Origin of the sequence: Ruegeria denitrificans (genome assembly GCF_001458295.1) — a bacterium.
GTDB lineage: Bacteria > Pseudomonadota > Alphaproteobacteria > Rhodobacterales > Rhodobacteraceae > Ruegeria > Ruegeria denitrificans.
This window is the reverse complement of the sequence record NZ_CYUD01000015.1, coordinates 54,979-107,131: the sequence shown is the minus strand read 5'-3', so window position 1 is coordinate 107,131 and position 52,153 is coordinate 54,979. Positions and strand designations below refer to the sequence as shown.

Genomic DNA, 52,153 nt, shown 5'->3' with positions numbered 1-52,153 from the left:
CAATCGTGCCGATGTTGACGTGCGGCTTATTACGCTCAAACTTTTCCTTTGCCATTCCTCAGGCGCCCTTTTGCGATTTGGGGGACCCTTGGTCCCGTGGTTACATCTCCGCGCGCGAGATATTTGGTTCAAAGGGGAAAATCAAGCACATCCTGCGTTAAAAGAAGGTTAAGACGCCGGATTTTGCGTGAGGTCGCTGGAATCGAGCGGTTGGATAAGGTCCGGGCGGCGATCAAACCAGCCATTGTCCTTGTGTTCTTCGGCCAGCCATTCCTCGACTCTGTCTGCGACTTTCAGAGCCAAACCGCTCATTTGTTCTTCCTTGGTGCGCGAATGCCCCGATCCGGCCAAGGCACTTTCCCCAGTCGTATCTTCGAGAACCTGGAACTGTTTACCCTTGGCAAGGAACTCTTTTTTGTTCACGTCATACACGTTGACCAACACGATCGCGGTGCTTTTGGGATTGTAGATCACCGGTATGCCCGGGGGGGCTAGCATATATCCTTCAAGGCTGATGCCGATGTCATATTCCTGCACTCCCTCATAGCGACCCAGCCGGATATCGACAGCATTCTGAATAGCCGCAGTCCATTCATCCGACGTAGCATCACGGCTGACCGGCCCCTGCACAGCCTTGTCGGCAAAGGCATAGTTGACCCGCAGTTTAAATTCGCCCAGCGATTCAGGTTCTTCATAAACCTGCGTTTGCGTGCAGGCGCCCATTAGGGCCAGTCCGGTGATCAAAGTCAGAATGCGCAGCATGATTTCGTCTCGATAGGCCTGTTTTTCTTTGGTCTAGCGCACCGATACGGTCTGTGCCAAGCAGTATCGGTGAAATTCTACCTGCACCTGCTGCGCAATCACTCGAATTTATAGTTGCGCGGGAAGCCATAGGGCGGCTTTTTCCCGACACTGGCGCGTTTGGCCAGCCATTGGGACATATCGGCCTCGTGCCGCGTTTTGTCACCGCCCATAGACCATTTCAGGCCCTCTTCCCAGTTGAACGTGGTCAGGTCGGACAGGCCGCCATCCAGCTCAAGCGTGCCCTGACGGCCACGTGCCATGTTGTACTTCTGAAGGCGCACGCCCTTGCCACGGGTCATCTCGGGCAATTCCTCAGAAGGGAAGACCAGGAATTTACCGTTCTGGGATACCACCGCCACGTGATCGCCATCGACCGGCTTGCAGATCATTGCGGTCTCATCGCCCTTAACGTTCAGCACCTGTTTGCCGTTGCGGGTCTGGGCCAGCACCTCATCCTCGGGCACCATAAAGCCGTTGCCCGCATCTGAGGCCACCAGCAGTTTGCGCCCCGGCTTGTGGATCAGGATGTCAATGATCTGTGCTTCGTTCGGCAAGTCGACCATCAGGCGCAGGGGTTCACCCATGCCTCGTCCGCCGGGCAGGTTGGCCGCGCTGACCGTGTAGAATCGCCCGTTCGACGCAAAAACGAGCAGTCGGTCAGTAGTTTCAGCGTGGAAAATGAAACGCGGGCCGTCGCCGTCCTTGAACTTCAGCTCTCGTTTCAGGTCGATATGGCCGGTCATGGCACGGATCCAGCCCATCTGAGAACAGACGACCGTAATCGGTTCTTTGTCGATCATCGCCTCAAGCGGGACCTCTTCGACCTGTCCAGCCTCAGCGAATTGCGTACGGCGGGCGCCGCCTTCGTAGTCCTTGCCGAAGGTCTTCTTGGTCTCTTTCAACTGCTCGGCAATCTTGGCCCATTGCAAGCCCGGATCAGCTAGCAGGTCTTCGAGGTTGGCGCGCTCCAACATCAACTCGTCACGCTCGCGGACCAGTTCCATCTCTTCCAGACGGCGCAGGCTGCGCAGGCGCATGTTGAGGATGGCGTCGACCTGAACCTCGGACAGTTCGCCCTCGCCCGGCTTGGGCGAGATATAGTCGGCCTCATCGGTCGCACGGACATGGGTAATACCCCAATCCTCGCGCATCAACGCGGCTTTGGGGTCGTCGTCGTAGCGGATGATGTCGATCACACGGTCGAGGTTCAGGAAGGCAACTATAAAGCCTTCCAAGACCTCCAACCGATGGTCGATCTTCGCCATGCGGTGACGCGACCGGCGCAGCAGCACCTCTTGCCGGTGATCGAGGAAGGCGCGCAGCACTTCCTTCATCGAGCAAACCTTGGGCGTCACCCCGTCGATCAGCACGTTCATGTTCAGACTGAACCGCACCTCAAGGTCCGAGTTGCGGTAGAGCATACCCATCAGCACTTCAGGGTCCACGTTCTTGGAACGCGGTTCAAGGATCAGGCGGATGTCATCGGCGGATTCGTCGCGCACATCGGCGAGGATAGGGATTTTCTTGGTCTGGATCAGCTCAGCGATCTTTTCGATCAGCTTGGATTTCTGAACCTGATACGGAATCTCGGTGACCACGATCTGCCACTGGCCGCGGCCCAGATCTTCGACTTCGAACTTGCAGCGCAGTCGGAAGGACCCACGCCCGGTGCGATAGGCCTGCGCGATGTTTTCGGCAGGCTCGACGATCACGCCACCGGTCGGAAAGTCCGGGCCAGGGACGTAGTTCAACAACGTGTCGTCGCGCGCATCCGGTACTTTGATCAGATGCAGACAGGCATCACACAGCTCGGCAATGTTGTGCGGCGGGATATTTGTCGCCATGCCCACCGCGATCCCGCTGGACCCATTGGCCAACAGGTTCGGAAACTGCGCGGGCAACACGACCGGTTCGGTCAGCGTGCCATCATAGTTGTCGCGGAAATCAACGGCGTCTTCGTTCAGACCTTCCAGCAGCGCTTCGGCCACGATGGTCATCCGCGCCTCGGTGTATCGCGAGGCCGCCGGGTTATCGCCGTCGATATTGCCAAAGTTCCCCTGCCCGTCGACCAGCGGGTAGCGGACGTTGAAATCCTGCGCCAGACGCGCCATCGCATCATAGATCGCAGCGTCGCCATGGGGGTGATAGTTACCCATCACGTCGCCCGAGATTTTCGCTGACTTTCGAAAGCCGCCCGTCGCACTGAGTCGCAGTTCGCGCATCGCGTACAGGATTCGCCGGTGAACCGGCTTCAGTCCGTCACGTGCATCAGGCAGCGCCCGGTGCATGATGGTGGACAGCGCATAGGTCAGATAGCGCTCGCCGATCGCGCGGCGCAGCGGTTCAGCTATCTCGCCCCCGTTGTCAGGGGCCTCCATGTTGGGGTCGTCGATCGTATCCGTCATACATGATGTGATACGCCGCAAGCGCGGCTGGGTAAAGCAAGCAACATGTATTTAGCTGGGGACAAGTGGCGCTTTTTGCAACAGGGGGAGGCAACCCCCCGATTTCCCCCGTTTTTCGACTCGTCCCCTGAAATATGTTAGTCTGACTGAATTAGACTGCTGCCTATTTCTTGTTTCTTGCGATTGACCCGGGGGATGCGCCATGACGCGCCTTATTGTTTTTACTTTCGCTGCACTTGGCTGGTGCTTTTACGTTATGAGCGACGGGCCGGATTTTGAGCCCCGTGGTCTGCGAGCCGAAAATCCAGTTCGTATCGCCTCCAACCCGACTCCTTCCGTCGCACCTGCCCGGGCCGAAGAGCTTGTGACCAATGTCGCAACCCGCGTGCAGGTTGCGCCCGTTCAGCCTGAACCCACTGTAGAGGAAGTGGTTGAAATCGTAGCGGAAGATGCAAGCCTTTCAACGTTCTCGGCTCTGTCGGTGTTCGAAGATCAAAGCGCAAATATCACGCTCGCCTCGCTTGAGGACGGCGTGGCAGGCCTGCGCCAGGTCACAGAAGACGTGCTGGAAGACGTGGCCGAAACACCGGCCATCACCGAACCCGAAAAGGACATACGCGAGATTTCGGGAACCCGTGTGAACATGCGCGATGGACCCGGTACGATTTATCCAATCGTCGGTAAGGCAACCATCGGCCAGAAGGTCGAGGTGCTGAGCGAATCCGGGACCGGTTGGTTGCGCCTGCGCGTGTTGCCACAGCAACAGATCGGATGGGTTTCGGCTTCACTGGTGCGAAAAACCTCGAACTGACGCAGTCGTGTCATTGTCCTGACCTGAACCTCGCCATAGCTATAGCTATAGCTATAGCTATAGATCAGGTTCAGATTCAGGAAGATCATGCAAAAGACTATTCTTATCACCGGTTGTTCCTCGGGCATTGGTCTGGATGCCGCACATGGCATGCGGGCCCGGGGCTGGCGGGTGTTTGCATCCTGTCGTCAGCAGCGCGATTGCGACCGGCTGCGCACCCAGGGGTTTGAAAGCCCCCGCATTGACTACACTGACGCAGACACCATTACCTCGGGGCTGGCCTCAGTGCTCGACGCCACAGGGGGCACGCTGGACGCTCTGTTCAACAATGGCGCACATGGCCTGCCCGGTGCAGTCGAGGATCTACCCACAGACGGCCTGCGCGAAATATTCGAGGCCAATTTCTTTGGCTGGCATGAGCTGACCCGGCAGGTGATTCCAGCCATGCGGGCCCAGGGGCACGGGCGAATCGTACAGAACTCATCGGTTTTGGGGCTGGTGGCCTATCCTTGGCGCGGCGCATATGTAGCCACGAAATACGCGGTTGAAGGATTAACTGACACGCTCCGCCTGGAACTGGCCGATACCGACATCAAAGTTATCCTGATCGAACCTGGCCCAATCACCTCGAAAATCCGTGAAAACTCCATTCCCTTTTTTGAAAAGTTCATCAACTGGCAGAACTCGGCCCTGCGCGAGCGGTACGAGTCTTCGCTATTGAAAAGACTGTACGAATCCTCGGGGCCAGACCGGTTCGAACTGCCCGCTTCAGCCGTGACCGACAAGCTGGCCCACGCGGTCGAATCGAAACGCCCACGTCCTCGGTACTATGTGACGACGCCGACCTATATCGCCGGATACCTGCGCCGCATTCTGCCGACCCGCACCATCGACCGCATCCTGACGGACGTCTGAGGCAATATTACCCGTTCGCTTTTCACTCTCACGGGGCTAGATGATAGCCCAAGGAAACAAAAAACGCGGACGGTGTACCCATGGACCTTTTGATGGTCGTTCTTCTGTTGGCCATGGCGGCTGTTGTCGTCGTGCTCGCTATTGGCATCTCGAATTTTGGCAAAAGCGGGAAGGCCGCCGCAATGAAAAGCAACAAGATGATGCGCCTGCGCATCCTGTTTCAGTTCATAGCCGTGGTGCTGATCGTGCTCTACGTTTGGCTTCGTGGACAAGGAGCCCAGTAAATGGTTGTTCTGAACAAGATCTACACCCGAACCGGCGATGACGGCAAAACCGCTTTGGGCAATGGCGAACGCGTTGCTAAATATTCCGGTCGCGTCGCCGCCTATGGCACCGTGGACGAGTTGAACGCTTTTGTCGGTGTGGCCAGAACCGAGGCAGAGGGCGATGTCGAAGCCGCCTTGTCTCGTATCCAGAATGACCTGTTCGATCTGGGTGCTGATTTCTGCCGCCCCGACATGGAAAAAGATGCCGAGGCCGACTATCCCCCGCTACGTGTCGTTCCCGCCCAGATCGACCGGCTGGAGGCGGAAATAGACGTTATGAACGAAACACTGGAACCGCTGCGCAGTTTCATTCTGCCGGGCGGGTCGCGGCTGGCTGCACATCTACATGTGTGCCGCACCGTTTCGCGCCGGGCCGAGCGGTTGGCAGTTGAGCTGACCAACATGGAGCCGGTGAATGAAGTTGCGGTGAAATACCTCAATCGCCTCAGCGACTGGTTCTTTGTCGCCGCGCGTTGCGCCAACGAAAACGGTACTCAGGATGTGCTGTGGGTGCCGGGAGCAAACCGCTAAGTCGCGGGTCGTAGCGTCAAAAAACACGAAACGCGACGTCCCAAACCCATGACGTGACGATTTTGCTCTGTTGCAGGGCGAATTCAGGCGCTATTCAATCCCCCGAGAGCATTGGTGGAGTCGCAAAGCGGCTTACCGTTTTTTGTGAGGAGCAAGCGCAAAATGAAGGTACTCGTGCCTGTCAAACGCGTGATTGACTATAATGTGAAGGTCCGGGTTAAAGCGGACGGTAGCGGTGTCGATCTCGCCAATGTCAAAATGTCGATGAACCCGTTCGACGAGATCGCGGTGGAAGAAGCGATCCGCCTGAAAGAATCGGGTAAGGCTGACGAAGTTGTTGCCGTTTCGATCGGCGTCAAGCAAAGCCAGGAAACCCTGCGCACCGCGTTGGCCATGGGCGCCGACCGCGCGATCCTGGTTGTTGCCGCCGACGACGTGCACACCGATATCGAGCCGCTGGCCGTTGCGAAGATCCTGGCCAAAGTGGTCGAGGAAGAGCAGCCAGGCATCGTACTGGCGGGTAAACAGGCCATCGACAACGACATGAACGCCACCGGCCAGATGTTGTCAGCCCTGCTGGGCTGGTCGCAAGGCACCTTCGCGTCCGAGCTGGACATCGAAGGCGACAGCGCCAAGATCACCCGCGAGGTGGACGGCGGTCTGCAGACTATCAGCGTCAAGATGCCAACAATCGTCACCGTCGACCTGCGCCTGAACGAGCCGCGCTATGCGTCGCTGCCCAACATCATGAAGGCCAAGAAAAAGCCGCTGGATGAGAAAACCGCCGCCGATTACGGCGTCGATGTCACGCCGCGCCTTGAGGTCGTCAAAACCGATGAGCCGCCGGCACGGGCCGCAGGCATCATCGTGGGCTCGGTCGACGAGCTGATCGGGAAACTCAAAGAAGCGGGGGCTGTGTAATGGCTGTTCTTCTTCTCGCCGAAGTTAACAATGGTGAGCTGTCGCTGGACGCCACCGCCAAGGCCGTCAACGCCGCAAAGGCACTGGGCGACATTACCGTTCTGGCCGCTGGCGGTTCCGCCGCTGCTGCTGGAGAAGCCGCTGCCAAGATCGACGGTGTGTCCAAGGTTCTGGTTGCCGAAGACGACTCGTTGGGCCACCGCCTGGCGGAATCGACCGCCGCGCTGATCGTGTCGCTGGCCGACGGGTATGAGCACATCGTGGCCCCTGCCACCACCGACGCCAAGAACGTGATGCCGCGTGTGGCAGCCCTTCTGGACGTGATGGTGATCTCGGATGCATCCGGCGTGGTTGACGGCTCGACCTTCGAGCGTCCGATCTATGCGGGCAACGCAATCCAGACCGTGAAATCGAGCGACGCCAAGAAGGTCGTCACCCTGCGGACCGCCAGCTTTGACGCGGCGGGCGAAGGCGGCGCGGCCCCGGTCGAGACCGTCTCGGTTCCGGGCTCCGAAGGCCTGTCGTCATGGGTTGAGGACAAAGTGGCCGAGAGCGACCGTCCGGAATTGACCTCGGCTGGTGTTGTTGTCTCGGGCGGCCGTGGTGTCGGCTCGGAAGAGGATTTCAAGCTGATCGAAGGTCTAGCGGACAAGCTGGGCGCGGCGGTTGGTGCCTCGCGCGCGGCTGTTGACTCGGGTTATGCGCCGAACGACTGGCAGGTGGGTCAGACCGGTAAGGTTGTCGCCCCCGATCTGTATGTCGCGGTCGGCATCTCGGGCGCGATCCAGCATCTGGCGGGCATGAAGGACTCGAAAGTCATCGTCGCGATCAACAAAGACGAAGAAGCACCGATCTTCCAGGTCGCCGACTTCGGACTGGTCGCAGACCTTTTCCAGGCCGTGCCAGAGCTGACTGAAAAACTCGGCTGATCCCAGTATAAGGATTTACGTCGAAAAATCTTGGAAGGCCCGCCATTGGCGGGCCTTTTTCAATGCAGGTTCCGAATTGGTCCAATCAACGCATCTGCAATGGATCTATGTGCCGCCGGGCCTATCATGTGTTCAGCCATCGGTTGTTGCAATGTGCCGAACAACATGTCCTCAAGCTCATCAGATTGCCCGGACACATAGGCCGTAGTTTTTACCCAATCCGCGCATAAGGGACGCACTGCCTCTAGCATTTCAGGTGTGACTACGACTGGCGTTCTTTCATCCAAGTGCTCGCATTCGTTTAGGGTCAGCACCTCCAGCCCCAACAATAGGACCGGTACTTCCAGCCTGCGCAGCAGATCGCTGATTTGCCGAACCCAGCTGCGGCGTAGCTCTTCAACCACAACCTCAATGCGTGCGTCCTGATACGCCTGTAAACACTGCATCAGATGGCCCACAAAATGAACGTCGGCAAAATCAACCTCGGGGTAGAGGTCAATCAGGTCCTGAGACGGCGCGAGTACCCGATCATTGCGCCGAGGGTGAACCCGATAGAAGTGATTCGACTGACTCAGAATCCCGGGCGCCTGCAAAACGCACAGCTGGGCCTGGTTCAGTAACGAGAAAAGACCCTTGTCGCTGCACAACGCCTCGACCCCGCAAAACAGACTCCCCAGATTTAGGCAACGCTGGCCCAGCCTGTCTTCGAGAATCGCTGCATAAGGACGATCAACAAATCGCCCATAGGTCTCATCCCCGCCGACACAGGCCATGTAAGCCGTGTCCAAAGACCTTTCAGGTCCCCGAAACCAAAGACGCGACTGGCCGTATTGACATACGGCATGCTCGGCCCGCGCCGAGCCTGTTTGATGATAGCTCATAACACTCACCCATTTTTCACCCGGTTGCCATCTTGCAGCCGCATGTCTTGAGAAATTCCTAATGTGCGCATTTGAAGCAAATTCGTTGGGTTCGATCCCCTTGCCGCCCCTACCGATCTGCCGGTACTGTCCCCTCAACCCCGAGACACAGAGGCATCAGAACATGGACGTAAAATCAGTCGGAGTGATCGGCGCAGGCCAGATGGGCAATGGTATCGCGCACGTCTTGGCCCTGGCGGAGTATGACGTTCTGCTGACTGACGTGAACCAGGATGCACTAGAGGCCGCTGTAGCCGCAATCGAAGGCAACATGACACGCCAGGCCTCGCGCGGGAAAATCACAGATGAGGCGATGCAGGCCGCGCTGAAGCGAATTAGTACTACGCTGTCACTGCCTGAACTGGGGCAGACGGATCTGGTGATCGAGGCCGCCACCGAACGCGAGGCGATCAAGCAGGCGATTTTCGAAGATCTGCAACCGCATCTGCAGCCGCATACGATTCTGACATCGAACACGTCGTCAATTTCGATCACCCGACTGGCCAGCCGCACAGATCGGCCCGAACGGTTCATGGGCTTTCACTTCATGAACCCCGTACCTGTGATGCAGCTGGTCGAGCTGATCCGCGGTATTGCCACGGACGAAGAGACCTTCGCCTCCTGCAAAACCGTGGTGGATCGCCTGGGCAAAACCGCTGCCAGCGCCGAGGACTTTCCCGCCTTCATCGTGAACCGAATTCTGATGCCGATGATCAACGAAGCAGTCTACACGCTGTACGAAGGCGTAGGGAACGTACAGTCCATCGACCAATCCATGAAGCTGGGCGCAAACCATCCGATGGGGCCGTTGGAATTGGCCGATTTCATCGGGCTGGACACGTGTCTGGCGATCATGAACGTACTGCATGACGGCTTGGCCGACACCAAGTATCGCCCATGCCCCTTGCTGACCAAATATGTCGAAGCCGGATGGTTGGGTCGCAAAACTGAACGCGGGTTTTATGATTACCGAGGCGAAGTTCCCGTTCCGACGCGTTAAGGCAGAGGGGGCCGGCCCCCTCACCCCCGAAGTATTTTAGGTCAGATGAAAAAGCGGATCAGCGTTTGAGCGTTTTGCCCAGCGACATCGTGTGCTCTCGGAGCCAGGCCATAAAGCCACGCGGGTCGCGTTCCAGCATTTGCATGTCATCGTCCGAGATCGGATCGCCGATGACCGGAGATTGCGGTTTGTTGCACGACCGCACGATCTCGTGCAGCAAAAGACCCTGCCGGAGAATCGCAGACAGTTTGTTCGCAATCTGATAGGCGCGCGAGTTGCTGCCCGGGAAATAGATCGGCACCACGCGGGCACCGGACCGGCGGATCATCTTCGCAGTGAACACATTCCATTCTCGCTCTTGTGCCGGGCCGAACCAATCGTCCGATGACATCACTACCCCGGACGGGAACAGAGCAACAACGCCGCCGTCTTTCAGGTGGTCCATCGACTTGCTGCGCATTTCGAGCATCTTGGTCTGCGCTTCGGGATCATGCGGGAACGGCACCGGGATCATGAACGATGTTGCTGCCTCGTCCAACCCGGTCAGAACAGATCGGGTCAGGATGCGGTAGTCGCTGCGCACCTGACCGATCAGTTCAGCCAGGATCATGCCATCGACCATCCCATGCGGGTGGTTCGCGACCACGACAACTGGGCCTTCTTTGGGAATACGTGCAAGTTGTTCTTGCGGAGTCGTCAGGGTGATGCCCATAGTTTTGAGTGCGCCGCCCCAGAACCGTTGTCCGCGATAATACTCGTTTTTCTTCTCGAACTTGTTGACCATACGCAAAATGGTCAGCTTGCCAGTGCACCATTCGATGGTGCGAATGGCAGTCGACGTCCAGACATCATCGAACGAGTTCGCATAGGTCAGGGTTCTACGATCGTAGATTTCGCCCTGGTCCTCGGTCTCATCTATCACCGGGCCTGTCTTGGTCTCGTGCGTCGTTTCCGCCAATTCCTGGTCTTCCCGTTCTTCGTCGCGTGGTGGATAAGGTCAGAAACCTTCCCCGAACTTGTCGTTCACCAAAGTTTCCAACGCATCAGCCAACGCCTCAGCATCCGGTCCGGACGTTTCGACGTCAATAGTCGTTCCGCGCGAGGCTGCCAACATCAAAAGGCCCATTATACTGTCACCCGATGCAGAAAAACCGTCTTTGGACACTTCCACCCGCGCATCGAAGCCCTCGACCACCTCAACCAGCTTGGCCGAGGCGCGGGCATGTAAACCTTTTTCGTTAATGATTTTTAGGCTTCGATTGGTCATTCTTAATCTGTCCGGTCTTCTTCTAATGTAATGTTTTGCGCATTGATATATTTGCGTCCAGCCTCCATCGCCTGCCGTACAGCATCCGCAATGGGCAGGTGGCGGGTTTTGGCCAATTTGATCAACATAGGCAGATTTGCACCGTAGAGGATACGTCGATCCTGCGGCGCGCACGCCCGCAGGCTTAGATTCGACGGGCTGCCCCCAAACAGATCAGTCACCACCACAACCCCGTCCCCGACATCGACACTGTCGGCGGCCTCACAGATTTCCGCCTGCTTTGCCGTACGGTCATGATCAGCCTCGATCGAAATTGCGATCAAGCCGGGCTGCTTTCCGACCACATGCTGCATTGCGGCCAGATATTCCTTGGCCAACCCACCATGCGCTACGAGTACGATCCCGATCAATCCGGCCTCACATTCAACGAACGACGTTCCATTTCGCGGTGCCTAATTGCCACTTGCTGCCCCTCCTCTGCAAGGGCCTTTGCAACCGCTTCGGCCATTGCCACCGATCTGTGTTGCCCTCCGGTACAGCCAAAGGCCACGGATAGGTGCGCTTTGCCTTCGGCTCGGAAGGTTGGAAGCAAAAGTTTCAGCAGGTCCACCACCCGGTTGAAAAACGGTGCGTAGTTCATATCGGACTGAACATAGCGCGCGACATCAAGGTTTCGACCATCTTCCGCGCGTAATTCCGGGCGCCAGTACGGATTGGCCAGAAACCGGCAATCAAACACCATGTCCAACCCGCGCGGCAGGCCGCGCTTATACGAGAAGGATTCGATCGACACGGCCAGATGCCGTCCGTCCTTGGGGGCAAACCAGCGCTCGACCTCTTCGCGTAGTTGGTGGATGTTCAGCGGAGTGGTGTCGATCAGCGTATCAGCAATTTCACGGATCGGAGCCAGCAGTTCCTTTTCTTGCCGCACACCGGTTTCCGGGCCAGCATCGGTGGCCACAGGGTGCCGGCGCCGGGTTTCCGAGAAACGCCGCAATAACACGTCATCGCTGCAATCAAGGTAAAGCGTCGTCAGGTCGACCTGCTCCATTCTCCGCAGCCCAACGGCCAATTCAATAAACCCGGTGGTCGAGAAATCGCGGTTTCGGGCGTCGATGCCCAGCGCCATGGGACGATCGCTTTGCGGACCGTCCAGTAGACGCATCAGCAAGCCCATAGGCAGGTTGTCGATGGCTTCAAAACCCAAATCTTCAAGAACACGGATCGCCGTGGAACGCCCCGCGCCCGAGGGGCCGGTTACCAGAACGATGCGCCGTTGAGAGGTCAAGTGCTGGGCCATTCCGGGTCCACGCGTCCCATTTTCAAAACTTGCAAGAGTGCTGCCGCCAAATTGGGGACACCTGCCGCCCGAAGCAAGGTAACAGTTTGCCTCAAGACCACAGCGGTTTCAGGCTCAGGTAAACGGGATGGTTTGCTTAGATCAAGATCTACCACATAGCGGATCGGAGTTGCCCCCGCAGCCTGTGCACGAAGCAAGCCGATGCCCCGTGCCTCGATCAACCCGCCCAGGTTAAGAGCGGCATCGGCCACAGCCTCTTCGCCCTGCATGGACAGGGCAACCCGGTCGTCAGCGACCAAAGTTGCGCCCAGCGCCATCATCTGCAAGGCCAGCGCAGATTTGCCCGACCCAGACTGCCCCAGGATCAACACGCCCTGCCCTTCGACCGCAACACATGTTGCGTGGAGGATAGCCTGGTCCTGTTGTTGGATGTCCAAGAGGGTCTGGCCGCCCATGCGCTTACACAGGCAGCCCCACGACAAAGCGCGCGCCTTGCGGGTCCGAGGTAATATCCGCTTCGGTCGGGCGAATATTCTCTGCCCAGATCACGCCCCCATGAGCTTCGACAATCTGCTTCGAGATCGCTAACCCCAGACCGGAGTTATTGCCAAAATGCTCATCCGGGCGTTGCGAATAGAACCGCTTGAAGATCTTTGTCAGCGCCTGTTCAGGAATGCCCGGACCAGTATCCTCGACCACGATCAACACCCGATTTTCGCGGTGCCGTACCCAGACACGAATGGCATCGCTGTCTTCGCAAAAGGAAATTGCGTTGGTGATCAGGTTAACGAAAACCTGCGCCAAACGCGCCTCGAGCCCGTTTATGATGATCGGCTGAGATGGCAGGTCTGTGATATAGTCGATGCCTTTCGTACGTGCCTCTTCGCCCAGGTATTGGCCGATATTGCTCAACAGTTTGAGCAAATCGAAGGGCAGCTCCTCTTCCTTGACCAGTTCGGCATCCAGACGCGACGCATTCGAGATATCGCTGACCAGACGGTCCAACCGCCGGACGTCATGTTCGATCACACCCAATAATTTATCGCGCTGATCGTCGCGCTTGACCACTCGCAGGGTTCCCACAGCGGATTGCAGGCTGGCCAGGGGGTTTTTGATCTCATGCGCCACATCAGCGGCGAATTGTTCATTGGCATCAATCCGGTTGTAAAGCGCCGTCACCATGCCGCGAAGTGCACGGCTGAGGCGTCCGATTTCATCCGGTCGCGCACTAAGGTCCGGAATACGGATACGGCCGGGATTGACCCCCGTCCCCCGGTCTTTACCCGACTCGGCTGCGGCAGCCAGATCCGCCAGCGGGTTGGCAATGATCGAAGCAAGAACAAGGCTGAGACCGATGGACACGAGCAGAGCCACGACGAACATCTGCAGGATACGCTCCTGAGCACGCCGGGCCAGCGCATCTATTTCACCAGCAGGGCCCGCCATTGCGACAGCGCCCACCGGTGCCCCGCCCTGCAGGATCGGTGCAGCCGCGACAATGACCGTTTGACCCGCGTCATCTTTCACCGCTTCGAGCTGCTTCTGCCCTTCCAGCGACTTCGGAATGATTTCCTGCACCCGCTGTGCCAATGTTGGTGCCTCATCGGGGTCAGTGCGGGTGAACACCCGGGAAAGTCCGGTCCACACGGCGCTCAGCGCGTCACTGATCAAGGTGCTTCCGGTCTGTACGTCGGCTTCGGTCTTCAGCAGCGCATATGTTTGCGGCGAAGCCGATACCCCACGTGTCCAACCGATAAGTGTTCCCTGGGCGTCATAAACAAAGACCTCGCCGCCGTCAGGCAGGCTGAGCCCCGCCAGCGTATCCTTGACGTCCAGTTCGGCTGCATCCTGTGCGGTGCCGGATTGGTTCTGACGCAGTTGAGCTTCGAACACGTTGCTGACAAGCTGCGCGTCTCCGATCAGGTTACGCGCGGTCTGCTGAACCTGCTCCTCGCGGGAATCATCAAGATACAACAACCCCGTGACCAGAATCACAAGGGCAATCAGGTTGAAGGTGATGATCCGACGTGCGAGGGGCGACCCCCGCAACGAGAACATGTTGCGACGTCGGCGCGACGCCCGAAGCTCGGCTGACTCCGAATCTTGCGGGATGACCCAGTCATCCCCCAGAACGACGTCGCCGTCGCGCAATTGGCTGGCTTGTTCCGTATCGCGCACGAGACCCGGTTACCCCTTCTCAGTGACCACGATTATTCTTCGTTATATCTGTAGCCGATGCCATACAGTGTTTCGATGGCCGAAAACTCAGAATCTGCGGTGCGCATTTTCTTGCGCAGGCGCTTGATGTGGCTGTCGATAGTCCGGTCGTCGACATAGACCTGATCGTCATAGGCAACATCCATCAACTGATCGCGGCTTTTGACAAAGCCTGGACGTTGTGCCAGCGCCTGAAGTAGCAAGAACTCGGTCACGGTCAGCGAGACATCTGAACCTTTCCAGCTGACCGCATGGCGCAGGGGGTCCATCCGCAGTTCGCCACGTTCCATCACCTTGGTCTCACCCGTATTGGCGTCGGCCACATCCCCCGTGGTCGCCTCTTGCCGACGCAGCAGCGCGCGGATGCGCTCGACCAGCAAACGCTGGGAAAAGGGTTTTTTGACATAGTCGTCCGCGCCCATACGCAGGCCCAGAACCTCGTCGATCTCATCATCTTTGGAGGTGAGAAAGATCACCGGCATCTGGGTTTTCTGCCGCAGCCGTTGCAACAGATCCATACCGTCCATACGTGGCATCTTTATATCCAGAACGGCCATGTCGGGCAGTTTCTTGTTGAAAGCGTCCAGCGCTGCCTGCCCGTCGTTATAGGTTTCGACCTCGAACCCTTCGGCTTCGAGTGTCATGGAAACGGACGTCAGAATGTTTCTGTCGTCGTCAACCAGTGCAATTTTTGACATCGGGTTCACCCCTATTCCTGCTCACCTACGCAATAATACGCTTTTTTGTAAGTCATTGTTGGCGGTTTTGATGCGCCGAATCAATCCGTAACTGCGAATCATGCCATTCTTGCGGCATCTGTGCGGCAAAAATGCCTTGCAACCCGCAAATTACTGCCCAGATTTCCATCAGGAAATTCTTGGTGGCGCTAAACTTTAACTTGGTGGCGCTAACTGCGCCAAACCGTCCTGTTCATGCCCCAAATGACCGTGATAAGACGCGCCCAGCCGCCGGGGTTGCCCGGCACACTGCCCCAAGAGCGCATCCGGCCCGATTGCCGATGTGCCGCCACAGGAGAAGACACACATGACATCTGGACGGGTTAACCCGCAATTCCGCCTCGAAGATCAGGGCATCGAGGGTCTGGGCAATGTCTATTACAACTTCATGGAACCAGCGCTGATCGAAGAAGCGCTGAAGCGCGGCGAAGGCACACTTGGCAATGGCGGGGCCTTTCTGGTCACCACCGGCAAGTTCACCGGTCGCTCGCCCAAGGACAAACACGTCGTTAAAACTGAAAGCGTCGCTGACACCATCTGGTGGGAAAACAACGCCGAGATGACCCCGAAAGGGTTCGACGCGCTTTATGAAGATATGCTGGCCCACATGAAGGGTCGCGACTATTTCGTCCAGGATCTCGTCGGCGGGGCGGATCTGGCCTATTCGATCAACGTGCGCATGGTCACTGAACTGGCTTGGCACAACCTATTCATCCGCCACCTGCTGCGCCGCCCGGATCGCGAGGATCTGGACGAGTTCACTGCAGATTTCACCATCATCAACTGCCCCAGCTTCCAGGCCGACCCAAAAAAGCATGGTTGCAAGTCCGAGACAGTGATCGCGCTGAACTTCGACCGCAAGATGATCCTGATCGGTGGCACAGAATACGCAGGCGAGAACAAGAAATCCGTCTTCACCCTGCTTAACTACATGCTGCCTGAAAAAGGCGTTATGCCGATGCATTGCTCGGCCAACCACGCGGTCGGCAACCCCGTCGACACCGCCGTGTTCTTTGGCCTGTCCGGAACAGGAAAAACGACCCTGTCCGCCGACCCAGAACGTACCTTGATCGGTGACGACGAGCACGGCTGGTCGGATCGCGGCACCTTCAACTTCGAAGGCGGCTGCTATGCCAAGACCATTAATCTGAATCCTGAGGCCGAGCCGGAAATCTATGCGACGACCACCAAATTCGGCACGGTCATCGAGAACATGGTTTTCGACCCCGAAACCAAGGAACTGGATTTCGACGACGATTCGCTGACCGCAAACATGCGCTGCGCCTATCCGCTCGAATACATCTCGAACGCATCCAGCAGCGCCCTGGGGGGTCACCCCAAGAACATCATCATGCTGACCTGCGATGCGTTCGGTGTTCTGCCTCCTATCGCGCGGCTGACCCCGGCGCAGGCGATGTATCACTTCCTGTCGGGATTCACCTCAAAGGTGGCCGGAACCGAACGGGGTGTCACCGAGCCTCAGCCGACCTTTTCAACCTGCTTCGGCGCACCTTTCATGCCGCGTCGCCCGGAGGTTTACGGTAACCTACTGCGCGAAAAGATTGCTCAGCATGGCGCGACCTGCTGGCTGGTGAACACCGGTTGGACCGGCGGCGCCTATGGCGTGGGATCGCGGATGCCGATCAGGGCCACCCGCGCACTGCTGACCGCAGCGCTGGACGGTTCGCTGCGTGATGCCGAGTTCCGCAAGGATGCCAATTTCGGCTTTGACGTGCCCGTGACCGTACCTGGCGTTGCCGAGGTTCTGCTGGATCCGCGCCGTACATGGGACGATCAGGCCGCATTCGACAAACAGGCCGAGAAGCTTGTGAAAATGTTTGCCGAAAACTTTGAGCAATACTTGCCCTTCATCGACGACGACATCAAAGCCGTTGCAATCGGGTAAAGCGACAAGGGGGCGGTATCGCCCCCCTTTTTTTGTCAAAGGGACTCACGAAAAATTATTCGCCTCACAGTTGCAAAATGCTGACACCGCATACAAATGCGTTGCTCGGAATGCCTGCCTGAGCTAATTTTGGGACCATTGTAAGAAATAAGCCCGGCGCTTACGCACCGGGCGGAAAGTGAAAAGACCTTTGGGTAGCCCGAGCACACTCACACGTCAGCACGTCGAGCAACCTGAAAACGCGACTAGTGTAGGCTATAGGGGATGAGTGTCAATATGAGACATGCTGAAATTGTTTAAGAATTCAGTATTTCGCATTGTGTCGCAGAGCAGCGGCAGCCGACACGTAGAATGACAGGTAGAACATGACCGAAATCTCAAAACTGACCGAACTGCGTAAACTGATGCAGAGCATGGAACGGACGCTGGGTCTGGAACAGCTGTCTCCGGTTGAGCGCGATATTTATTATGCCGCCGAAGAACTGTCCAAATCCGATGACGAAGTACGCACTTTCGGGTTGATCGAACATACGCTTGTTCAAAGCGTTTCGCGTCCGACATTCTTTCGCGCGTTGAAATCGCTGGTGCAGAAAGGGTATTTGTCGCAAAGCGGTACCGCCAACCGGGGCCGGTATATCGTACATGCACCCAGGTAATGCCGCATTCCTGCGCGCAGGTGGCTGATCAACGTGCGCAGGTGGGCTACTGACACGTTCTACGCCTCTTTGGCTTATGTCGTTGCATCCTACCTCACTTTCGAGGTTCTGATGCCACTTCAGAACGTGTTTTTTCCGGAATATCCCAGTCGGGCCAGTCTTTTGTTTCTTCCGCATGGGGTGCGGGTTCTGTCGGCATGGCTATTGGGATGGCGGGCGATTTTCGCCCTTTTGCCAGGTGTCTTTCTGGTTTTCGCCTTTCTCGGCGGCAGCGACGTGTTTCTGCCAAGCAGACTAATAGCAATGGTCATTGCCGTAACCACCGTCCCGGCCGTGTTTTATCTGTTCAAATGGGCGGGCTGGGACTTGTTTCCGCGACCCGATAGAAAGCCATGCTGGTCCTGCGTCATGGGTGTTGGGATCGTAACGTCTTTCCTTGTCTCGGGATTAACCAATCTGGCATTCGGCAGTGCGCGGGTCGAGTATGTTGCCTTTCTGATCGGCGATATCTCGGGCCTGTTTTTCCTGATGCTAGGACTGTATTTTGCCTTTCGGTTTGCGGACAGGCGCCGTTAACCCAGCAACCCTCGACGCAGTAAATTCACTCCTGCGACTAGCAGAACCAGCAACGTCACCTTGCGAAACAACGCCTGATCGATGCGCGACTGCAATTGCAATCCGGCCCACATCCCGAACATTGCCGGTGCAATCAGAGCAGCCGAGAAAGGCACCGTCTCAGCCCGAAGGATGCCCGACCCTAAATGTGCAAGCATCAGCGCCACTGCCCCTAATCCATAGATCACCCCCTGCACGCGCATCTGCACTGCCTTTGGCGTGTTCAGCGCGGTCAAATAGGCGACGGTCGGCGGCCCCCAGATACCGGACATGCCCCCGACAAACCCAGCAATCGCGCCTATGCCCATCTCGACACGTGCCGATGGTTCGCTGAGGGTCAACTGCATTCCCAATACCTGAAACAGCGCGAAGACCGTGACAGGAAAACCGATCATCAACAGAAACGTGGACGCGGGCACGGTGCTGACAACCTGCGCGCCCAGCAACAGGAACACAAAACCGACCATCAGGAAGATACGAAACTGCTTGATCGCGGACACGGCCGCAGGCACGCCCTCTCGCAGCGCCTGGACGCCATTGGTCGCCAGCGTTGGCAGGATCAGCCCGGCGATCGCCAGATCGGGCGGCAGGAACATACTCAGCCCCGACACCAGAATCATTGGCATTGCAAATCCAACCATGCCTTTGACCCAGCCCGCCAAAAAGGCGACGGCAGCGGCAAACAACAGATCTTGCGGACTGAGTAAAGAAAACAACGTCATGCGCCCCTGATAACACTCTTGGCGAGCGCTGCACTGCAAAATCGTTCAAGTAATTTTCGAACTTTTTCACCGCATATTTCGTATTTTTGTTGCGCTGCACGTGCAGCATGGTATGACCGGACAACACCAGAGAAGGACGTGATTCATGGCCCATGACGGACAGGATATGACCCAGATGACGACATCCGCGATTTTGCCGGACCTTCTGACGCTAACCCGCGCGGCCTTGCCTGCGGTGGAAACCGTATTCGAACGCGCCCGCACATCGGTTCGTGAGATGGTCACCGATGACGGCCGCGTCTCTGGCGCGCTGATCGAGGCGCACCAGACGGCTGCCCATGGCCTTTCGTGGCTGGCGACGTACAACCAATCACTGCAACAAATGCAACGCTGGGCCGAGGCCCTGGACGCAGACGGCAAATTTGGTGAGATGGAGCAGTTGCTGCATCAGATCGCCTTTGGTGAGTACCTGCATCAGGTCGCCGGTGGCATCCCGATGAACCAGGGTGAGGTCGTGCGTCTGCAAGATATGGGGCTTGGCTGGGACGCCCTGTCCGGGTTCCAATGCACCGAAGTACAGACGCTGATGGCACAGGCCAACACACAGGCCGCCCGTACACAACTGGTTGGCCTGATGGGTGATCAGGCCGGTTCAACCATGTTCGGCGCCTCAGGTCTGGATGAAGAACTGGAAATGATCCGTGACCAATTCCGCCGCTATGCGCAGGAAAAAGTCGAACCGAACGCCCATGATTGGCATCTCAAGGACGAGCTGATCCCGATTGAAATCATCGAGGAACTGGCCGAGATGGGTGTTTTCGGCCTGACCATCCCTGAGGAATTTGGCGGGTTCGGCCTGTCCAAAGCCTCGATGTGCGTGGTGTCCGAGGAGCTTTCGCGCGGCTATATCGGCGTCGGCTCGCTGGGCACCCGGTCCGAGATCGCGGCCGAGCTGATTATCGCAGGCGGCACCGGCGAGCAAAAAGCCAACTGGCTGCCGAAGCTGGCCAGCGCCGAAATTCTGCCCACCGCCGTATTCACCGAGCCGAACACCGGATCGGACCTTGGCAGCCTGCGCACCCGGGCCGTCAAGGATGAGAACGGCGACTACAAGATCACCGGTAACAAGACCTGGATTACCCACGCTGCCCGGACCCATGTGATGACCCTTTTGGCGCGGACAAACCCGGACAGCGCTGATCACCGCGGCCTGTCCATGTTCCTAGCCGAGAAAACACCGGGCACGGACGAAAACCCCTTCCCCACACCCGGCATGACCGGTGGCGAGATCGAGGTTCTGGGATATCGCGGCATGAAAGAATACGAGCTAGGCTTTGACGGCTTTCATGTGAAGGGTGAAAACCTGCTGGGCGGCGAAGAAGGTAAAGGCTTCAAGCAGCTGATGGAAACCTTCGAGTCGGCCCGTATCCAGACCGCTGCCCGCGCCATCGGCGTGGCGCAAAGCGCGCTGGATATCGCCATGCAATATGCACAGGATCGCAAGCAGTTCGGCAAATCTCTGATCAACTTCCCCCGCGTCTCTGGCAAGCTGGCGATGATGGCGGTTGAGATCATGATCGCGCGGCAGCTGACCTATTTCTCGGCTTGGGAAAAGGATCATGGCCAGCGCTGCGATCTTGAGGCTGGAATGGCCAAGCTGTTGGGCGCACGCGTGGCGTGGGCAGCCGCAGATAACGGTTTGCAGATCCATGGCGGCAACGGCTTTGCGCTGGAATACAAGATCAGCCGCGTTCTGTGCGACGCGCGCATTCTGAATATTTTCGAAGGGGCTGCCGAAATTCAGGCACAAGTCATCGCACGACGTCTGCTGAGCTGACCGTTTTCGGTATTCCCGTTTCCCCAACTGACCCGGCCTGCGTGCCGGGTCTTTTTCAGTTCAATACCGGTTGTGATCCGCTGATGGCGAACTTCCCCTTTGATCTGGGCTGCAATCCCGGTTAGAGCATCTTGCGCTCAAAATAGAACGGCACAAAGAATGACCAGACGACTTTTCGCACTGTGTGCGGTTCTAGCGACTATCTTCCTGGGCGGCTGCGCCACTAAACAGCCGACCGCCAGCCAAAACGATATCAACGATCTAGCAGCGGCCATCCAGTCCCTTGGGCCAGAGGTCGACCCGACCGAGGCGCAAGAAGCCGCCACGATTGCCTACTCCTATTCCCAGCAGTTGAAGCAGGACTGGAACGTCACCGACTCGGCGATCATTCACAATGCCAAGGTCATCAACGGCTTTCGCGAATTTGGGCTGTGCAACGATTGGGCACAGGCCATGACTCGGCGCCTGCAACAAGAGAATTTCCGAACGCTGGACCTGCATTGGGCCACCTCACCGCCGACAGCGTTCCGGATCATCCACCATTCGGCCCTGATCAGCGCCAAAGGAGATTCGATGTATGATGGAATCATCCTGGACCCGTGGCGGGCTGGTGGCACGCTGACCTGGGCTCGGGTGCGGGAAGACACCAAGTACAATTGGCGCCCCCGTCTGGAGGTCCGAGACGAGCTGATGAGTGGCAAGAACCCTTACTGACGTCGGTTCCGTCCACCCAACGGTTGCGCTAAAACCTTCACATGACCCGTCTGATCCTGACCCTACCCCTGTTGGCCCTGTTCCAATGCGACAAGGACGAATCCATCGCCGCCTATGGTGCGGCCAATCAGACCTGGGCGCTGCAGGAAATCGACGGCCATCCTTTCGAAGCCAGCGCTCTGCTGCGGTTTCCCGAAGAGGGCAAAATCTCAGGCAACGCCCCCTGCAACAGCTACAGCGGCACTCTGAACGCCCCTTATCCGTGGTTTGAGATCGCAGACCTGACCGCGACCCGCGCCGCCTGTGCCGGGCTTGAGGCCGAAGGGTTCTATTTCGCCGCCCTGATAACCATGACCCAGTCCGAAGTGTCCGGCGACGTGCTGATCCTGCGCAATGAAGACGGGCACGAGATGGTGTTCAAAGCCGCCGAGTGAACTGATCCACAAAGCGCACGCGCGCCTCCGGCAGCGGGTGGTGCCCCAGCGACGAAGCCAGGCGATGTTCCAAAAAATATCCGGTTGTCTGTAGACCTGCCGCGATCTCAGCGTCCGGCGCAGCGCCCTCTCCGCGCAAACAAGGCGGCAGGGGCAACAACTTATCCGCCCACTCACCCGCGCCCCCCGCGCTGACCGCACGGCCAGACTTGGGTGAGACATAAACAAGCCCCTCACGCGCGCCCGTCACAGCGCAAACGGACAAATCAAGCCCGAAGCCCAGTTCTTCCAGCAGTGCCAGCTCCCAGCGCAGATAGGCCAGCGGCCAGATCTCATCCTGACCCAGCAAATCCATCAGCTGTTCCGTCTGTTTGTAGATGGACGGGTGCGGCTCGCGTTCTGGCAGGCAGAAGGACAAAAGCGCCACCACCGCGTTCAACCCAGCCAGCGCTGTCCGCCCGGAAAACGCCGCCGCCGCACGCGAGCGCAGCGGTTCGACCTGAAAGGTACCGATGTGCTCCTCCAGGCGCGCGCGCCACAACACGTCAATCTGCGCACCGGGTTGCAGGATCGGCGCGATCTTGCGGCTGGTGCCACCACGCACAACGCCGGCGTGCCGACCATGTTCTTCGGTAAATACCTCGATGATCGCCGCTGTTTCACCGTGACGGCGTTTAGTCAAAAGGATGCCGTGATCGCGCCAGTCCAATTGGATCTCCGGGTTGAAAGAATGGTCCGGACACAAAATCGCAACAGCGGCACATTCGCAAGGCAGAGACATCGCAAGGAATTGCCGAATTGGTCACCGGCAGCCAAACCAAGTGCAAAATGCTAGTACTATTAGCGAATGCCCAACGCCAAACCAGCTCCTTTGACCAGTTTCAAGGGGAGGCATCCGCTATGTATTCAGGAGTATCAGATGAAAAAACCATTCTTTACATCACCGTCCAACTACCCTGAGCCCCTGAATGTACTAGGGGACAAAATCACCGTTCTGGCGCGGCTGGACCAAATTGGTGATTACGCGATTACTCTGAACTTTGGGCACGAGGGGAACGGACCGCCGCCGCATACGCACCCTTGGGATGAGACCTTTTTCGTCGTGAAAGGCGTGGTGCACTTCACGATCGACGGAGAAGCCAAAGTTGCGAAGGAGGGCACCCTGGTCCATTTCCCTGCCGGTTCGGTGCACAGCTTCAAATTTGGCCCCGGAGGCGCACATCTGCTAGAAATAAGCGGTCGGGGTTCGCAAGCAGTCGAAATGTTCACGGCTTTGGATCGAGATGTTCCGGGGCCCGTTCAGGACGGCGCGATATTGGCCGAAGTCCTGCGCAGAACCGGTGTGGAGCTGGTTGAATAACACCGGTCCTGAGCGGCCTGTGACTGACCGCTGCAAAACCACTGACTTGACAAGGCTCCGCCGTCACTCATTAATTAACATTAATGTTAAACAGGAGGCCGCAATGCGAGGAATCACCATCACATATACCTTCGATGGCGACGAAGCCGATTGGGAGGCCACGACCAGCGCCTTCATTGCGGCCATAGATGCCGATCCTGATGCCGCCGGTAAATTCACCTATCAAGTTGCCGTCGCCGATGATGGTAAGTCCCGGTTTCACTGGGGCCGCTGGGACAACGCCGAAACACTGGCACACGTTCAGTCACAACCGTATTTTAAGGCCTTTGCAGCCAAAGTTCGGGAATATGCCGACGGTACGCCCAATGCGATCGGGCATGACGTCAAAGCCAAAACGGTTGGTTGGTAGCGCTAGTCGAGCCCTTCTTCGCCCAGCAGGTGCCGCCCCTGCCGGTCCTCGACCTCAATCACCCAGAGATCGGGGTCAAAACTGCGTTGGCGGGTGATTGTCTCGTCCACATCCGTTTCCAAACCGCTGGAGAGTTCAACCCATTTGCGGTCGCCACTCATCAGATCAAAGCTGCGTTGGAAGGCCACGGCTTGCCCGTCCAGTGTGTTCAGCTTTACCAGCACCGCGCCTGCCGTGTCGTCGCCATGGGCGACGACAAAGGCCGGGATCTCCTGAAACCGCAACCGCGCCAGATAGGCGTGGACCCAGAAATCAGCCGTCAGGCGTGTCATGCGTTGCCGTCTTTGAAATCCAGTCCCATTTCCGAATAGCGCTCGGATTCTTCCAACCAGTTCGGGCGAACCTTGACCTGCAGGAACAGATGAACCTTGCGGTCCAGGAACTCTTCCAGCTCAGCCCGTGCCGCCTGGCTGACGGCCTTGATGGTCTCGCCGCGTTTTCCCAGCACGATGCCTTTGTGGCCGTCGCGCATGACATAGATGACTTGATCAATCTTGGCGGACCCGTCCTTGCGCTCCTCCCAGTTCTCGGTCTCGACGGTCAACTGGTAGGGCAATTCCTGATGCAGGCGCAGGGTCAGTTTCTCGCGCGTCATCTCAGCCGCGATCATGCGCATCGGCAGATCGGCGATCTGGTCTTCGGGATACAGCCACGGCCCTTCGGGCAATTCTGCAGCCAGCCATTTGCGTAGGTCTTCCACACCATAGCCCCGCTCGGCCGAGATCATGAAGGTTTCGGCAAAAGGATAACGCTCGTTCAGATCGCTGGTTAGGGCCAGCAGTTTCTCGGATGGCACCTTGTCGATCTTGTTGATCGCTAGTGCGATGGTGCGGCCTTGTCCGATCTCTTCCAGACCTTCGAGGATACGCTCGACACCTTCGGTGATGCCTCGATGCGCCTCGATCATCAGCACGACAACATCGGCATCCGCAGCCCCGCCCCAGGCGGCAGCGACCATAGCGCGATCCAGACGGCGACGCGGTTTGAACAAGCCGGGCGTGTCAACGAACACCAGCTGCGCGTCGCCCTCCATCGCGACGCCGCGAATGCGCGCACGGGTGGTCTGCACCTTATGCGTCACGATTGAGACCTTAGCCCCAACCATGCGGTTCAAAAGGGTGGATTTGCCTGCATTGGGCTCTCCGATCAGTGCGATAAATCCGGCGCGTGTGGTCATGTGCGATGCGATCCTGTTTGCAAGTGCGCACCCCTATAGCAGAAAGGCCCCGCGGGCCAGAGGGATTTGTCGCATTGCAGCCATGCGGACGGCATGGCAAGACCAGTTCACGCCACGCCAATAACAGCCAGGCCTTCCCTCGATTCAGGAGGCTGATATGAACCGTCGCGCGTTTCTTTTGGGCAGTGGCGCTGCCACTGGCGCTCTGGGGCTGGGTGGCATTGATCTGGCTGCGGGCACGCAGGAACTGGTTATCCAACCCGCCAGCTTTGCCCTGCGTGATCAGGTCACCACCGGTATGGTCAGCCTGTCGCCCGACGCGCCGCCTCCGGTTTTGTATGGCAAACAGGGTGAGGCGATGCGCCTGCCGGTGCGCAACACCCTGCCCGACTACACGGCGATGCACTGGCATGGGCTACGGATTCCAAACGCAATGGACGGGGTGCCCTATCTGACCCAAATGCCGATTGGACAGGATGAGGTGTTTGACTATGAATTCACCCCTCCGGACGCGGGCACCTATTGGTATCACCCCCATTGCATGACGATGGAGCAGATGGCCCATGGCCTGACCGGAGTGATGGTGATCGCCGAGGCAGAAGATCCCGGCCTTGACAGCGAGCAAGTGGTCAATCTGCGTGATTTCCGCCTGGATGATGACGGATCTTTCCTGCCTGCCTATACCGCGCGTGGGGCTGCACGGGCGGGAACCTTCGGCAATGTGCAGACAGCAAATTGGCTGAACGCTCCGGTCTATGATCACACTGCAGGCAGCCTTGTGCGCCTGCGCGTCGTCAATACTGACACAACCCGCATCTACAAAGTGCATCTGGATGGCGCCGAGGCCCGGATCATTGCCTGGGATGGCCACCCGGTCGAAGTTGAAGTTCCGATGCCCAGCGCGGATGACCCATTACTGATCGGCCCCGGTCAACGGGTGGATTTCGCGGTGAAGATGCCGCTGAGCGAAGGTCAATCCGTTGATCTGATGGCCAAGTTCCCTGGTCAACCGCATCGTTCCATGACCCGATTGCGCGCGATCGGTTCGTCTGTTTCACGCGATCTGCGCGAATTGCGCCCCCTGCCGGCAAACCCTGCAGTGAAACCTGATCTTGCCAATGCGGAACTGCACGAATTTGTCTTTGGCTGGACACCCGAGGGCGGAGAACCGAACAACGGGTTCTGTGGCTCTTTGGGATACAATTTCTGGTCGATCAACCGAACACCATGGCCGGGAGATGCGGCGCAAGGGGTTGGTCCGCTGGCAACGTTGGAACAGGGCAAAAGCTATGTATTGCGATTGCGGAACGAGTCTCCGAACCTGCATCCGATCCACCTGCACGGGCTGGTCTTTGTGCCGCTGAAATCTAACCTTCGCGCATTGCCGCCATTGCTGACCGACACGATGCTGCTGCTGAAGGACGAAATGGTAGAGATCGCCTTAGTCGCCGACAACCCCGGCGATTGGGCCTTTCATTGCCACGTGATCGAGCATCAAAAGACCGGGCTGACCGGGTATATTCGGGTAGTTCAGGGTTAGGATTGGCGTAGCCAATTCGACACTCAGCCCCCTCGCCCTTGATTGCGCGCTACTTTGGCAATTCGTCCAACAGCGCCTTGGCCGCGGCCTGCTCCGCCTGACGTTTTGAACCTGCCGTTGCTTGTGCCTCGGTTCCGTCCTGCAGGCGAGCTGCGATGGTGAAGACAGGAGCATGATCCGGGCCGCTGCGCTTAATCTCGACATATGACGGGGGCTTCTGCCCCCGCGCCTGCGCCCATTCCTGTAGCGAGGTTTTAGCGTCGCGCGCATCCGCTTCGACCGTGTGAACACGATCACCCCAAAGCGCCAGGATCACGTCACGCGCAGCTTCGAACCCCGCATCGCGGTAGATCGCGGCGATAACGGCCTCCATCGCGTCGCCCAGCAGGGCTTGTTTCCGGCGGCCACCAGACAGCATCTCGGACCGGCCAAGTTTCAGCACCGCACCCAAGTCGATCTGTCGGGCCACATCGGCGCAAGCCTCTTTGCGGACCAGCGCATTGAAACGTGGGGCAAGCTGGCCTTCGGATGCCTTTTTATCGGCCTCCAACAGAGCCGTCGCCATGACCAGCCCTAATACGCGATCGCCCAGAAACTCCAGCCGCTGGTTGTCGGGACGGGTCGACGACGAAACCGACCCATGGGTCAGCGCACGCACCAGTAGTTCGGGGTTGCCAAACTCATACCCCAATCGCCGCTGAAACGCTTTTATCTCGGCTGACAGCTTCAATTGACCGCCTTAAAGAAGCGGTCACCGCGCCAGGTCCAGAAGAACAGCATCGACCGGCCCGCAGAAGAGAACATGATCCGATCAGCGCGACCGATCAGGTTGTCGTAGGGCACATACCCGACGCCCCCGGCGGATTGCGGCAGGCGGCTATCGCTGGAATTGTCGCGATTGTCACCCATGAAGAAATAATGCCCTTCGGGTACGGTATAGATACCGGTGTTGTCCGATCCCTGATTGCCGATGTTGAGCACATCGTATGAAACGCCATTGGGCAGGGTTTCGATCAGACGGGTCTTTTCGCAGACGCCGCCAATGCCGACGGGACCGTTCTCGCAGCGTGGACGCAGACGTTGTGGACCCTGCGGTTCGGCGGTTTCGGTAAAGACGCCATCAGGCTGTTGCGGCACCAGAGTGCCGTTCAGGATGATCTGCCCTTCGCGGACCTGAATGCGGTCACCCGGCAGGCCGATCAGTCGCTTGATATAGTCGCGACCGGTGACCGGATGACGGAAAACAATGACGTCGCCGCGTTCGGGATCGCCGCCCAGGATACGGCTGTTGTCATCGCTTTGCATCCAGCCACAAACATCTTCGGCGTCGATGTTCAGGCCAACGCTGGGGATAATCAGGCTGGGGCACGAGGCATAGGAATAGCCATAGGCCATCTTGTTGACGAACAGGAAATCCCCGATCAGCAGGGTCTGTTTCATCGAACCGGACGGAATCCAAAACGGCTGAAAGAACAAGGTACGGAAAACACCTGCGATCAGTAGGGCGTAGACGATGGTTTTGATCGTCTCCCACACGGGATTTCCGGTTTTGACGTCCTCGGCCATACTGCTCTCCGGTCCTTTGGTTGTTGGGGTGCTACATGCGGGGCCGACGGGGGCAAGTCAAGGCTGCGCGGCGCGTTCTTGAAGCGGGCGGGCTTCGATCACCACGAAGGCCTGTGCCCAGGGGTGGTCGTCCGTCAGCGTGACATGGATGATCGCCTCATGCCCATCGGGCGTCATCTCTTTCAGCCGGTCCGCTGCCCATCCCGTGACATGCATCACCGGCTGGCCAGTACGCAGATTGGTAACAGACATATCCTTCCAGGCGATACCCATGGCCAACCCGGTGCCCAGCGCCTTGGAGCACGCTTCTTTCGCGGCCCAGCGTTTAGCATAGGTACCTGCGGTGTCGCGCCGGCGCTCGGCTTTCGCCTGTTCAGTCTCGGTGAAGACACGATTGCGGAACCGGTCACCGAACCGGTCAAGCGTGCCCTGAATGCGTTCGATATTCGCAAGATCTGTGCCAACACCAAGGATCACGTCACACCTCCAAAACCACGGTGCCTAACTTGTCACCTGATTCAACCAATTTGTGAGCGAGGGCGGCATCGGCCAATTGCCCACCAAACACGACCGCATGGCTCAATGCCCGCTGTTCCAACCATTCACTCAGTTGAGCTTCGCCGCGGCGTCGCGCAAGCGCATCCAGTTGGTAGACAATCAACATATGCAGGCGAATGTTCTTGAACATGAAGCCGTAGAAATCCAGCTCGGGGCGCATCTGAGACACGGATGAATAGCTGGCGATGGTGCCGCCCGGCCGGATCAGTGCCAGCGATGCATCCTGATTAGCCGCAAAATCCACTTCGACAATGCGATCTACGCCCGCGCCATCAGTCATGTCCAACACGGCATCGGCAACGTTTTCGGTGCGGTAATTCACAATCTCACTTGCACCAGAGTGCGCTGCTTTTTCTTGTGAACTAACCGTGGTGATGACCCGAGCACCGCCAAGCGCAGCCATCTGACAAGCGTAGCGCCCTACAGTTCCCGCCCCTCCGGTCACCAGGATTGTTTTGTCCGCGATCGGCCCGTCAGCATACAAGGCAAACCATGCGGTCATTGCCGGAATTCCAAAGCACGCAGCTTCCGCAAAACTGGTGGTGCCAGGCAGAGTCACAGCCTGTACTGACGGCAAAGAGATATACTCGGCAGCGGTTCCGAACGCGCGTTGCCACTGGCCGTTCCAGATCCAGACCCTTTCACCAACCCGATCCGGGTCGACGCCTGGGCCAACAGACACAATCACTCCGGCACCATCCGAGTGTGGAATGACAAGGGGGTACTGCATGACCGCCCCGGGCCGTGCACCACCCCGCAACTTAACATCCGATGGATTGATCCCCGTAGCTTTGATTTGAACCACAACCTCACCCGGTCCAGCCACTGGATCGGGCGTGTCGATCAGTTCAAGCACGTCTTCCGCCGAGCCAAAGTTACGATATGCAATTGCTTTCATGGCATTACCTCTTCATCCGACGTTGTTTGTAAACGCAGATCAGGCCCGCGCTTCATCCATCAGGCGGCGCATCTCGGCAATGGCCGGTGTAAGGCCGCGAAATATCGATTCACCGATCAGAAAGTGACCGATGTTCAGTTCGCGCACCTCGGGGAAGGCGGCAATGGGCTGCACCGTGTCATAGGTCAGGCCGTGGCCCGCGTGAACCTCAAGGCCCAGCGAATGGGCAAAGGCGGACATCTCGCTTAGCGAATCCAGCTCGCGCGCCGCTTCGTCCATGCGGCCTTCCGCGTGGGCGTCGCAATAGGCGCCGGTGTGCAGCTCGATCACTTCGGCTCCGATGCGATGGGCAGCTTCGATCTGGCGTTGATCAGCCGCAATAAAGATTGACACCCGGCATCCTGCTTCGCGCAAAGGGGCAATATAATGGGCCAGCTTGTTTTCCTCGCGGGCGACCTCAAGCCCGCCTTCGGTGGTGCGTTCTTCGCGCTTTTCCGGAACAATGCAGACCGCGTGCGGTTTATGGCGCAGAGCGATCTTCTGCATCTCGGGCGTTGCGGCCATCTCAAAGTTCAGCGGCACCGACAGAACCTCCATCAGCCCGTCGATATCGGCGTCCGAGATATGGCGACGATCTTCGCGCAAATGCGCGGTGATGCCATCTGCCCCGGCCTCTTCGGCCAGCTTGCCAGCACGCAGCGGATCAGGATAAGCCCCGCCACGCGCGTTGCGTACGGTGGCCACGTGGTCGATATTCACGCCCAGACGCAGGTGTTTGTCAGACATCGCTTGATTCCTTTCCCGAATTTCGGCCCGAGCCTAGAGGCTTTGCCACCGGAACGGCAGCCTTGGTTTCGGCCAAACGTTTGATTTCATCGAATTTCGCCTTGATCCGGGCGCGACGGCGCTGCTGATAGGTACGCACCACTGGCAGGCTTAGGTAATAGCAGATATACCCAGCAATCAGCCCCGGAAAAATGCCACCGATTAGATAGGGAAAGAACACTTCATCATAAAACACGCTCAGCCCGCGCCATTCGGCATCGCGGCCCGTGAACATCGCCATGAAATTATTCTTCAAGTCACTCAACGCCTTGAAGAAGCTGTCCATTAGGCCATGGGTTTCTTCCTCTTCAAAGTCGTCACCCAATAGGAAATGACCCGTTTGCAGGCAGACAACCCCAATGGGCACATAAGTCAGCGGGTTGCCGAAAAACGTGCCGCTGAGAGACGCCAGCAAGTTGCCGTTGAATATCCGGCTGAGCAGGGCTGCGATAAAGAAGTGGAACCCGTAAAACGGCGTGAAGGCTGTGAACACACCCACCCCGACCCCGCGCGCGATGCGTTCGGGTGAATCAGGCAGTCGCCGAATGCGGTGTTTGACGTAATGAAAGGCACGGGTCCAACCGCCGCGCGGATAGACGAATTCCGAAGCGATCTGAATGGGCGAGCGTCGGTCTCGGCGCTTGAAAACCACTCCTGATCACCCCTTCTCAACCAGCCGCAACTGCAGTTTTTTCCCGATCCCGATGCCGTTCTACCGCGGCAACATCGCTTTCCGCCTCAAGCATAAGCATCAGCGAATGCAGCTGTTCAAGGTCACGCAGTTCGACGGAGATCAAAAGACGGTAAAAATCCGGTTTGCGGTCCACGAACTCCAAGTTCGAGATATTGGCCTTTTTCTCACCGATCAATGTGCAAATACGCCCCAGCACCCCGGCGTCATTGCCAATGGTCAGATCCAGCGTCACCCCATAAACGGCCGGGTGTGTGCCCGAATGCCAGTGCAGGTCGACCCAGCGATCCGGTTCGCTTTCGTAATCAGACAGGCGGTCGCAATCAATGGCGTGCACAACCACGCCCTTGCCGCGAAACGTGATACCGACGATGCGTTCGCCCGGCAGCGGCTGACAACAGGGCGCACGGTCGAATTTTTGCCCCGGCTCAAGGCCTATCACAGCGCGCCGTGGGGAAATCGCGTCCCCGTCGTCCTGGGTCAGTTCGGGATAGACCGCGCTGACCACCTCATGCGCCGTAAGTTCGGCACTGCCGAGACGGGCTAGCAGTTCGTGCCGGTCTTTCAGACGCAGGTGCTTTGCGGCGGTGTCCAACGCCTTTTCGGTGGCTTTGCGGCCGACGTGTTCGAACCCCGAACGCGCCAATTCCTTGCCTAGCTTGATGAATCGCTCACGATCCACCTCGCGCAGGGCACGGCGAATGGCGGTCCGGGCCTTGCCGGTGACTGCGATCTCAAGCCATGTGACCTGCGGGGTCTGCCCATCCGCAGTGATCACGTCCACCGACTGCCCGTTCTTGATCCGGGTCCACAGCGGTACGCGAATGCCGTCCACCTTGGCACCGACACAAGCATGACCGATCCGGGTGTGGATGGCATAAGCAAAATCAATCGGTGTCGCGCCGCGCGGCAGCTTGACCACGTCACCTTTGGGCGTGAAACAGAACACCTGATCCGAATACATCTCAAGCTTGACGGCCTCGAGGAAATCTTCGTGATCATCCTCGCTGTCGAACTGTTCGGTCAGGTTGGCAATCCACTTTGCGGGGTCGACAGCGAAGGGGTTTTCTGAACGCACACCATCGCGATACGACCAATGCGCCGCAACACCGGTTTCGGCAACGTCATGCATCTGGCGGGTACGAATCTGCACCTCAACCCGCTTGCCATCGCGCCCCGACACCGTGGTGTGGATCGAGCGATAGCCGTTCGATTTCGGCTGGCTTATATAATCCTTGAACCGTCCCGGCACCGCGCGCCAACGCTGGTGGATCGCGCCAAGGGTGCGATAGCAATCTTCCTCGGTCTGGGTGATGATGCGGAAACCATAGATGTCGGACAGTCGGGAAAAGCCCTGATCCTTTTCCTGCATCTTGCGCCAGATCGAATAAGGCTTCTTGGCACGTCCAAATACCTCGGCGTCGATACCGGCCTTTTCCAGCTCATGCCGCATGTCACCGGTGATCCGGTGAATCACGTCGCCGGTTTCGCGTTGCAGGGTGATAAAGCGGCGGATGATCGACTGGCGGCCTTCCGGGTTCAGGACGCGAAAAGCAAGGTCTTCCAGTTCCTCACGCATCCATTGCATACCCATGCGGCCCGCAAGAGGCGCATAGATATCCATGGTCTCGCGCGCCTTGACCACCTGTTTTTCAGGGCGCATCGCCTTGATCGTGCGCATGTTGTGCAAGCGGTCGGCAAGCTTGACCAGAATGACCCGCAAATCCTTGGACATGGCCATGAACAGCTTACGAAAATTTTCCGCCTGCTTGGTTTCACGGCTGGACAGCTGCAGGTTGGTCAGCTTGGTAACGCCATCGACCAGCTTGGCGACCTCGTCCCCGAACAGTTCGGACACTTTGCCATAGCTGGCTTTGGTATCCTCGATCGTGTCGTGCAACAAAGCCGTGATAATGGTCGCATCATCCAGACGCTGTTCGGTCAGGATGGCGGCAACGGCCACGGGATGGGTAAAATATGGTTCGCCGGAATGGCGGAACTGACCGTCGTGCATCTGCTTTCCGAACTCATAGGCCCGGGCGATGCGGTCGGCATTGGTTTTGGGATTATAGTTGCGGACCAGCGCAATCAGGTCTTCAGCAGAAATCATCCGGTCCGCACCTTCGTGTTTGGGGGTTACCCCTGGCCTTGAGCCTCCATCAGAGCGCGCAGCAGCTTCTCTTCCGACATGTCGTCCTCGGCCGGTTTGTCCGATTCCGCACCCATCAGCAGAGCCATCTGATCTTCTTCCGGCTCATCCACCTCGATCTGGGTCTGGTTGGCTTCGATCAGACGTTCACGCAAGTCGTCGGCACCCTGGGTTTCGTCCGCGATCTCGCGCAGTGACACGACGGGGTTCTTGTCGTTGTCACGGTCGACGGTGATCGACGCACCGGCGGAAATCTCGCGCGCACGATGGGCGGCAAGCATCACCAGTTCAAACCGGTTTGGAACCTTGTCTACGCAATCTTCAACCGTCACGCGGGCCATGGGGCGCTCTCCGTTACTGAATCCATGTCAGGAAGACGTTTATCTAAGGGCGAATCCCCGCCTTGACAAGCAGGAAATGGCGTCAATTGCACCATTCACAGAGGGGTGACGACCTCGACATCCTCGGTGGGCAGGCCTGCGACCATCTCGGTGACGGTCCGACCAAGCACCGGGTGTCGCCAATCAGGGGCCACATCCGCCATCGGGACCAGCACGAACGCCCTGTCCTGAAGGCGTGGATGCGGCAGGATCAATTGCTCGGGCGCCTGCCGTTTCTGATCTTCGGGCGCCAGTTTCAGCCACCGGTCATACTCCTCCCGATCCGGCAGAACGCGATCCTCGTAACAGACCAAATCCAGATCCAGCGTCCGCATTCCCCAGCGCTGCACACGCTCGCGGCCGAATTCGTGTTCAACCTCGTGCAGAAATTTCAGGACCTCACCGGGGGTCTTTCCGGTCTCGATCAATGCGGCAGCGTTCACGTAGTCCGGCCCGGCACCGGCAGGAAAACAAGGGGTCTCAAAAAAGCGGCTGACAGCACGAATCACCACCCCCTGACGCAAAATCGCGTCAAGTGCCCTTTGAAGTGTCACCTTGGGCCCGAATGATCTCAAATTGAGATTTGCCCCTAGGGCAATCACCGCTTTTGACGAAAAATTGCTCATATAACTCCCTATATTCGGCGAATTGCATGCTTGCGATACACTTTAAATGCCCTAATTATAGGCATATCAGCGCGTCGATTATTTACTAGCTCACTCACCTATCACCCGATGCCGCTGGTTTGTACCGGAAGGATCTATTTATGTTTTATAAAGACGAACGGCTAGCGCTGTTCATCGACGGCTCGAATCTTTATGCAGCCGCAAAAGCACTGGGGTTTGACATCGACTACAAATTGCTGCGCCAAGAATTTATGCGCCGCGGCAAAATGCTTCGTGCTTTCTACTACACAGCGCTACTTGAGAATGACGAGTATTCGCCGATCCGTCCCTTGGTTGACTGGCTGCATTACAATGGCTTCACCATGGTGACGAAACCGGCAAAAGAGTACACCGACAGCATGGGGCGTCGGAAAGTCAAAGGAAACATGGACATCGAACTGACCGTCGATGCAATGGAACTGGCACCGCGCGTTGATCATATCGTGCTGTTTTCGGGCGATGGGGATTTCCGCCCGCTGATTGCCAGCCTACAGCGTCAGGGCGTGCGGGTTTCGGTTGTTTCGACCATCCGCAGCCAGCCGCCAATGATTTCGGACGAGCTGCGCCGCCAGGCAGATAATTTTATCGAACTGGAAGACCTGCGCGATGTAATCGGACGGCCTCCGCGTGAAATGCCGATGGAACCGCGCAGCGTCGCGGCTGCCGGCGGGCAATAATCCCCGGCCACCTATCAAACCGGGGGAAGTAATCGGCGCGGTCAGGGATTCAATCCTGACCGCGCCTTTTTTAACTATGAACTGGTACTGAAACATCTTCTGACTAGCACCGTTTCATGTCAGGGAAATGACAAGCTCCTGTCTGGACCAAGGCCACGAAAAGACTTACCTGTGGCCTTATGGAGACCGTGAAATGACCAAGCCCCCCCTGACCCTTTACCTTGCCGCCCCGCGTGGGTTCTGCGCTGGCGTCGACCGCGCCATCAAGATCGTCGAAATGGCGCTGCAGAAATGGGGCGCGCCGGTCTATGTGCGCCACGAGATCGTGCATAACAAATTCGTCGTCGATGGATTGCGTGCGCAGGGCGCGGTGTTTGTCGAGGAATTGGACGAATGCCCCAATGACCGCCCGGTGATTTTCTCTGCCCATGGCGTGCCGAAATCCGTGCCGGCAACGGCCGAGCGACGCGAGATGATCTATGTCGATGCCACATGTCCGCTGGTGTCCAAAGTTCATGTCGAAGCCCAGCGCCACGCCGAGGCTGGATTGCAAATGATCATGATCGGCCACAAGGGCCACCCCGAGACCATCGGCACCATGGGCCAATTGCCAGATGGTGAGGTATTGCTTGTTGAAACGGTCGAGGATGTAGCCGCTGTGCAAGTGCGCGATCCGGGCAAGCTGGCTTTTGTCACCCAGACCACCCTGTCGGTGGATGACACCAAGGACATCATCTCGGCGTTGGAACAGCGCTTCCCGGCCATCGTTGGCCCGCACAAAGAAGACATCTGCTACGCCACCACTAACCGGCAAGAGGCCGTCAAGGCCGTAGCCCCGAAATCGGATGCCCTGCTGGTCGTGGGCGCGCCAAACTCATCGAACTCGCGCCGTCTGGTCGAGGTCGCTTCGCGCGCGGGATGCAACTATGCGCAGCTGGTGCAACGCGCAACCGAGATTGACTGGCGTGCCCTTGAAGGCATCTCGTCAGTCGCCATCACTGCCGGGGCATCGGCACCCGAGGTACTGGTCAACGAGGTAATCGACGCCTTTCGAGCCCACTATGACGTGACTGTCGAGCTGGTCGAAACCGCCACAGAAAACGTCGAATTCAAAGTTCCCCGCGTGCTGAGAGAGCCTGCATGAGAGGTATTCCAACGGCCCCGCTGTTTCTTGGGCTGGCAGGGGTGATCCCATTCATCTGGGGCGCACTGACCTATTTGAACGATGATCTGCACAGCTGGGGTACTCAGATGTTTGGGTCGCGGTTTGTAGGGCCGTATGTTCAACTGTTCTATGGCTCGGTGATCTTAAGTTTCATGTCTGGTGTTCTGTGGGGGTACGCGACCAAAACCTCGGGCGGCAAGGCGGCGACGTGTTATGTACTGTCAGTTCTGCCGGCGCTGTGGGCCTTTGTCAAAACCGGTGGCGGTCCTGTTAGCGCCGGCATCAATCTGATGTACGGGTTTGCCGGTGTTCTGGTACTGGATGCCATCTTTGCCTATTGGCAGCTGACGCCAACCTGGTGGTTGCGGCTGCGTGTTACGCTGACCGCCATCGTACTGGCCTGCCTGGCTGTAGGAGTGTACCTGTGACAGACAAAAGAACCATCAACGCCTATACGACGCGTGTGGCGGATTATCTGCAAATCCCTCTGCCCCCGGAACAGATCGAAGCCCGCCTGGCCTTTGCCGAGGCCGTAGGCAGCGGGCACGTTCTGGATCTGGGTTCGGGCCCCGGATCAGACAGCGCCTTTTTCATGCGCGAAGGCCTGACCGTCCGCGCACTGGACGCAACTCCGGCTTTCGTCGAACACGCGCGGGAAAACGGCGTCGACGCGCATCTGGGCACGTTTGACGATGTGACTGAGGTAGACGCCTATGAAGGCGTCTATGCCAGCTTTTCTCTACTGCACGCCCCTCGCGCCGATTTTCCGCGCCATATGGCGGCCATTCACCGAGCGCTGAAGCCCGAGGGTATCTTTTTCCTTGGCCTGAAGCTGGGCACGGGCGAACACCGCGACGATCTGGATCGCTATTACACCTATTACTCACAGACCGAAATCGAGGCTGAACTGGAGCAGGCTGGGTTCACCGTAGACCGGATCACAACCGGTATGGGCACGGGTCTGGCCGGGTCTTATGACGGGTTTATTCTGGTGCTTGCCCATGCCTGAGCTGTTTGCCTATACCGACGGCGCCTGTTCCGGCAATCCCGGCCCCGGCGGCTGGGGCGTGTTGCTGCGCGCGATGGAAGGCGACAAAGTCCTGAAAGAGCGCGAGTTGAAGGGCGGCGAAGCCGAAACCACCAACAACCGCATGGAACTGCTGGCCGCGATCAGCGCGCTTGAGACTCTGGAACGCGCCTCGAAAATCACCGTCGTTACCGACAGCGCCTATGTGAAGAATGGCGTCACGGGTTGGATTTTCGGATGGAAGCGAAACGGCTGGAAGACCTCGAATAGGAAACCAGTCAAGAATGTCGACCTGTGGCAACGGCTGGACGAGGCCCAGACCCGACACGATGTGACCTGGGAATGGGTCAAAGGCCACGCAGGCCACCCCGAAAACGAAAAGGCTGATGAATTGGCCCGCGCTGGCATGGCCCCGTTCAAACCGAAAAAGACGCAGGCATGAACGGGCTTGCCCTGCTGGACTATGCCTCGGTTCTGATCTTTGCCCTGACCGGCGCCCTAGTGGCCAGCCGGGCGCAACTAGATCTGGTGGGCTTTGCCTTCATCGCCTGCCTGACGGCGGTTGGCGGCGGTACAGTACGCGATCTGCTGCTGGACCGTCATCCGATATTCTGGGTAGGACAGCCAGATTATATTCTAATTGGAACCGGTGCTGCGGTGTTGGTGTTCCTCACCGCGCATCGGGTCGAAAGCCGTTACAACTGGCTGATTTGGCTGGACAGTTTCGCCCTGTCCATTGCGGTTGCCGCCGGAACAGGCGTGGCCCTGTCTCTGGGGCAATCTGGCACCATCGTAGTGTTGATGGGTGTCTGCACTGGCTGTCTGGGCGGGCTGATGCGTGATGTGGTCTGCAACGAGGTGCCATTGGTTCTGAAACAGGGCCAACTTTACGTCTCATGTGCATTTGCAGGCGCAGTCACCGCCGTGCTCGCCCACCGCCTTGGGTTCGACGAGATTGTGACGCTGGGAGCCTGCGCGCTGACCTGTTGGGCCTTGCGGGCAGGGTCTCTGCTGTGGGGTTGGCAGCTTCCCGTCTACAAAAGCCGCCCGCCGCGTCGTTAACGCGACAGCAGCCGCCCGCCGATTTCCTTGACGAATTTCGCCGCAACCATCGCAGTAATGCCGTAAGGGTCGCGATGAGGGTTCAACTCGACGATATCCGCGCCGACAAGTTGCCCTTCGAACCGGCGGATCAGATTGATCACCTCACGTGTGCTCAGCCCGCCGGGTTCGTGATGCGATACACCGGGCGCAAAGGCCGGGTCCAGCGCGTCCAGATCCAGCGACAGGTAAACCGGCCCATCAAAGCGAATCTCAAGATCGGGGTGCCAGGTTTGCATGTCGATGACCTCGACCCTGAACTTTTCGGCCTGTTCCTGCTGGGGCTTGTTCATAGTTCGGATGCCTACCTGCACCAGACGATTGATCTGGCATGTCTCCATCACCCGCGCGAACGGGCAACCGTGGCCCAAGGGGCCGATCTGCTGGCTGTCATACAGGTCAGGGTGCGAGTCGATATGCAGGATGTTCAGCCCCTCATACCGCTCAGCATGCGCCTTGATCAGCGGATAAGCGACCGAATGGTCACCCCCCAGCGACAACAGATGCGCCCCTGTTGCAATCCGTGCGTCGGCGCCCGCTTCGATCCGGTCGATGGGTTCCTGCCCCATCATCTCGAATACATCCAGATCACCGGTATCCTTGAACCGGTCAGTCGCACCCAGATCCGTGCCATCCTCGGCGGTCAGATTGGCGGCTCCGGAATGCAGCGCTTCGCGGATGCGGCCCGGTGCAAAGGCAGGCCCCTGCAAAAAGGTCGAGTGCAGATCCAGCGGCACCCCCATCAGAGCGACGTCACCAGGGTTCAGGTCGTATGGCATGGAGCACCTTTCGGGTTAGATGTTCCGGCGATCTGGCCGATATCCCGCCCGAAGGTCAAGAGGTTAGCGGCGCAAGTAAGTCTGCCAGATCCAGATCACCAGCAATGCACCCAGCACGGCACCGACAAAGCCCGACAGCCAACCCGCCACGGTGATCAAAAAGCGCAACAGAAACCCGCCCAACAGCGCACCTACGATTCCGATCAACATAGTCGTTGGTATGTTTGCCTCGATCCGCATCAACCGAGTGGCCAGAAATCCGGCGGCGGCTCCAATGACGATCAGGGCAATGACGGGCACGTTACTTCCTCCAATGCGTTGGCACGATGATCAGCGCACCGATGGACGACAGAACTGCGTTCAGACCGGGCGGGCCAAAACTGATGCCGAACATGATGCGCACAAAGTAAAACAGGAACGCCCCACCCACGCAAATAATGATCGAGGGCAAGTATCCATTATGGGTAAAACCGGTCTTTTCGGCCAGATAGCCTACGATACCAGCAATCACTACGGTGCCCATCAAGACCATAAACATCAGTCTTCCTCCGTATTCAGACGGGTTCCGGCCGCGACCGGCCAACCTCGCACGAACACATCCGTATCCTGCGCACCTTTACCCGCGCGCTGCAGGCGCAACAGGTCAATCGCCCCATCGCCACAGGCCACACGCAGCTTGTCGTTCAGAACCTTTCCGGGCGCGCCCTGACCCTCGGCCAGTTTCGAGGCCAGCAGTTTAATCCGATCCCCCCCGATCATAGTCCACGCACCGGGAAAGGGTGACAGGCCGCGTATCTGGCGATCCACTTCAACCGCCGGGCGAGTCCAGTCGACCCGCGCCTCGGCCTTGTCGATTTTCGAGGCATAAGTCACGCCCTCCTCGGTCTGCGGCTCGGGCGTCAGCTCGGGCAGACGGGCCAACGCCTCAACAATCAGTTCAGCGCCCATCGGCGCAAGGCGATCATGCAGTTGCGCGGTGGTTACGTGTGGCCCGATTGCAGTGGCCTGCCGCAACAAGACGGGGCCTGTATCCAGACCAGCCTCCATCCGCATGATACAGATACCGGTTTTCACATCGCCCGACATGATTGCCCGATGGATTGGAGCAGCACCGCGCCAGCGGGGCAACAGGCTAGCATGGATGTTCAAACAACCTTGCGCTGGCGCGTCCAGAATGGGTTGCGGCAGCAATAGCCCGTAGGCCACCACCACAGCCACATCGGCGTTCAGTGCGGCGAAGGCGTCCTGTTCCTCGGGTGATTTCAGCGAGACTGGATGGCGGACGGTCAGATCCAGCGCCTTAGCCCGGGCATGTACGGGTGTCGGTCTGTCCTTCTTTCCCCGCCCCGCCGGGCGCGGAGGCTGGCAATAGACCGCAGCGATCTCATGCCCGGCCCCGACCAGCGCATCCAACACCGGAACCGAGAAATCAGGCGTGCCCATGAAAATGACGCGCATCTTTACCCCTGTTTCATGGCTTTGCGCAGCAGCATATCGCGTTTGACCTTGCTGAGACGGTCGAAATACATCCGGCCATTCAGATGGTCGATCTGATGCTGCACGCTGGTGGCCTCGATCCCGACAAAATCGCGACGGTCGACCATACCCTGTTCGTTCAGGAATCGGACGGTCACTGCGCGCGGGCGTTTCACCTTGGCTGACACGCCGGGCAGGTTCGGGCTGGCCTCTTCATGTTCGCGCAACTCGATCGAGCTATGCAGAATCTCCGGGTTTGCCAGACGCACCGCGCGGCCCCGTTCGGTCGAGCCATCGACGACTGCCAGCCGCAGCATCACGCCGATCTGGGGGGCAGCCAGACCGACACCGGGCATGGCCTCCATCGTATCGATCATGTCGTTCCAGATGGCGCGAATCTCGTCGGTTACCTCAGACACATCGTCGGCCTTGGTCCGCAGACGTTTGTCGGGCCATGGCAGGCAGGTGCGGACGGTCATGCGCGGGCTTGCTCGCGTTTGAGTTTCTGCATTTTGCGGGTGATCATCTGGCGTTTCAACGGTTTGAGATAGTCGATGAACAGCTTGCCGTTCAGGTGGTCGATCTCGTGTTGGACACAGGTTGCCCAGAGCCCATCGAAAGTCTCTTGCTGCAAATTCCCGTCGCGATCCATCCACGTCACGTCCACCACTTTGGGTCGCGTCACATCGGCGAATTGCTCGGGGATCGACAGGCAGCCTTCCTCATAAACGTTGGTCTCATCTGACGAGGCGATGACCTCGGGGTTGAACATAATCAGAGGGCGCGGTGTCTCGCCTTCTTCCTTGATACAGTCCATCACGATCAGCCGGTCCAACACGCCGATCTGCGGCGCGGCCAGCCCGATGCCGGGCGCATCATACATCGTCTCAAGCATGTCATCGGCCAGTTTGCGCAGCTCGTCCGACAGATCAGCCACCGGGGCGCAAACCTTTTTCAGACGAGGGTCGGGATGGATCAGGATATTGCGTTTCATGGGGTTGATTTAGGCCATCCCGTCCCCCGCCGCAACGCCCCCCTTGCACCTGCGGGAATTGTAGCTAGCTTTCCTGCGGACAGATGGAGCAGACATGACTTTCAACGACCTGATCGACCGCCGGCGCACCAACAGTTCAAAATGGGACAAGATGGAGAAACTCTATGGGGTTTCTGCGCAGGATGGGCTGGCCATGTGGACCGCCGATTCCGACTATGCCACGGCGCCCTGCGTGATCGAGGCGGTTCGGGATGCCGCTGATCATGGGGCCTTTGGCTATTCCTGGGAACATCCGCAATACCTGGCCGCCGTACAGTGGTGGATGCAGAACCGTCACGATTGGGCAATCGACACTGATTGGGTACTGACCTCGCAAGGGTTGGGCAACGCCATTGCCCTGTGTCTGGATGTCTGGACGCAGCCGGGGGATGGTGTTGTCATCTTCACCCCCGTCTATCACGAGTTTGCCTACAAGATTAACACCGCCGGGCGGCGGGTCGTCGAATGTCCGCTGACGCGGCGGGGCGACAGCTATGGTATTGATCTTGAGGACGCACAGTCCCGGCTGGATGGGTCTGAAAAGCTGTTGATGTGGTGCTCGCCGCAAAACCCTTCGGGTCGGGTTTGGAGCCCCGAGGAATTGCAGGCTGTCGCCGCCTTTGCCGAACGCAATGGGTTGATCGTTGTTTCGGACGAAATTCATCAGGATCTGGTTTATCCCGGTCATACCTTCGTACCGATGGACAAGGCCGCGCCCGAGGCACGCGCTTGGACCGTGACTCTGGCTGCAGCTTCCAAGACGTTCAACATCGCCGGGCAGCGGACTGGCAATATGATTATCCCTGACCCCAAACTACGCGCCGAAATGCGGCACCGGCTAAGAACGCTGGACTACGCACCCAGCGCCCTGGGTGTGGCCATGGTCACTGCGGCTTATTCGCCAGAGGGCGCGGCTTGGGCGGATGCACAGGTGGCGCATCTGGATGCCAATCGCAAACTGTTCGATGCCGCCATTGCCGAGATACCGGGTCTGTGGTCTATGCCCCTACAGGCCACCTATCTAGCCTGGGTAGATTATTCAGGCACCGGGATGGATCACGACGAATTTGTACGCCGCCTGCGCGAGGACGCCCGTATTGCCACCTCCTCCGGTCCTGGCTTCGGCGCTGGCGGAGAGACTTTCGAACGGTTCAACCTGGCCACGCAGCGCAGCCGCGTCGAAGAAGCCTGCGCTCGGCTGAAACGCGCGTTTGGCGATTTACAATAAGGCCATGCGCAGGGTTGCTCTTTTCTCCCGGCTTGTCCTTCTGACTGGCGTAGCTTGGTTGGCTTAGATTTGGGCCCCGCCCACCCGCACCACCATTGGCTCCGCAAGTAACCCAGATCGATCTCATCCTGATCGAAAAATCTGCCCGTCGGCTGACCGCAATGCTAATCGGTGCGATAGTATTGCAGACCAACGTGGCATTGGGATTTGAGCCCGAAGGGGACAAACAGCAGGAAGGCGACGGCAAGTCCTCGGTTGGCATCTTCCAGATCGACCGACGCAATCCGCAGAGTGCGTACCGTCTTTCCTTTGGGATCAATTTCCCCCTGCCCAACGACATTTCCCGCGCCCTAAGTCAGGGAATTAATCCGGGTGGTGATATCTTCATTCACGGGTAGCCAAACGGCTTCGCAGGGCTAACCTTGCCCGGAGATTGGGCCGCGGGCTGCATCGCCCCGTCAAACACCGAAATGACGCAGCTTTGGAGCCTGACGCCAAATGGAACAGTGGTGGAAATCCGCCCCTAGTCTTTGTGCCCCAATAGGGCAATCGGTGCGTCGGGCGCGCGATAGAAATCCAGCGGAGCTTTGTCGGCCGCAGCCGTGCTGCGCTTGAACTCATACCGCATCTCGCCCGCCTCTTCATCGTCAGCGATGATCAGGCACTGATACAGGTGGCGCGCACCGTCGTAGATATCGACCAATCCACGCAGTTGCGGCGTCGTTTCGGCCTCAACCGTGAAACCGTCCTTCCACAATCTGAGGATTTTAAACGTATTGTCGCCAAACTCGACACGCAGACGGCTGGTTTTCTTCAGGCCCGCGATTCGCGCCGCATCCAATTCGGCGCTAATTTCCTTTGAAACATATGTACTCATGACAATTATTCCCCCGGCAATGGACTCTATTGTGACGGATCAATTGTAAAAATCCAGTGAAGGCGGTCACATAGAGCTGCGCGCCTTGGATCTGTTGCCGCGAAATCATAACCCGCCCTGTGCGCAGGCGCAGAGCCAGTGCGCGGCCCTTCATGTGGGAAGGTAGCGCCCAACACCATATGTTTGCCGAAACCCACAAGCGGAGGATACGCAATGGGCCTGTTGGTTGACGGCAAATGGCGCGACACTTGGTATGACACCAAATCCACCGGTGGCGCGTTCAAACGCAGCGCCGCGCAGTTTCGAAATTGGCTGACCGCAGACGGCAGCGCGGGGCCGTCCGGCAAGGGCGGTTTCAAGGCGGAACCGGATCGCTATCACCTCTATGTCAGCCATGCATGCCCCTGGGCACACCGCACGCTGATCTTCCGCGAATTGAAAGGGCTGACCAACCTGATCTCCGCCTCGGTGGTGCATCCCGACATGCTGGACAAAGGCTGGACCTTTGAAAAAGACGATCATGGCGCGACCGGCGATACCCTCTATGGGTTCGATTTCGCCCATCAGGTCTATACCAAAGCAGATCCGTCCTATTCGGGCCGCGTCACCGTACCAATCCTTTGGGATAAGCAGCAACAGACCATCGTTTCGAATGAAAGCTCGGAAATCATTCGTATGTTCAACACGGCCTTTAACGACATTACCGGCAATACCGACGACTACTGGCCCGAAGAAATGCGCAGCGAGATCGAAGAGGTCAATGCCCGCATCTATTCAGACATCAACAACGGTGTCTACAAATCCGGTTTCGCCACCACGCAACAGGCCTATGATGCGGCCGTGCATCCCCTGTTCGATACGCTGGATTGGCTTGAAGATCGCCTATCCCGGAACCGGTATCTGATGGGCGATCAGGTGACCGAAGCAGATTGGCGACTGTTCACCACCCTGATCCGGTTCGACCCGGTCTATCATTTGCATTTCAAGTGCAACAAGCGGCGGCTGATCGACTATCCGAACCTGTGGGCATACACACGCGAGTTATATCAATGGCCGGGCGTCGCGAAGACGGTGAATATGAACCATATTGTGCGCCACTATCACTACAGCCACGAGACGATAAATCCGAGCCGGATCATTCCGGTGAATCCGGCGCTGGACTATTTGCAACCACACGGGCGCGATCAGCGCCCCGCCGCGTAATGTTCGACCATCGCCGCCAGATCCTCTGGCGGCGTTTCGCTTTGCACGTAGGCGCAGGCATTCGGGCTGTGGGCAAAAATCGACCCGTCCGAGAAAAAGGTGGTGTTGGTGACAAAGATCACCCGCGCCTCGGGGCGGCGATAACTGGCGAAATCCGCCACGGCCAACGCACTGCCCGTCTCAAGCACCAGATCCAGCACGATGATTTCAAACTCCTGACCATACAACGCCAGAATCGCGGCCTCTTGCCCGGCCACCAGTGTCACTTCGGCGCCGTGCCGTTCCAGATGCCTTTTCCAAACCCGACCTAGATCGGGGTTACTCTCAACAATCAAAACATTCATTTGCAACAACCTCGGCCCAGGCAAGAGTGAATGGTGCCGACCCCCATGAATTGTGATCACGCTTATTCCTTAACAAAATGTTAACGGTGCTGACCGAAGCCGCCGATCTCGCGGATTCGCTTGTGTAAACGGCAAAAATCCGCTTGAAACGGGCCGAAACAGGCGATTCCAGCGAGAAACCCCATGGCAAGCCCTAACAAGAATTTGAACCCGCGCACCGCACGCGACCATGGCGGAGGGCTGGACGGAGCCATCGCATCTTATGGGGGAACCCGTACCGATTGGATGGACTTGTCCACCGGGATCAATCCCCGCCCCTATCAGGTGTCCGGGCTGATCCCCTCAGACTGGACCGAATTACCAGACCACGGCGCATTTGAGCGCCTGACTGAGGCTGCCCGTCACTTCTGGTCGGTCCCTGACGGCGCGGCAATCCTGCCTGCGCCCGGTGCTTCGGCCGTGATCGCCCGCATGCCGGCGTTGGCCGCTCTTGGCAGGGTTCAGATCACAACGCCCACCTACAACGAACACGCCGCCGCTTTCTCTGCGCAAGGTTGGACCGTGCAACCCAACGGCCCGACCGAGGCCCGCGTTATCGTACACCCGAATAACCCCGATGGCCGGATCTGGTCCGAGGCGGATGCGAACGCCCCGCTGACCGTAATCGACGAGAGCTTTTGCGATGTCAGCCCCGAGGCTTCGCTTATCCATCTGGCGACATGCCCCGGAGTGATCGTGTTGAAAAGCTTTGGCAAGTTTTGGGGTTTGGCCGGGCTGCGGCTGGGGTTTGCCGTCGGTCAACCCGAGCTGATCGCCCGGCTGAACGACCTGACCGGGCCATGGTCCGTGTCTGGCCCTGCGCTGCGGATCGGAGAGCAGGCCCTGCGAGACGTTGAATGGGCCATAGCAACCCGCCAACACCTAAGCGCCGAGGCCGACCGGCTTGACCAGTTGCTGATCAGAAAGGGGGCTGCCGTAGTCGGGGGCACCACGCTGTTTCGCCTCTATGAGGTCGACAGCGCCGCTGACTGGCAAGACCGTCTGGCCCGTGCTCATATCTGGAGCCGCGTCTTCCCCTATTCTCAAACCTACTTGCGACTGGGTCTGCCCCCAGCGGATGGCTGGAACAGACTAGAGGCCGCGCTGTGAGCACCGCGTTCCTGCTGGTCTGCGCCATGTGTCTGGACGCCGCATTGGGCGAGCCAGACTGGCTTTGGTCACGCGTTCGCCACCCGGCGGTGGCGACAGGCAACATTATCGGCTGGCTGGACAAACGTCTGAACCACGGCGCGCAGCAGCGGTTGAAAGGGGTTGCGGCGGTGATACTGCTGGTCATCGGTGCATTGATCCTTGGGCGCGTGCTGGCCTTTTTAGGACCTGTGGTCGAGATCATCCTCTGCGCCATCCTGTTAGCGCAGAAATCGCTGGTGTCGCATGTGCGTGATGTGGGTGAAGGGCTACGCAACTCTCTGGTCGAGGGCCGGTCCAAGGTCGCAATGATCGTGTCCCGTGATACTCGCGACATGACCGAGGCACAGGTTGCCCGGTCTGCGATTGAAAGCGCGGCCGAGAACCTCAGCGATGGGGTCATCGCCCCTGCATTCTGGTTTCTGCTCGCCGGGTTACCAGGGCTCCTGATTTACAAGGCCGTCAACACAGCCGACAGCATGATCGGTTACCGCACCGAAAAATACCGATACTTTGGATGGGCCGCCGCCCGTCTGGACGACGTACTGAACCTGATCCCTGCGCGCCTGACCTGCGTGTTGATCGTGGCCCTGTCCGGTCAATGGGCGCGCTGGGCTGATATGGTGACGGATGCACGTCGCCATATCTCTCCCAATGCAGGATGGCCCGAGGCCGCCATGGCGCGCGCCCTGAACGTCGCTCTGGCCGGTCCGCGCAGCTATGACGGGAAGGTCCGCGATCTGGCGTGGGTGAACGGCGATGCTCCGCGCGAAATCGGCGCGTCAGAGGTTTTCCGCGCATGTAACATGCTGTGGACCGTTTGGGGGCTTGCGCTTGGCCTTCTGTCGGTGTCGGTTGGAGTCAGCTTAATTCTCTGACGGACCCGCCCATGCGCATTCTCTCTGGCTTTGTTGCCGCCGTTCTGTTCGCCTCGCCCGCCTATGCCCAATGTGGCGGCGGCTTCAATTCCTTCGTCAAAGGGTTAAAGACCGAGGCCGTCCAGCAAGGGTTCGACAAATCCACCGTCAATGCATTTTTCAAAGGCGTGCAACAGGACGGAGCGGTCCTGAAAGCCGACCGCGCGCAGGGTGTGTTCCAGAAACCGTTCATCGATTTCTCGCGCCATTTGATCTCGCAAAACCGGATCGAGCGTGGTCAGGCTATGTCGCGCAAATATGACGCGGTGTTTGATCGGATCGAGCGGGAATACGGCGTCTCGCGCGGGGTTCTTCTGGCCTTTTGGGCCTTCGAGACCGATTACGGCGCGTTTCAGGGCGATTTCAACACCCGTAATGCGCTGGTGACGCTGGCCCATGATTGCCGTCGCCCTGAATTGTTCCGCCCTCAGATCTTCGCCGCCATCGAGCTATACCAACAAGGAAATTTCGATCCGGCCAGAACCACAGGTGCCTGGGCCGGAGAGATCGGTATGGTCCAGATGCTTCCGCGCGACATACTGGAAAACGGTGTCGACGGAGACGGAGACGGCAAAGTCTCATTGAAAACGTCCGCACCGGACGCGCTGATGTCGGGCGCCAAGATGTTGTCGCATCTCGGTTGGCAACCGGGGCAGCCGTGGCTGCAAGAGGTGACAGTGCCCGCGCAGATGGATTGGTCGCTGTCCGGACCGGGCAAACCACGCCCGGTGGCTGACTGGCAGGCGATGGGAGTGCAGGCCCGCAGCGGGTCCTTGACGAACTTGCCCGCGTCGCTGATCTTGCCGCAGGGGCGCAACGGACCGGCCTTTTTGGCCTATCCGAATTTCGACGTTTATTTCGAGTGGAATCAGAGTTTTGTCTACGTTCTGACCGCGGCTTATTTTGGCACACGACTGGAAGGCGGTCAGATCTATGACTCCGGAAACGCTGCACAGGGGCTTTCCGGCGCGCAGATGAAACAGCTGCAAAGCAAGCTTCAGGCACGCGGCCATGATGTCGGAAAAATCGACGGAATTCTGGGAGCAGGCACACGGGCTGCCGTGCAGGCGGAACAGGTGCGGTTGGGCTTGCCTGCTGATGCCTGGCCGACACCGGACCTGTTGAACCGTCTTTAAAGTGCTAGGCCCGCGACGAACAAGCGCGTCATTGGTCTTCGAACACTGGCCGTGGAGCGCCTTTTTCGTCCAGCGCCACAAAGACGAAATCGGCATCCGTGACCTTTTGTGCTTTCTCGGAATACCGGGGGCGTGCCCAGGCATCGACGTGAATACGCATGGAAGTACGCCCGACCTTGCGCAACGTAGCATAGAGCGTCACCTCATCGCCCACTTTGACTGGGCGTAAGAATTGCATCGCCTCGACCGAAACCGTGGCCCCGCGCCCCTGCGAAACTCGACCCGCCATATTCCCCGCCGCAAGGTCCATCTGCGACATCAGCCAGCCTCCGAAGATGTCGCCAGATGGGTTGGTATCGGCTGGCATCGCAACGGTACGGATGACTAGAACCCCCTCGTCCTGCTGACGGCCATGCGATCCCCGCTCTTTGCCACGGGCCAGGTTATTTTCTGTGTAGTCGCTCACTAAACTGCTCCTCTGATGGATCGCTACGGTTGGCGTATTGTGTCGATTTTCAGGATATTAATAGGTCGAAATCTAAATCGAAACGGCTATGCTGTGTTTCGCCCACAGAGGTGTGGCATCACCGAAAGCGTATGATTTCAGTCCGGTCGCACAGGATAGCGGTCGCCCTTTTGATCAATCAGGATCAGCCGCTCGCCACTGTGCACATACAAATCGCAGCGACTGAACCCGTTTCTATACTGGATGCAGACACTGCCATCCTCGGCGACTGAATAAGTGCCAAAGGCAGATTCTCCGCTGGCATAGGTGTATGAATAGGCCCCACCGGCAGAAAAACTGGACTGACCATCGTCATAGAAGGTCAGCGTGCGCCCGGCCAGCGCCTCCAGCTCTGTTGACGTCAAGGGAATATCACCGGGTTTGGTTGGCCATTCAGCAGCCCATGCCGGGCCTGCGATCAGCAGGGCGAGGATCAAAAAACGGGTCATGCCAGCACCCTACCCCGTGCGGCGATAAAACAGACATAACGTTGCAGTGATGGTCATGCGACCATCTGCTCGGCCTTTTTCAGATCGACCGAGACCAGTTGGCTGACGCCCTGCTCCTGCATGGTCACGCCAAACAAACGGTCCATCCGCGCCATGGTTACCGCGTGGTGGGTGATGATCAAGAACCGCGTTTCGGTCTGACGGCACATCTCGTCCAGCAGGTCGCAGAACCGGGTGACGTTGGCGTCGTCCAGCGGCGCGTCAACCTCGTCCAACACACAGATCGGGGCTGGATTGGCAAGGAACACGCCAAAGATCAGCGCCGTTGCGGTCAGGGTCTGTTCACCACCCGACAACAGGCTAAGCGTCGAGAGTTTCTTGCCCGGCGGCTGGCACATGATCTCAAGCCCGGCATCCAGCGGATCATCGCTTTCGACCATGACCAGATTAGCCTCGCCACCGCCAAACAGATGCTTGAACAGCATGGCAAAGTTCGAGTTCACCTGTTCAAATGCCGTCAACAGCCGTTCCCGCCCTTCGCGGTTGAGACTGGCGATACCGCTGCGCAGGGCTTTGATCGCCTCTTCCAAATCCGCTTTTTCGCCGTTTAGCGTGTCGAATTCTTCTTGAACTTCCTTGGCATCCTCTTCGGCGCGCAGATTTACAGCGCCCATCGCATCACGTTGCCGCTTGTGCCGGTTCACCTCGGCTTCCAAGGCGTCCGCTGCGGGCATTTGATCGGGGTTCACATCCAATTGGTTCAGCAACTGATTCGGGGTCAGCTGTTGATCCTCGGCAATCCGTTCCGCCGTTGCTGTCACGCTTTCCTTGGCGGCATCGCAGCGCGCCTCGGCTGCGGCGCGGGATTCGCGCGCTTCCGAGGCCTGACGTTCCGCATCGCGTTCAGCCAGCACCACCTCGCGCTGCTGGGTTTCGGCTTGGGCCAGCTTGTCAGCGGCCTCGGCACGGCGGGCTTCAGCCGTCTCGATCAACTCATTCAGTTCTTCGCGGGCCTCGGCAATCTCACTAGGGGCAGCCTTTGCCTCGGACAGTTCATCTTCCGAACTTTCTTTGCGCTCTGCCAGTTCCGAAATCCGCTTTTCAGCCGTTTCAAGACGGTGTTTCCAACCGCTGAGGTCTTTGGTGACCTCTTGCGAGCGGCGGGTGCGGGCCTCACCCTCGCGGCGCAGTTCATCATGGGACGAACGGTGGGTCAGCATGGTAATCCGCGCAGCCTCGACCGTTTGCTTGATATCCTCGACCTGAGCACGGGCAGTGTCGAGATCCCCCAGACCGGTCAACGCACCCTCAGCTTCGCGCAGTTGCGCGCGGGCTGACATGGCATCTTCTTTGTGGCGATCCACGGCCAGTGACAGGGTCTCAAGCTTTCCTTGCGCCAGATTGCGGTCCGCCTCCGCTCGGCTCAGCGCGCGGGCGGTTTCGGCCATACGTTGATCGGCGGCGCGCCGGGCATCCCGCGCACGGCGGTCCGCTTCGGTGACATCGGCCAGTTGCTGCGACAAAGCCTCGTGCGCGGCGCGGGCACCGTCGGCCTGCGCCTCGGCGCGGGTCAGCTCCTGTTTCAGCGCCTCCAGCTTGTTGAGCTGTTCCAGCCGCAGGGCGGCGGCGCTTGGCGCATCTTCGGCCCACGCACGGAACCCGTCCCAACGCCACAGATCACCGGACCGGGACACCAGGCGTTGCCCTGGCTTCAGCGAGTCCTGCAACCGCGCGCCCTGGTCCGCATCAACCAGACCAATCTGTGCGATCCGGCGGCTTAGCCGGTCCGGGCCGGACACATGCAGCGCTAGTGGTTCGACCCCATCCGGCAATGGCTGATCAGCATCATAGCCCGCAACCTGCACCCAACCCGACGGGCCGTCGCCTTCGACCAGCGGCGCGCGCAAATCGTCGGCCAGCGCGGCCCCCAGCGCTTTTTCAAACCCCGGCTCAACGCGCAGCAGGTCCAGAACCTGACCGCCTTCGGCTGTGTCGCGTTCCACCAGTTTTGCTAGCGCCGAGGTTTCGGCGCGGATCGCACCCAACTCGCCCTCAGCCTCGGACCGTTGCGCGCGGGCCTCGGCCTCACGCGCCTGCGTGTCATTTCGCAGCTCATCCGCCGCCGCCAGCGCTTCTTCAGCGGCCTCGGCCGCTTCGCGGGCTTCTTCCTCGCCCTCTTGCGCGGCTTCAAAGGCTTCGCTTGCGTTGGTCAGAGCCTCGCGTGCCTCGTCCACGGCACTGCGGGCCTTTACCTCTTCGGCCTCGGACCGGGCCAGTGTCTTGCGGCTGTCCTCAACCAGACGCTGCGCCGATTGGTGGCGGGCGACAAGGCGCGCCATATCCTCGGTTTCCTGCGACAGGTGATCTTCGCGATCCTGTAGAACCGACGCCGCTTCACGCGCGATCTCGGCAGCCTCCGCCACCTTATCCTCGTGCCCCTCGGCAGCTTTGGCCAGTTCGCGCGCCTCCCATTCCAGACGTTCGATCATCTGACCAGCGTCGCGATTCAGGCCGGTTTCACGCTCGATATCGTAGCCCAACTGCTGAATACGGTTGGTCAGCGTCTCAATGGTTTGACGCGCACGGGTTTCCTGATCTGACAGCGCATCACGCTGCACCTGCTGGCGCTGCAAGACGGCAGCGGCGATGGCCTCTTCTTCGCGCAGGGGCGGCAGGGTTTCTTCGATTTCGGCGCGTTTGGTAGCAGCCGCGCGGGCTTCGGCCTCGGCCCGAGACGCCTCGGTGATCCGTTCGCGCAGTTTTTCTTCGGCCTGCTGGCGGGCCATATCAGCCTCTTTCCAGC

62 protein-coding genes (1 of these 62 cut by a window edge) are annotated in these 52,153 nt (G+C 58.6%); 28 read left to right on the top strand and 34 right to left on the bottom strand.

The window, feature by feature from the left end:
• Window positions 1-168 precede the first annotated feature (168 nt).
• The gene (locus RUE5091_RS19660; RefSeq protein ID WP_058283634.1) at window positions 169-762 is read right to left on the bottom strand and encodes a hypothetical protein; all 594 of its coding nucleotides are present in this window, start codon (window positions 760-762) and stop codon (window positions 169-171) included.
• Window positions 763-860: 98 nt separating this feature from the next.
• Window positions 861-3,209, bottom strand: coding sequence for a DNA topoisomerase IV subunit A (parC, locus tag RUE5091_RS19655; protein WP_058283633.1), 2,349 nt, complete (start codon window positions 3,207-3,209; stop codon window positions 861-863).
• Between the two features lie 202 nt (window positions 3,210-3,411).
• Here parC and RUE5091_RS19650 point away from each other — a divergent pair, with 202 nt between their 5' ends.
• The 6 genes from RUE5091_RS19650 (at window position 3,412) to RUE5091_RS19625 (ending at window position 7,642) form a co-directional block, all read left to right on the top strand.
• Window positions 3,412-4,020 carry an SH3 domain-containing protein gene (locus RUE5091_RS19650; RefSeq protein WP_243470823.1) on the top strand — a complete coding sequence of 203 codons (609 nt, stop codon included), beginning with the start codon at window positions 3,412-3,414 and terminating at the stop codon, window positions 4,018-4,020.
• Window positions 4,021-4,107: 87 nt separating this feature from the next.
• Window positions 4,108-4,935: an SDR family NAD(P)-dependent oxidoreductase gene (locus RUE5091_RS19645; protein ID WP_058283631.1), complete on the top strand. Its 828-nt coding sequence runs from the start codon at window positions 4,108-4,110 to the stop codon at window positions 4,933-4,935.
• A gap of 80 nt (window positions 4,936-5,015) precedes the next feature.
• Complete coding sequence (locus RUE5091_RS19640; protein ID WP_058283630.1) at window positions 5,016-5,219, top strand: twin transmembrane helix small protein; 204 nt, start codon at window positions 5,016-5,018, stop codon at window positions 5,217-5,219.
• A complete protein-coding gene (locus RUE5091_RS19635) occupies window positions 5,220-5,792 on the top strand; it encodes a cob(I)yrinic acid a,c-diamide adenosyltransferase (protein WP_058283629.1) in 573 nt (190 codons plus the stop codon). It begins immediately after the preceding gene.
• A gap of 162 nt (window positions 5,793-5,954) precedes the next feature.
• A complete protein-coding gene (locus RUE5091_RS19630) occupies window positions 5,955-6,713 on the top strand; it encodes an electron transfer flavoprotein subunit beta/FixA family protein (RefSeq protein WP_058283628.1) in 759 nt (252 codons plus the stop codon).
• Complete coding sequence (locus RUE5091_RS19625) at window positions 6,713-7,642, top strand: electron transfer flavoprotein subunit alpha/FixB family protein (protein ID WP_058283627.1); 930 nt, start codon at window positions 6,713-6,715, stop codon at window positions 7,640-7,642. The genes RUE5091_RS19630 and RUE5091_RS19625 overlap by 1 nt, the downstream gene beginning before the upstream one ends.
• Window positions 7,643-7,701: 59 nt before the next feature.
• On the opposite strand, the gene RUE5091_RS19620 is transcribed toward RUE5091_RS19625, so the two are convergent.
• Entirely contained in the window at window positions 7,702-8,523 is an 822-nt protein-coding gene (locus tag RUE5091_RS19620; RefSeq protein WP_243470822.1) for a DUF6473 family protein, read from the bottom strand.
• 163 nt (window positions 8,524-8,686) lie between these two features.
• Between RUE5091_RS19620 and RUE5091_RS19615 the strand changes: the two genes are divergently transcribed.
• Entirely contained in the window at window positions 8,687-9,562 is an 876-nt protein-coding gene (locus RUE5091_RS19615; protein ID WP_058283625.1) for a 3-hydroxybutyryl-CoA dehydrogenase, read from the top strand.
• Window positions 9,563-9,620: 58 nt separating this feature from the next.
• On the opposite strand, the gene RUE5091_RS19610 is transcribed toward RUE5091_RS19615, so the two are convergent.
• From RUE5091_RS19610 to RUE5091_RS19580, 7 genes are read right to left on the bottom strand one after another with little or no spacing between them, the layout of a single operon-like run.
• A complete protein-coding gene (locus RUE5091_RS19610; protein ID WP_058283624.1) occupies window positions 9,621-10,520 on the bottom strand; it encodes a lysophospholipid acyltransferase family protein in 900 nt (299 codons plus the stop codon).
• A 39-nt stretch (window positions 10,521-10,559) separates the two neighbouring features.
• Complete coding sequence (locus RUE5091_RS19605; protein WP_058283623.1) at window positions 10,560-10,829, bottom strand: HPr family phosphocarrier protein; 270 nt, start codon at window positions 10,827-10,829, stop codon at window positions 10,560-10,562.
• Between the two features lie 2 nt (window positions 10,830-10,831).
• Complete coding sequence (locus RUE5091_RS19600; protein WP_058283622.1) at window positions 10,832-11,239, bottom strand: PTS sugar transporter subunit IIA; 408 nt, start codon at window positions 11,237-11,239, stop codon at window positions 10,832-10,834.
• Complete coding sequence (rapZ, locus tag RUE5091_RS19595; RefSeq protein WP_058283621.1) at window positions 11,236-12,129, bottom strand: RNase adapter RapZ; 894 nt, start codon at window positions 12,127-12,129, stop codon at window positions 11,236-11,238. Before rapZ ends, RUE5091_RS19600 begins: the two co-directional genes overlap by 4 nt.
• Window positions 12,114-12,584 (bottom strand): HPr kinase/phosphorylase, encoded by a 471-nt coding sequence (locus RUE5091_RS19590; RefSeq protein ID WP_058283620.1) that lies wholly within the window; start codon window positions 12,582-12,584, stop codon window positions 12,114-12,116. The genes rapZ and RUE5091_RS19590 overlap by 16 nt, the downstream gene beginning before the upstream one ends.
• A 4-nt stretch (window positions 12,585-12,588) precedes the next feature.
• Complete coding sequence (locus RUE5091_RS19585; RefSeq protein ID WP_058283619.1) at window positions 12,589-14,307, bottom strand: sensor histidine kinase; 1,719 nt, start codon at window positions 14,305-14,307, stop codon at window positions 12,589-12,591.
• Between the two features lie 32 nt (window positions 14,308-14,339).
• Window positions 14,340-15,044 (bottom strand): response regulator transcription factor, encoded by a 705-nt coding sequence (locus tag RUE5091_RS19580; protein ID WP_058283618.1) that lies wholly within the window; start codon window positions 15,042-15,044, stop codon window positions 14,340-14,342.
• Between the two features lie 346 nt (window positions 15,045-15,390).
• Here RUE5091_RS19580 and RUE5091_RS19575 point away from each other — a divergent pair, with 346 nt between their 5' ends.
• The 3 genes from RUE5091_RS19575 (at window position 15,391) to RUE5091_RS19565 (ending at window position 18,221) form a co-directional block, all read left to right on the top strand.
• Window positions 15,391-16,989, top strand: coding sequence for a phosphoenolpyruvate carboxykinase (locus tag RUE5091_RS19575; protein ID WP_058283617.1), 1,599 nt, complete (start codon window positions 15,391-15,393; stop codon window positions 16,987-16,989).
• A gap of 365 nt (window positions 16,990-17,354) precedes the next feature.
• On the top strand, window positions 17,355-17,645 hold the full coding sequence (locus tag RUE5091_RS19570; protein ID WP_058283616.1) for a hypothetical protein: 291 nt from the start codon (window positions 17,355-17,357) through the stop codon (window positions 17,643-17,645).
• Window positions 17,646-17,678: 33 nt separating this feature from the next.
• A complete protein-coding gene (locus tag RUE5091_RS19565; RefSeq protein WP_243470821.1) occupies window positions 17,679-18,221 on the top strand; it encodes a hypothetical protein in 543 nt (180 codons plus the stop codon).
• On the opposite strand, the gene RUE5091_RS19560 is transcribed toward RUE5091_RS19565, so the two are convergent.
• Window positions 18,218-18,982, bottom strand: a complete 765-nt coding sequence (locus RUE5091_RS19560) for a sulfite exporter TauE/SafE family protein (protein WP_058283615.1) — start codon at window positions 18,980-18,982, stop codon at window positions 18,218-18,220. The genes RUE5091_RS19565 and RUE5091_RS19560 overlap by 4 nt on opposite strands.
• Before the next feature lie 145 nt (window positions 18,983-19,127).
• On the opposite strand from RUE5091_RS19560, the gene RUE5091_RS19555 reads away from it, so the two are divergent.
• From RUE5091_RS19555 to RUE5091_RS19545, 3 genes are all read left to right on the top strand, one after another.
• Window positions 19,128-20,819 carry an acyl-CoA dehydrogenase family protein gene (locus tag RUE5091_RS19555; protein ID WP_058283614.1) on the top strand — a complete coding sequence of 564 codons (1,692 nt, stop codon included), beginning with the start codon at window positions 19,128-19,130 and terminating at the stop codon, window positions 20,817-20,819.
• 159 nt (window positions 20,820-20,978) lie between these two features.
• Window positions 20,979-21,533: a hypothetical protein gene (locus RUE5091_RS19550; RefSeq protein WP_058283613.1), complete on the top strand. Its 555-nt coding sequence runs from the start codon at window positions 20,979-20,981 to the stop codon at window positions 21,531-21,533.
• Window positions 21,534-21,574: 41 nt separating this feature from the next.
• Window positions 21,575-21,967 carry an META domain-containing protein gene (locus RUE5091_RS19545; RefSeq protein ID WP_058283612.1) on the top strand — a complete coding sequence of 131 codons (393 nt, stop codon included), beginning with the start codon at window positions 21,575-21,577 and terminating at the stop codon, window positions 21,965-21,967.
• Here the strand turns inward: RUE5091_RS19545 and recO are convergent.
• Window positions 21,951-22,676, bottom strand: a complete 726-nt coding sequence (recO, locus tag RUE5091_RS19540) for a DNA repair protein RecO (protein ID WP_058283647.1) — start codon at window positions 22,674-22,676, stop codon at window positions 21,951-21,953. The two genes, RUE5091_RS19545 and recO, sit on opposite strands and share 17 nt — an antisense overlap.
• Before the next feature lie 210 nt (window positions 22,677-22,886).
• Here recO and RUE5091_RS19535 point away from each other — a divergent pair, with 210 nt between their 5' ends.
• Window positions 22,887-23,327 (top strand): cupin domain-containing protein, encoded by a 441-nt coding sequence (locus RUE5091_RS19535; RefSeq protein ID WP_058283611.1) that lies wholly within the window; start codon window positions 22,887-22,889, stop codon window positions 23,325-23,327.
• A gap of 103 nt (window positions 23,328-23,430) precedes the next feature.
• Window positions 23,431-23,736: an NIPSNAP family protein gene (locus RUE5091_RS19530; protein ID WP_058283610.1), complete on the top strand. Its 306-nt coding sequence runs from the start codon at window positions 23,431-23,433 to the stop codon at window positions 23,734-23,736.
• A 2-nt stretch (window positions 23,737-23,738) separates the two neighbouring features.
• Here the strand turns inward: RUE5091_RS19530 and RUE5091_RS19525 are convergent, their stop codons facing one another.
• Window positions 23,739-24,068, bottom strand: coding sequence for a DUF1491 family protein (locus tag RUE5091_RS19525; RefSeq protein ID WP_058283609.1), 330 nt, complete (start codon window positions 24,066-24,068; stop codon window positions 23,739-23,741).
• Complete coding sequence (era, locus tag RUE5091_RS19520) at window positions 24,065-24,973, bottom strand: GTPase Era (protein ID WP_058283608.1); 909 nt, start codon at window positions 24,971-24,973, stop codon at window positions 24,065-24,067. Before era ends, RUE5091_RS19525 begins: the two co-directional genes overlap by 4 nt.
• 157 nt (window positions 24,974-25,130) lie before the next feature.
• Here era and RUE5091_RS19515 point away from each other — a divergent pair, with 157 nt between their 5' ends.
• Complete coding sequence (locus RUE5091_RS19515; RefSeq protein WP_058283607.1) at window positions 25,131-26,513, top strand: multicopper oxidase family protein; 1,383 nt, start codon at window positions 25,131-25,133, stop codon at window positions 26,511-26,513.
• A gap of 49 nt (window positions 26,514-26,562) precedes the next feature.
• On the opposite strand, the gene rnc is transcribed toward RUE5091_RS19515, so the two are convergent.
• From rnc to folK, 9 genes are all read right to left on the bottom strand, one after another.
• Window positions 26,563-27,243 (bottom strand): ribonuclease III, encoded by a 681-nt coding sequence (gene rnc / locus RUE5091_RS19510; RefSeq protein WP_058283606.1) that lies wholly within the window; start codon window positions 27,241-27,243, stop codon window positions 26,563-26,565.
• Entirely contained in the window at window positions 27,240-28,079 is an 840-nt protein-coding gene (gene lepB / locus RUE5091_RS19505; RefSeq protein ID WP_058283605.1) for a signal peptidase I, read from the bottom strand. Before lepB ends, rnc begins: the two co-directional genes overlap by 4 nt.
• Window positions 28,080-28,136: 57 nt before the next feature.
• Window positions 28,137-28,556 (bottom strand): holo-ACP synthase, encoded by a 420-nt coding sequence (gene acpS / locus RUE5091_RS19500; RefSeq protein WP_058283604.1) that lies wholly within the window; start codon window positions 28,554-28,556, stop codon window positions 28,137-28,139.
• Window position 28,557: 1 nt separating this feature from the next.
• Entirely contained in the window at window positions 28,558-29,535 is a 978-nt protein-coding gene (locus tag RUE5091_RS19495; protein WP_058283603.1) for an NADPH:quinone reductase, read from the bottom strand.
• A gap of 39 nt (window positions 29,536-29,574) precedes the next feature.
• Entirely contained in the window at window positions 29,575-30,321 is a 747-nt protein-coding gene (locus RUE5091_RS19490; protein WP_058283602.1) for a pyridoxine 5'-phosphate synthase, read from the bottom strand.
• Window positions 30,314-31,012 carry a DUF2062 domain-containing protein gene (locus RUE5091_RS19485; protein WP_058283601.1) on the bottom strand — a complete coding sequence of 233 codons (699 nt, stop codon included), beginning with the start codon at window positions 31,010-31,012 and terminating at the stop codon, window positions 30,314-30,316. Before RUE5091_RS19485 ends, RUE5091_RS19490 begins: the two co-directional genes overlap by 8 nt.
• Before the next feature lie 16 nt (window positions 31,013-31,028).
• The gene (locus RUE5091_RS19480) at window positions 31,029-33,161 is read right to left on the bottom strand and encodes a RelA/SpoT family protein (RefSeq protein WP_058283600.1); all 2,133 of its coding nucleotides are present in this window, start codon (window positions 33,159-33,161) and stop codon (window positions 31,029-31,031) included.
• A 26-nt stretch (window positions 33,162-33,187) separates the two neighbouring features.
• Window positions 33,188-33,541 (bottom strand): DNA-directed RNA polymerase subunit omega, encoded by a 354-nt coding sequence (rpoZ, locus tag RUE5091_RS19475; protein ID WP_058283599.1) that lies wholly within the window; start codon window positions 33,539-33,541, stop codon window positions 33,188-33,190.
• 95 nt (window positions 33,542-33,636) lie between these two features.
• Window positions 33,637-34,206, bottom strand: a complete 570-nt coding sequence (gene folK / locus RUE5091_RS19470) for a 2-amino-4-hydroxy-6-hydroxymethyldihydropteridine diphosphokinase (protein ID WP_058283598.1) — start codon at window positions 34,204-34,206, stop codon at window positions 33,637-33,639.
• 140 nt (window positions 34,207-34,346) lie between these two features.
• Between folK and RUE5091_RS19465 the strand changes: the two genes are divergently transcribed.
• From RUE5091_RS19465 to RUE5091_RS19440, 6 genes are all read left to right on the top strand, one after another.
• Window positions 34,347-34,922 (top strand): LabA-like NYN domain-containing protein, encoded by a 576-nt coding sequence (locus tag RUE5091_RS19465; protein WP_058283597.1) that lies wholly within the window; start codon window positions 34,347-34,349, stop codon window positions 34,920-34,922.
• 193 nt (window positions 34,923-35,115) lie between these two features.
• A complete protein-coding gene (gene ispH, locus RUE5091_RS19460; RefSeq protein ID WP_058283646.1) occupies window positions 35,116-36,066 on the top strand; it encodes a 4-hydroxy-3-methylbut-2-enyl diphosphate reductase in 951 nt (316 codons plus the stop codon).
• The gene (locus RUE5091_RS19455) at window positions 36,063-36,515 is read left to right on the top strand and encodes a DUF3429 domain-containing protein (RefSeq protein ID WP_058283596.1); all 453 of its coding nucleotides are present in this window, start codon (window positions 36,063-36,065) and stop codon (window positions 36,513-36,515) included. The genes ispH and RUE5091_RS19455 overlap by 4 nt, the downstream gene beginning before the upstream one ends.
• Entirely contained in the window at window positions 36,512-37,096 is a 585-nt protein-coding gene (locus RUE5091_RS19450) for a class I SAM-dependent DNA methyltransferase (RefSeq protein ID WP_058283595.1), read from the top strand. Before RUE5091_RS19455 ends, RUE5091_RS19450 begins: the two co-directional genes overlap by 4 nt.
• Window positions 37,089-37,556, top strand: a complete 468-nt coding sequence (gene rnhA / locus RUE5091_RS19445; protein WP_058283594.1) for a ribonuclease HI — start codon at window positions 37,089-37,091, stop codon at window positions 37,554-37,556. Before RUE5091_RS19450 ends, rnhA begins: the two co-directional genes overlap by 8 nt.
• Window positions 37,553-38,176, top strand: a complete 624-nt coding sequence (locus RUE5091_RS19440) for a trimeric intracellular cation channel family protein (RefSeq protein ID WP_058283593.1) — start codon at window positions 37,553-37,555, stop codon at window positions 38,174-38,176. Before rnhA ends, RUE5091_RS19440 begins: the two co-directional genes overlap by 4 nt.
• Here RUE5091_RS19440 and speB read toward each other — a convergent pair.
• The 6 genes from speB to def (RUE5091_RS19410) form a co-directional block, all read right to left on the bottom strand.
• The gene (gene speB, locus RUE5091_RS19435) at window positions 38,173-38,994 is read right to left on the bottom strand and encodes an agmatinase (protein ID WP_058283592.1); all 822 of its coding nucleotides are present in this window, start codon (window positions 38,992-38,994) and stop codon (window positions 38,173-38,175) included. The genes RUE5091_RS19440 and speB overlap by 4 nt on opposite strands.
• A 63-nt stretch (window positions 38,995-39,057) precedes the next feature.
• Complete coding sequence (locus tag RUE5091_RS19430; RefSeq protein WP_058283591.1) at window positions 39,058-39,294, bottom strand: GlsB/YeaQ/YmgE family stress response membrane protein; 237 nt, start codon at window positions 39,292-39,294, stop codon at window positions 39,058-39,060.
• 1 nt (window position 39,295) lies between these two features.
• A complete protein-coding gene (locus tag RUE5091_RS19425; protein ID WP_058283590.1) occupies window positions 39,296-39,532 on the bottom strand; it encodes a hypothetical protein in 237 nt (78 codons plus the stop codon).
• Window positions 39,532-40,452, bottom strand: a complete 921-nt coding sequence (gene fmt / locus RUE5091_RS19420) for a methionyl-tRNA formyltransferase (RefSeq protein ID WP_058283589.1) — start codon at window positions 40,450-40,452, stop codon at window positions 39,532-39,534. Before fmt ends, RUE5091_RS19425 begins: the two co-directional genes overlap by 1 nt.
• Window positions 40,453-40,454: 2 nt before the next feature.
• A complete protein-coding gene (gene def, locus RUE5091_RS19415; protein ID WP_058283588.1) occupies window positions 40,455-40,949 on the bottom strand; it encodes a peptide deformylase in 495 nt (164 codons plus the stop codon).
• Window positions 40,946-41,464, bottom strand: a complete 519-nt coding sequence (gene def / locus RUE5091_RS19410; RefSeq protein WP_058283587.1) for a peptide deformylase — start codon at window positions 41,462-41,464, stop codon at window positions 40,946-40,948. The genes def (RUE5091_RS19415) and def (RUE5091_RS19410) overlap by 4 nt, the downstream gene beginning before the upstream one ends.
• A gap of 94 nt (window positions 41,465-41,558) precedes the next feature.
• Between def (RUE5091_RS19410) and RUE5091_RS19405 the strand changes: the two genes are divergently transcribed.
• Both RUE5091_RS19405 and RUE5091_RS23635 read left to right on the top strand, forming a co-directional pair.
• Window positions 41,559-42,731: a MalY/PatB family protein gene (locus RUE5091_RS19405; protein WP_058283586.1), complete on the top strand. Its 1,173-nt coding sequence runs from the start codon at window positions 41,559-41,561 to the stop codon at window positions 42,729-42,731.
• A gap of 95 nt (window positions 42,732-42,826) precedes the next feature.
• Window positions 42,827-43,129: a L,D-transpeptidase family protein gene (locus tag RUE5091_RS23635; RefSeq protein ID WP_243470820.1), complete on the top strand. Its 303-nt coding sequence runs from the start codon at window positions 42,827-42,829 to the stop codon at window positions 43,127-43,129.
• A 125-nt stretch (window positions 43,130-43,254) separates the two neighbouring features.
• On the opposite strand, the gene RUE5091_RS19395 is transcribed toward RUE5091_RS23635, so the two are convergent.
• Window positions 43,255-43,608 (bottom strand): hypothetical protein, encoded by a 354-nt coding sequence (locus RUE5091_RS19395; RefSeq protein ID WP_058283585.1) that lies wholly within the window; start codon window positions 43,606-43,608, stop codon window positions 43,255-43,257.
• A 213-nt stretch (window positions 43,609-43,821) separates the two neighbouring features.
• Here RUE5091_RS19395 and RUE5091_RS19390 point away from each other — a divergent pair, with 213 nt between their 5' ends.
• A complete protein-coding gene (locus RUE5091_RS19390) occupies window positions 43,822-44,811 on the top strand; it encodes a glutathione S-transferase family protein (RefSeq protein WP_058283584.1) in 990 nt (329 codons plus the stop codon).
• Here the strand turns inward: RUE5091_RS19390 and RUE5091_RS19385 are convergent.
• A complete protein-coding gene (locus RUE5091_RS19385; protein ID WP_058283583.1) occupies window positions 44,793-45,155 on the bottom strand; it encodes a response regulator transcription factor in 363 nt (120 codons plus the stop codon). The two genes, RUE5091_RS19390 and RUE5091_RS19385, sit on opposite strands and share 19 nt — an antisense overlap.
• A 183-nt stretch (window positions 45,156-45,338) precedes the next feature.
• Between RUE5091_RS19385 and RUE5091_RS19380 the strand changes: the two genes are divergently transcribed.
• Genes RUE5091_RS19380 through RUE5091_RS19370 form a run of 3 tightly spaced genes read left to right on the top strand, consistent with a single transcriptional unit; the run spans window position 45,339 to window position 48,396 of the window.
• Window positions 45,339-46,304, top strand: coding sequence for a threonine-phosphate decarboxylase (locus RUE5091_RS19380; RefSeq protein ID WP_058283582.1), 966 nt, complete (start codon window positions 45,339-45,341; stop codon window positions 46,302-46,304).
• Window positions 46,301-47,221, top strand: coding sequence for an adenosylcobinamide-phosphate synthase CbiB (cbiB, locus tag RUE5091_RS19375; RefSeq protein WP_058283581.1), 921 nt, complete (start codon window positions 46,301-46,303; stop codon window positions 47,219-47,221). Before RUE5091_RS19380 ends, cbiB begins: the two co-directional genes overlap by 4 nt.
• A gap of 11 nt (window positions 47,222-47,232) precedes the next feature.
• On the top strand, window positions 47,233-48,396 hold the full coding sequence (locus tag RUE5091_RS19370; protein ID WP_058283580.1) for a lytic murein transglycosylase: 1,164 nt from the start codon (window positions 47,233-47,235) through the stop codon (window positions 48,394-48,396).
• Between the two features lie 28 nt (window positions 48,397-48,424).
• Here the strand turns inward: RUE5091_RS19370 and RUE5091_RS19365 are convergent, their stop codons facing one another.
• From RUE5091_RS19365 to RUE5091_RS19355, 3 genes are all read right to left on the bottom strand, one after another.
• Entirely contained in the window at window positions 48,425-48,763 is a 339-nt protein-coding gene (locus RUE5091_RS19365; RefSeq protein WP_058283645.1) for an acyl-CoA thioesterase, read from the bottom strand.
• A 236-nt stretch (window positions 48,764-48,999) separates the two neighbouring features.
• Entirely contained in the window at window positions 49,000-49,350 is a 351-nt protein-coding gene (locus RUE5091_RS19360; RefSeq protein WP_058283579.1) for a hypothetical protein, read from the bottom strand.
• Between the two features lie 53 nt (window positions 49,351-49,403).
• Window positions 49,404-52,153: the 3' portion of a chromosome segregation SMC family protein gene (locus RUE5091_RS19355; protein ID WP_058283578.1), read on the bottom strand. 706 nt of this gene lie beyond the right edge of the window; the window shows 2,750 of its 3,456 coding nt (coding positions 707-3,456); its start codon lies beyond the right edge, outside the window; the stop codon is at window positions 49,404-49,406.

Bases quoted from the DNA above. Each gene is read 5' to 3' on its own strand.
- RUE5091_RS19575 (WP_058283617.1), top strand. From the start codon at position 15,391: ATGACATCTGGACGGGTTAACCCGCAATTCCGCCTCGAAGATCAGGGC.
- RUE5091_RS19390 (WP_058283584.1), top strand. From the start codon at position 43,822: ATGGGCCTGTTGGTTGACGGCAAATGGCGCGACACTTGGTATGACACC.
- RUE5091_RS19395 (WP_058283585.1), bottom strand. From the start codon at position 43,608: ATGAGTACATATGTTTCAAAGGAAATTAGCGCCGAATTGGATGCGGCG.
- RUE5091_RS19645 (WP_058283631.1), top strand. From the start codon at position 4,108: ATGCAAAAGACTATTCTTATCACCGGTTGTTCCTCGGGCATTGGTCTG.
- RUE5091_RS19490 (WP_058283602.1), bottom strand. From the start codon at position 30,321: ATGTCTGACAAACACCTGCGTCTGGGCGTGAATATCGACCACGTGGCC.
- RUE5091_RS19625 (WP_058283627.1), top strand. From the start codon at position 6,713: ATGGCTGTTCTTCTTCTCGCCGAAGTTAACAATGGTGAGCTGTCGCTG.
- RUE5091_RS19525 (WP_058283609.1), bottom strand. From the start codon at position 24,068: ATGACACGCCTGACGGCTGATTTCTGGGTCCACGCCTATCTGGCGCGG.
- RUE5091_RS19650 (WP_243470823.1), top strand. From the start codon at position 3,412: ATGACGCGCCTTATTGTTTTTACTTTCGCTGCACTTGGCTGGTGCTTT.
- parC (WP_058283633.1), bottom strand. From the start codon at position 3,209: ATGACGGATACGATCGACGACCCCAACATGGAGGCCCCTGACAACGGG.
- RUE5091_RS19620 (WP_243470822.1), bottom strand. From the start codon at position 8,523: ATGAGCTATCATCAAACAGGCTCGGCGCGGGCCGAGCATGCCGTATGT.
- folK (WP_058283598.1), bottom strand. From the start codon at position 34,206: ATGAGCAATTTTTCGTCAAAAGCGGTGATTGCCCTAGGGGCAAATCTC.
- RUE5091_RS19605 (WP_058283623.1), bottom strand. From the start codon at position 10,829: ATGACCAATCGAAGCCTAAAAATCATTAACGAAAAAGGTTTACATGCC.
- RUE5091_RS19550 (WP_058283613.1), top strand. From the start codon at position 20,979: ATGACCAGACGACTTTTCGCACTGTGTGCGGTTCTAGCGACTATCTTC.
- RUE5091_RS19545 (WP_058283612.1), top strand. From the start codon at position 21,575: ATGACCCGTCTGATCCTGACCCTACCCCTGTTGGCCCTGTTCCAATGC.
- RUE5091_RS19555 (WP_058283614.1), top strand. From the start codon at position 19,128: ATGGCCCATGACGGACAGGATATGACCCAGATGACGACATCCGCGATT.
- def (WP_058283588.1), bottom strand. From the start codon at position 40,949: ATGACCGTCCGCACCTGCCTGCCATGGCCCGACAAACGTCTGCGGACC.
- RUE5091_RS19425 (WP_058283590.1), bottom strand. From the start codon at position 39,532: ATGTTTATGGTCTTGATGGGCACCGTAGTGATTGCTGGTATCGTAGGC.
- RUE5091_RS19530 (WP_058283610.1), top strand. From the start codon at position 23,431: ATGCGAGGAATCACCATCACATATACCTTCGATGGCGACGAAGCCGAT.
- RUE5091_RS19640 (WP_058283630.1), top strand. From the start codon at position 5,016: ATGGACCTTTTGATGGTCGTTCTTCTGTTGGCCATGGCGGCTGTTGTC.
- RUE5091_RS19380 (WP_058283582.1), top strand. From the start codon at position 45,339: ATGGCAAGCCCTAACAAGAATTTGAACCCGCGCACCGCACGCGACCAT.
- RUE5091_RS19360 (WP_058283579.1), bottom strand. From the start codon at position 49,350: ATGACCCGTTTTTTGATCCTCGCCCTGCTGATCGCAGGCCCGGCATGG.
- rapZ (WP_058283621.1), bottom strand. From the start codon at position 12,129: ATGGCCCAGCACTTGACCTCTCAACGGCGCATCGTTCTGGTAACCGGC.
- RUE5091_RS19455 (WP_058283596.1), top strand. From the start codon at position 36,063: ATGAGAGGTATTCCAACGGCCCCGCTGTTTCTTGGGCTGGCAGGGGTG.
- fmt (WP_058283589.1), bottom strand. From the start codon at position 40,452: ATGCGCGTCATTTTCATGGGCACGCCTGATTTCTCGGTTCCGGTGTTG.
- RUE5091_RS19440 (WP_058283593.1), top strand. From the start codon at position 37,553: ATGAACGGGCTTGCCCTGCTGGACTATGCCTCGGTTCTGATCTTTGCC.
- RUE5091_RS19535 (WP_058283611.1), top strand. From the start codon at position 22,887: ATGAAAAAACCATTCTTTACATCACCGTCCAACTACCCTGAGCCCCTG.
- RUE5091_RS19590 (WP_058283620.1), bottom strand. From the start codon at position 12,584: ATGGGCGGCCAGACCCTCTTGGACATCCAACAACAGGACCAGGCTATC.
- RUE5091_RS19370 (WP_058283580.1), top strand. From the start codon at position 47,233: ATGCGCATTCTCTCTGGCTTTGTTGCCGCCGTTCTGTTCGCCTCGCCC.
- RUE5091_RS19515 (WP_058283607.1), top strand. From the start codon at position 25,131: ATGAACCGTCGCGCGTTTCTTTTGGGCAGTGGCGCTGCCACTGGCGCT.
- rnhA (WP_058283594.1), top strand. From the start codon at position 37,089: ATGCCTGAGCTGTTTGCCTATACCGACGGCGCCTGTTCCGGCAATCCC.
- RUE5091_RS19480 (WP_058283600.1), bottom strand. From the start codon at position 33,161: ATGATTTCTGCTGAAGACCTGATTGCGCTGGTCCGCAACTATAATCCC.
- RUE5091_RS19570 (WP_058283616.1), top strand. From the start codon at position 17,355: ATGACCGAAATCTCAAAACTGACCGAACTGCGTAAACTGATGCAGAGC.
- RUE5091_RS19465 (WP_058283597.1), top strand. From the start codon at position 34,347: ATGTTTTATAAAGACGAACGGCTAGCGCTGTTCATCGACGGCTCGAAT.
- era (WP_058283608.1), bottom strand. From the start codon at position 24,973: ATGACCACACGCGCCGGATTTATCGCACTGATCGGAGAGCCCAATGCA.
- speB (WP_058283592.1), bottom strand. From the start codon at position 38,994: ATGCCATACGACCTGAACCCTGGTGACGTCGCTCTGATGGGGGTGCCG.
- RUE5091_RS19560 (WP_058283615.1), bottom strand. From the start codon at position 18,982: ATGACGTTGTTTTCTTTACTCAGTCCGCAAGATCTGTTGTTTGCCGCT.
- RUE5091_RS19630 (WP_058283628.1), top strand. From the start codon at position 5,955: ATGAAGGTACTCGTGCCTGTCAAACGCGTGATTGACTATAATGTGAAG.
- RUE5091_RS19580 (WP_058283618.1), bottom strand. From the start codon at position 15,044: ATGTCAAAAATTGCACTGGTTGACGACGACAGAAACATTCTGACGTCC.
- RUE5091_RS19660 (WP_058283634.1), bottom strand. From the start codon at position 762: ATGCTGCGCATTCTGACTTTGATCACCGGACTGGCCCTAATGGGCGCC.
- RUE5091_RS19405 (WP_058283586.1), top strand. From the start codon at position 41,559: ATGACTTTCAACGACCTGATCGACCGCCGGCGCACCAACAGTTCAAAA.
- ispH (WP_058283646.1), top strand. From the start codon at position 35,116: ATGACCAAGCCCCCCCTGACCCTTTACCTTGCCGCCCCGCGTGGGTTC.
- RUE5091_RS19615 (WP_058283625.1), top strand. From the start codon at position 8,687: ATGGACGTAAAATCAGTCGGAGTGATCGGCGCAGGCCAGATGGGCAAT.
- RUE5091_RS19385 (WP_058283583.1), bottom strand. From the start codon at position 45,155: ATGAATGTTTTGATTGTTGAGAGTAACCCCGATCTAGGTCGGGTTTGG.
- rpoZ (WP_058283599.1), bottom strand. From the start codon at position 33,541: ATGGCCCGCGTGACGGTTGAAGATTGCGTAGACAAGGTTCCAAACCGG.
- def (WP_058283587.1), bottom strand. From the start codon at position 41,464: ATGAAACGCAATATCCTGATCCATCCCGACCCTCGTCTGAAAAAGGTT.
- RUE5091_RS19495 (WP_058283603.1), bottom strand. From the start codon at position 29,535: ATGAAAGCAATTGCATATCGTAACTTTGGCTCGGCGGAAGACGTGCTT.
- lepB (WP_058283605.1), bottom strand. From the start codon at position 28,079: ATGGCCGAGGACGTCAAAACCGGAAATCCCGTGTGGGAGACGATCAAA.
- RUE5091_RS19635 (WP_058283629.1), top strand. From the start codon at position 5,220: ATGGTTGTTCTGAACAAGATCTACACCCGAACCGGCGATGACGGCAAA.
- RUE5091_RS19365 (WP_058283645.1), bottom strand. From the start codon at position 48,763: ATGCCAGCCGATACCAACCCATCTGGCGACATCTTCGGAGGCTGGCTG.